Origin of the sequence: Burkholderia sp. SIMBA_051 (assembly GCF_046534915.1) — a bacterium.
In the GTDB taxonomy this organism is placed as follows: domain Bacteria; phylum Pseudomonadota; class Gammaproteobacteria; order Burkholderiales; family Burkholderiaceae; genus Burkholderia; species Burkholderia ambifaria.
Genome location: NZ_JAWRXS010000006.1, coordinates 451,628 through 507,281, shown reverse-complemented (window position 1 = coordinate 507,281; position 55,654 = coordinate 451,628). Strand labels below are relative to the sequence as shown.

56 protein-coding genes and 1 pseudogene (1 of these 57 only partly in view) are annotated in these 55,654 nt (G+C 67.2%); 29 read left to right on the top strand and 28 right to left on the bottom strand.

Annotated elements, in window-relative coordinates; genetic code table 11:
- The 4 genes from SB771_RS18015 to SB771_RS18000 all read left to right on the top strand — a co-directional run.
- Positions 1 to 212, top strand: partial view of a LysR family transcriptional regulator gene (locus SB771_RS18015; protein ID WP_175659053.1) — the end only. Its footprint begins 709 nt before the window's first position; 212 of the gene's 921 nt are visible here — the last part of the coding sequence; its start codon lies beyond the left edge, outside the window; it ends in the stop codon at positions 210 to 212.
- Positions 213 to 313: 101 nt separating this feature from the next.
- The gene (locus SB771_RS18010; protein ID WP_175659052.1) at positions 314 to 874 is read left to right on the top strand and encodes a GNAT family N-acetyltransferase; all 561 of its coding nucleotides are present in this window, start codon (positions 314 to 316) and stop codon (positions 872 to 874) included.
- Positions 875 to 883: 9 nt separating this feature from the next.
- Positions 884 to 1,732: a MerR family transcriptional regulator gene (locus tag SB771_RS18005; protein WP_175659051.1), complete on the top strand. Its 849-nt coding sequence runs from the start codon at positions 884 to 886 to the stop codon at positions 1,730 to 1,732.
- A gap of 124 nt (positions 1,733 to 1,856) precedes the next feature.
- A complete protein-coding gene (locus tag SB771_RS18000; protein ID WP_175659050.1) occupies positions 1,857 to 2,837 on the top strand; it encodes a sulfonate ABC transporter substrate-binding protein in 981 nt (326 codons plus the stop codon).
- 95 nt (positions 2,838 to 2,932) lie between these two features.
- Here the strand turns inward: SB771_RS18000 and SB771_RS17995 are convergent, their stop codons facing one another.
- A complete protein-coding gene (locus tag SB771_RS17995) occupies positions 2,933 to 3,838 on the bottom strand; it encodes a LysR family transcriptional regulator (protein WP_011659059.1) in 906 nt (301 codons plus the stop codon).
- Between the two features lie 118 nt (positions 3,839 to 3,956).
- Between SB771_RS17995 and SB771_RS17990 the strand changes: the two are divergent.
- The 3 genes and pseudogenes from SB771_RS17990 (at position 3,957) to SB771_RS17980 (ending at position 5,570) form a co-directional block, all read left to right on the top strand.
- Positions 3,957 to 4,546: pseudogene (locus SB771_RS17990) on the top strand (NAD(P)H-dependent oxidoreductase).
- 326 nt (positions 4,547 to 4,872) lie between these two features.
- Complete coding sequence (locus SB771_RS17985) at positions 4,873 to 5,076, top strand: cold-shock protein (RefSeq protein ID WP_006485974.1); 204 nt, start codon at positions 4,873 to 4,875, stop codon at positions 5,074 to 5,076.
- Positions 5,077 to 5,360: 284 nt separating this feature from the next.
- Positions 5,361 to 5,570 carry a hypothetical protein gene (locus tag SB771_RS17980; protein ID WP_006753082.1) on the top strand — a complete coding sequence of 70 codons (210 nt, stop codon included), beginning with the start codon at positions 5,361 to 5,363 and terminating at the stop codon, positions 5,568 to 5,570.
- A gap of 55 nt (positions 5,571 to 5,625) precedes the next feature.
- Here SB771_RS17980 and speB read toward each other — a convergent pair whose 3' ends face one another.
- Entirely contained in the window at positions 5,626 to 6,594 is a 969-nt protein-coding gene (gene speB, locus SB771_RS17975; protein ID WP_175659049.1) for an agmatinase, read from the bottom strand.
- A gap of 371 nt (positions 6,595 to 6,965) precedes the next feature.
- On the opposite strand from speB, the gene SB771_RS17970 reads away from it, so the two are divergent.
- From SB771_RS17970 to SB771_RS17950, 5 genes are all read left to right on the top strand, one after another.
- Entirely contained in the window at positions 6,966 to 7,637 is a 672-nt protein-coding gene (locus SB771_RS17970; protein ID WP_175659048.1) for a lysoplasmalogenase, read from the top strand.
- A gap of 246 nt (positions 7,638 to 7,883) precedes the next feature.
- Complete coding sequence (locus SB771_RS17965) at positions 7,884 to 9,473, top strand: flavin-containing monooxygenase (protein ID WP_175659047.1); 1,590 nt, start codon at positions 7,884 to 7,886, stop codon at positions 9,471 to 9,473.
- Between the two features lie 21 nt (positions 9,474 to 9,494).
- Positions 9,495 to 10,433: an SDR family NAD(P)-dependent oxidoreductase gene (locus tag SB771_RS17960; RefSeq protein WP_175659046.1), complete on the top strand. Its 939-nt coding sequence runs from the start codon at positions 9,495 to 9,497 to the stop codon at positions 10,431 to 10,433.
- Complete coding sequence (locus SB771_RS17955) at positions 10,430 to 11,335, top strand: metal-dependent hydrolase (protein WP_175659045.1); 906 nt, start codon at positions 10,430 to 10,432, stop codon at positions 11,333 to 11,335. Before SB771_RS17960 ends, SB771_RS17955 begins: the two co-directional genes overlap by 4 nt.
- A 4-nt stretch (positions 11,336 to 11,339) precedes the next feature.
- Positions 11,340 to 12,272, top strand: a complete 933-nt coding sequence (locus tag SB771_RS17950; RefSeq protein WP_175659044.1) for an alpha/beta fold hydrolase — start codon at positions 11,340 to 11,342, stop codon at positions 12,270 to 12,272.
- Here the strand turns inward: SB771_RS17950 and SB771_RS17945 are convergent.
- Positions 12,233 to 12,787 carry a putative glycolipid-binding domain-containing protein gene (locus SB771_RS17945; RefSeq protein WP_175659043.1) on the bottom strand — a complete coding sequence of 185 codons (555 nt, stop codon included), beginning with the start codon at positions 12,785 to 12,787 and terminating at the stop codon, positions 12,233 to 12,235. The two genes, SB771_RS17950 and SB771_RS17945, sit on opposite strands and share 40 nt — an antisense overlap.
- A 181-nt stretch (positions 12,788 to 12,968) precedes the next feature.
- Between SB771_RS17945 and SB771_RS17940 the strand changes: the two genes are divergently transcribed.
- The 10 genes from SB771_RS17940 (at position 12,969) to SB771_RS17895 (ending at position 25,882) form a co-directional block, all read left to right on the top strand.
- Positions 12,969 to 13,859, top strand: a complete 891-nt coding sequence (locus SB771_RS17940) for an urea transporter (protein WP_175659042.1) — start codon at positions 12,969 to 12,971, stop codon at positions 13,857 to 13,859.
- Complete coding sequence (locus SB771_RS17935) at positions 13,834 to 14,610, top strand: class II aldolase/adducin family protein (RefSeq protein WP_175659041.1); 777 nt, start codon at positions 13,834 to 13,836, stop codon at positions 14,608 to 14,610. The genes SB771_RS17940 and SB771_RS17935 overlap by 26 nt, the downstream gene beginning before the upstream one ends.
- 59 nt (positions 14,611 to 14,669) lie before the next feature.
- Positions 14,670 to 14,858 carry a 4-oxalocrotonate tautomerase gene (locus tag SB771_RS17930; protein WP_012366292.1) on the top strand — a complete coding sequence of 63 codons (189 nt, stop codon included), beginning with the start codon at positions 14,670 to 14,672 and terminating at the stop codon, positions 14,856 to 14,858.
- Between the two features lie 376 nt (positions 14,859 to 15,234).
- Complete coding sequence (locus tag SB771_RS17925) at positions 15,235 to 15,567, top strand: RNA-binding protein (RefSeq protein WP_175659739.1); 333 nt, start codon at positions 15,235 to 15,237, stop codon at positions 15,565 to 15,567.
- Positions 15,568 to 15,679: 112 nt separating this feature from the next.
- Positions 15,680 to 17,134 carry an arginine-ornithine antiporter gene (arcD, locus tag SB771_RS17920; RefSeq protein WP_175659040.1) on the top strand — a complete coding sequence of 485 codons (1,455 nt, stop codon included), beginning with the start codon at positions 15,680 to 15,682 and terminating at the stop codon, positions 17,132 to 17,134.
- A gap of 17 nt (positions 17,135 to 17,151) precedes the next feature.
- Positions 17,152 to 18,408: an arginine deiminase gene (gene arcA, locus SB771_RS17915; RefSeq protein ID WP_175659039.1), complete on the top strand. Its 1,257-nt coding sequence runs from the start codon at positions 17,152 to 17,154 to the stop codon at positions 18,406 to 18,408.
- Positions 18,409 to 18,457: 49 nt separating this feature from the next.
- Entirely contained in the window at positions 18,458 to 19,468 is a 1,011-nt protein-coding gene (locus SB771_RS17910; protein WP_126225615.1) for an ornithine carbamoyltransferase, read from the top strand.
- Positions 19,469 to 19,532: 64 nt separating this feature from the next.
- Positions 19,533 to 20,471: a carbamate kinase gene (arcC, locus tag SB771_RS17905; RefSeq protein ID WP_175659038.1), complete on the top strand. Its 939-nt coding sequence runs from the start codon at positions 19,533 to 19,535 to the stop codon at positions 20,469 to 20,471.
- A 196-nt stretch (positions 20,472 to 20,667) separates the two neighbouring features.
- Positions 20,668 to 20,889: a hypothetical protein gene (locus tag SB771_RS17900; protein ID WP_175654575.1), complete on the top strand. Its 222-nt coding sequence runs from the start codon at positions 20,668 to 20,670 to the stop codon at positions 20,887 to 20,889.
- 151 nt (positions 20,890 to 21,040) lie between these two features.
- Positions 21,041 to 25,882: an NAD-glutamate dehydrogenase gene (locus tag SB771_RS17895; protein WP_175659037.1), complete on the top strand. Its 4,842-nt coding sequence runs from the start codon at positions 21,041 to 21,043 to the stop codon at positions 25,880 to 25,882.
- Positions 25,883 to 25,897: 15 nt separating this feature from the next.
- Here SB771_RS17895 and SB771_RS17890 read toward each other — a convergent pair whose 3' ends face one another.
- The 6 genes from SB771_RS17890 to SB771_RS17865 form a co-directional block, all read right to left on the bottom strand.
- A complete protein-coding gene (locus SB771_RS17890) occupies positions 25,898 to 26,776 on the bottom strand; it encodes a class I SAM-dependent methyltransferase (protein ID WP_175659036.1) in 879 nt (292 codons plus the stop codon).
- Positions 26,777 to 26,786: 10 nt separating this feature from the next.
- Positions 26,787 to 27,137, bottom strand: a complete 351-nt coding sequence (locus SB771_RS17885) for a VOC family protein (protein ID WP_175654572.1) — start codon at positions 27,135 to 27,137, stop codon at positions 26,787 to 26,789.
- Between the two features lies 1 nt (position 27,138).
- Positions 27,139 to 27,315 carry a ribbon-helix-helix domain-containing protein gene (locus tag SB771_RS17880; protein WP_041490059.1) on the bottom strand — a complete coding sequence of 59 codons (177 nt, stop codon included), beginning with the start codon at positions 27,313 to 27,315 and terminating at the stop codon, positions 27,139 to 27,141.
- Positions 27,316 to 27,421: 106 nt separating this feature from the next.
- Positions 27,422 to 28,255 carry an arylamine N-acetyltransferase family protein gene (locus SB771_RS17875; protein ID WP_175659035.1) on the bottom strand — a complete coding sequence of 278 codons (834 nt, stop codon included), beginning with the start codon at positions 28,253 to 28,255 and terminating at the stop codon, positions 27,422 to 27,424.
- Between the two features lie 126 nt (positions 28,256 to 28,381).
- A complete protein-coding gene (locus SB771_RS17870) occupies positions 28,382 to 29,074 on the bottom strand; it encodes a hypothetical protein (protein WP_175659034.1) in 693 nt (230 codons plus the stop codon).
- Between the two features lie 246 nt (positions 29,075 to 29,320).
- The gene (locus tag SB771_RS17865; protein WP_175659033.1) at positions 29,321 to 30,805 is read right to left on the bottom strand and encodes an amidase; all 1,485 of its coding nucleotides are present in this window, start codon (positions 30,803 to 30,805) and stop codon (positions 29,321 to 29,323) included.
- A 395-nt stretch (positions 30,806 to 31,200) separates the two neighbouring features.
- On the opposite strand from SB771_RS17865, the gene SB771_RS17860 reads away from it, so the two are divergent.
- From SB771_RS17860 to SB771_RS17840, 5 genes are all read left to right on the top strand, one after another.
- Entirely contained in the window at positions 31,201 to 31,635 is a 435-nt protein-coding gene (locus SB771_RS17860) for a universal stress protein (protein WP_011659079.1), read from the top strand.
- Positions 31,636 to 31,913: 278 nt separating this feature from the next.
- Complete coding sequence (locus SB771_RS17855; RefSeq protein WP_410721811.1) at positions 31,914 to 32,123, top strand: hypothetical protein; 210 nt, start codon at positions 31,914 to 31,916, stop codon at positions 32,121 to 32,123.
- Between the two features lie 185 nt (positions 32,124 to 32,308).
- Positions 32,309 to 32,557, top strand: coding sequence for an adhesin (locus SB771_RS17850; RefSeq protein WP_175659032.1), 249 nt, complete (start codon positions 32,309 to 32,311; stop codon positions 32,555 to 32,557).
- 410 nt (positions 32,558 to 32,967) lie between these two features.
- Positions 32,968 to 34,254 (top strand): NRAMP family divalent metal transporter, encoded by a 1,287-nt coding sequence (locus tag SB771_RS17845; protein ID WP_175659031.1) that lies wholly within the window; start codon positions 32,968 to 32,970, stop codon positions 34,252 to 34,254.
- Between the two features lie 82 nt (positions 34,255 to 34,336).
- Positions 34,337 to 35,599, top strand: a complete 1,263-nt coding sequence (locus SB771_RS17840; protein WP_175659030.1) for a DUF2252 family protein — start codon at positions 34,337 to 34,339, stop codon at positions 35,597 to 35,599.
- 39 nt (positions 35,600 to 35,638) lie between these two features.
- On the opposite strand, the gene SB771_RS17835 is transcribed toward SB771_RS17840, so the two are convergent.
- The 18 genes from SB771_RS17835 to SB771_RS17750 form a co-directional block, all read right to left on the bottom strand.
- Positions 35,639 to 36,040 (bottom strand): PPC domain-containing DNA-binding protein, encoded by a 402-nt coding sequence (locus tag SB771_RS17835; RefSeq protein WP_175659029.1) that lies wholly within the window; start codon positions 36,038 to 36,040, stop codon positions 35,639 to 35,641.
- A 115-nt stretch (positions 36,041 to 36,155) separates the two neighbouring features.
- The gene (locus SB771_RS17830; protein WP_175659028.1) at positions 36,156 to 37,178 is read right to left on the bottom strand and encodes a 2Fe-2S iron-sulfur cluster-binding protein; all 1,023 of its coding nucleotides are present in this window, start codon (positions 37,176 to 37,178) and stop codon (positions 36,156 to 36,158) included.
- 13 nt (positions 37,179 to 37,191) lie between these two features.
- On the bottom strand, positions 37,192 to 38,859 hold the full coding sequence (gene hcp, locus SB771_RS17825) for a hydroxylamine reductase (RefSeq protein ID WP_175659027.1): 1,668 nt from the start codon (positions 38,857 to 38,859) through the stop codon (positions 37,192 to 37,194).
- 193 nt (positions 38,860 to 39,052) lie between these two features.
- Positions 39,053 to 39,289 (bottom strand): DUF3079 domain-containing protein, encoded by a 237-nt coding sequence (locus SB771_RS17820; protein WP_175659026.1) that lies wholly within the window; start codon positions 39,287 to 39,289, stop codon positions 39,053 to 39,055.
- Positions 39,290 to 39,469: 180 nt separating this feature from the next.
- The gene (locus tag SB771_RS17815) at positions 39,470 to 40,870 is read right to left on the bottom strand and encodes an MFS transporter (protein ID WP_105787048.1); all 1,401 of its coding nucleotides are present in this window, start codon (positions 40,868 to 40,870) and stop codon (positions 39,470 to 39,472) included.
- A gap of 29 nt (positions 40,871 to 40,899) precedes the next feature.
- A complete protein-coding gene (locus SB771_RS17810) occupies positions 40,900 to 42,144 on the bottom strand; it encodes an NAD(P)/FAD-dependent oxidoreductase (protein ID WP_175659025.1) in 1,245 nt (414 codons plus the stop codon).
- Entirely contained in the window at positions 42,141 to 43,103 is a 963-nt protein-coding gene (locus tag SB771_RS17805; RefSeq protein ID WP_175659024.1) for a VOC family protein, read from the bottom strand. Before SB771_RS17805 ends, SB771_RS17810 begins: the two co-directional genes overlap by 4 nt.
- 18 nt (positions 43,104 to 43,121) lie before the next feature.
- Complete coding sequence (locus SB771_RS17800; RefSeq protein ID WP_175659023.1) at positions 43,122 to 44,612, bottom strand: aldehyde dehydrogenase; 1,491 nt, start codon at positions 44,610 to 44,612, stop codon at positions 43,122 to 43,124.
- Between the two features lie 97 nt (positions 44,613 to 44,709).
- Entirely contained in the window at positions 44,710 to 45,537 is an 828-nt protein-coding gene (locus SB771_RS17795; protein WP_175659022.1) for an aspartate dehydrogenase, read from the bottom strand.
- Complete coding sequence (locus tag SB771_RS17790) at positions 45,530 to 47,197, bottom strand: thiamine pyrophosphate-binding protein (RefSeq protein ID WP_175659021.1); 1,668 nt, start codon at positions 47,195 to 47,197, stop codon at positions 45,530 to 45,532. Before SB771_RS17790 ends, SB771_RS17795 begins: the two co-directional genes overlap by 8 nt.
- Positions 47,190 to 47,987: an SDR family oxidoreductase gene (locus tag SB771_RS17785; protein ID WP_175659020.1), complete on the bottom strand. Its 798-nt coding sequence runs from the start codon at positions 47,985 to 47,987 to the stop codon at positions 47,190 to 47,192. The genes SB771_RS17790 and SB771_RS17785 overlap by 8 nt, the downstream gene beginning before the upstream one ends.
- Positions 47,984 to 48,841 (bottom strand): IclR family transcriptional regulator, encoded by an 858-nt coding sequence (locus SB771_RS17780; RefSeq protein WP_105833378.1) that lies wholly within the window; start codon positions 48,839 to 48,841, stop codon positions 47,984 to 47,986. Before SB771_RS17780 ends, SB771_RS17785 begins: the two co-directional genes overlap by 4 nt.
- Positions 48,838 to 49,749 carry an alpha/beta fold hydrolase gene (locus SB771_RS17775; protein WP_175659019.1) on the bottom strand — a complete coding sequence of 304 codons (912 nt, stop codon included), beginning with the start codon at positions 49,747 to 49,749 and terminating at the stop codon, positions 48,838 to 48,840. The genes SB771_RS17780 and SB771_RS17775 overlap by 4 nt, the downstream gene beginning before the upstream one ends.
- Before the next feature lie 19 nt (positions 49,750 to 49,768).
- Entirely contained in the window at positions 49,769 to 50,296 is a 528-nt protein-coding gene (locus SB771_RS17770; RefSeq protein WP_012366322.1) for a cupin domain-containing protein, read from the bottom strand.
- A gap of 39 nt (positions 50,297 to 50,335) precedes the next feature.
- A complete protein-coding gene (locus tag SB771_RS17765; RefSeq protein WP_105833376.1) occupies positions 50,336 to 51,106 on the bottom strand; it encodes an SDR family oxidoreductase in 771 nt (256 codons plus the stop codon).
- Positions 51,099 to 52,169 (bottom strand): aromatic ring-hydroxylating oxygenase subunit alpha, encoded by a 1,071-nt coding sequence (locus SB771_RS17760; RefSeq protein WP_175659018.1) that lies wholly within the window; start codon positions 52,167 to 52,169, stop codon positions 51,099 to 51,101. Before SB771_RS17760 ends, SB771_RS17765 begins: the two co-directional genes overlap by 8 nt.
- Before the next feature lie 54 nt (positions 52,170 to 52,223).
- The gene (locus SB771_RS17755; RefSeq protein WP_011659098.1) at positions 52,224 to 52,535 is read right to left on the bottom strand and encodes a recombinase-like helix-turn-helix domain-containing protein; all 312 of its coding nucleotides are present in this window, start codon (positions 52,533 to 52,535) and stop codon (positions 52,224 to 52,226) included.
- A 1-nt stretch (position 52,536) separates the two neighbouring features.
- Positions 52,537 to 52,854 carry a non-heme iron oxygenase ferredoxin subunit gene (locus tag SB771_RS17750; protein ID WP_006751284.1) on the bottom strand — a complete coding sequence of 106 codons (318 nt, stop codon included), beginning with the start codon at positions 52,852 to 52,854 and terminating at the stop codon, positions 52,537 to 52,539.
- Positions 52,855 to 52,926: 72 nt separating this feature from the next.
- Between SB771_RS17750 and SB771_RS17745 the strand changes: the two genes are divergently transcribed.
- Both SB771_RS17745 and SB771_RS17740 read left to right on the top strand, forming a co-directional pair.
- Positions 52,927 to 53,322: a hypothetical protein gene (locus SB771_RS17745; protein WP_175659017.1), complete on the top strand. Its 396-nt coding sequence runs from the start codon at positions 52,927 to 52,929 to the stop codon at positions 53,320 to 53,322.
- Complete coding sequence (locus SB771_RS17740; RefSeq protein WP_175659016.1) at positions 53,304 to 54,383, top strand: porin; 1,080 nt, start codon at positions 53,304 to 53,306, stop codon at positions 54,381 to 54,383. The genes SB771_RS17745 and SB771_RS17740 overlap by 19 nt, the downstream gene beginning before the upstream one ends.
- Before the next feature lie 104 nt (positions 54,384 to 54,487).
- Here SB771_RS17740 and SB771_RS17735 read toward each other — a convergent pair whose 3' ends face one another.
- A complete protein-coding gene (locus SB771_RS17735; protein WP_011659100.1) occupies positions 54,488 to 55,432 on the bottom strand; it encodes an IclR family transcriptional regulator in 945 nt (314 codons plus the stop codon).
- Positions 55,433 to 55,654: the final 222 nt, after the last annotated feature.

Below are 55,654 nucleotides of genomic sequence, written 5' to 3'. Positions count from 1 at the left end.
CGTACGCGGACGCCGGCGCGGACATGTCGGCCTCGGCCGATCCGTCGCTGTCGGCCACCGCGGCGCTCGTCGAACTGACGTCCGCGCCGCGCTGCGATGTCGAGCGCGAAATCTGGCTCGTCGTCCACCCGGACGTACGGCGCTCGCCGCGCGTGCAGCGCGTCGCGGATGCGATCGCCGACGCGGTGCGCGCTGCGGACGGCCACCTGTAGACCGGTAGGCGCGGCATGCCGAGCGCGCGACGCCGCCGATACCTTTACCGCACCGCCGAGCGGCCGGCATAGTAACGGTTTCGTCCGCCCGCTCCGCCACCATGTCCGCTGCTGCCGCCTGCGTCGTCCGCGACGCGACCGAGTCCGATCTCGCCGCCATTCAAGCGATCTACGTGCACCACGTGCGCCACAGCGTCGCGTCGTTCGAGGAGACGCCGCCCGACGTCGACGAACTGCGCGCGCGCCGTGACGCGGTGCTGCGTCACGGGCTGCCCTATCTCGTCGCGGAATGCGACGGCCGTATCGCTGGCTACGCGTATGCGACGCCGTATCGCACGCGCAGCGCATACCGCCACACGATCGAGGACTCGATCTACATCGACGACGCCCAGCGCGGCCGCGGCATCGGCCGCGCGCTGCTCGCGGCGCTGATCGCGCGGTGCGAGACCGGCCCGTGGCGCCAGATGATCGCGGTGATCGCCGACGGCGGCACCGGCGGCTCGACATCGCTGCACCGCGCATTCGGTTTCGAGCCGGCGGGCGTGCTGAAGGCGGTCGGTTTCAAGCACGGCCGCTGGATCGATACCGCGCTGATGCAGCGCGCGCTCGGCGACGGCGCACGCACGCTCCCCGCCTCGCCCGAGCCTGTCGCGTCGCGCTAGAATGGCCGCATGTCAAAACAGACTCCCCCCATGCAGGACGAGGCCGCCGCGAATTCCCGCAACGAGTACACGGTCGACGAACTCGCGCGCGTGTCCGACACGACCGTGCGCAACGTGCGTGCGTACCAGGATCGCGGGCTGCTCGCGCCGCCGGAGAAGCGCGGGCGCGTCGGCATCTACGACGACACGCACGTCGCCCGCCTGAAGCTGATCAACCATCTGCTCGCACGCGGCTACACGCTGTCGAACATCCAGGATCTGATCAAGGCGATCGATGAAGGTCACGACCTGCGCTCGATCCTCGGCCTGGAAAACGCGATCGGCGGCCGCTGGTCGCACGAACTGCCGAAAACCTATTCGCTCGCCGCCCTCGCGCAGATGTTCGGCCCGCAGACGGCGTCGCAACTGTCGCGCGTGACCGAGCTCGGGCTGCTCGAACGGCACGGCCTGTCGTTCGTCGCGAAAAGCCCCGCGCTGCTCGAGGCCGCGGCCGCGATGGCGAAGGAAGGCATCCCGCCGCGCGAACTGCTCGACGTGATCAGCCTCGCGCGGCCGCACTTCGACGCGATCGCGCGGCTGCTCGTCGATCTCGTCGTGAAGCGGCTCGACCGCTACGACGAAGGCACGCTGCCGCCGGTGACCGACGTGCCCGCGCTCGTCGATGCAATCTGGCGCCTGCGCCCGCTCGCGGCGGTGTTCGTCGAAGGCGAGACGAACCGCGCGCTCGAGAACGCGGCAAGCGCCTATCTCGGCGGGCGCGTCGCGACGATCCTCGACAAGAAGCTCAGCGACGAGGCGGCGCGGCAATCCGGCGCGACCGATACGTCCGATCCGCAGGGCGACGGCGGCAAAGCATAGGGCCGTCGCCGTCATATTCATATCGGCAATGCTTCGTTTGCGGGCGCGATCGCCCATGCGACGATTCTTCCAACCGGGCGGCACCGGCCGCTCGCCAGAAGACGTTTCGCATGGAGTTCGTTCGATGATTCGTTTCACCCGCTGGATCACCCGCACCGCCGCCGTCGCGCTCGTTGCGCTCTCCGCCACGTCGACCTTTGCGCAGGGCGGCGCCGACAAGGTCGTGCGCATCGGCTACCAGAAGGCCGGACTGCTGTCGATCATCAAGGCACAAGGCTCGCTCGAAGCCCGGCTCAAGCCGCTCGGCTATGGCGTGCAGTGGTTCGAATTCCCCGCCGGCCCGCAACTGCTCGAAGCGTTGAACGCGAACAGCATCGACTTCGGCTATACGGGCGCGCCGCCGCCCGTGTTCGCGCAGGCGGCCGGCGTGCGGTTCGTCTATGTCGGCGCGGAGCCGCCGGCCCCGCACAACGAAGCCGTGTTCGTGAAGGCCGATTCGCCGATCCGTTCGGTCGCCGAGCTGCGCGGCAAGAAGGTCGCGCTGCAGAAAGGCTCGAGCGCGAACTACCTGCTGCTCGAAGCGCTGAAGAAGGCCGGCGTGCGCTACGATGAAATTCACCCCGTGTATCTCCCGCCGGCCGACGCGCGCGCCGCGTTCGAGAGCGGCAACGTCGACGCGTGGGTCGTATGGGATCCGTACTATGCGGCCGCGCAGAATGCGCTGAAGGTGCGCACGCTGTCCGACTATACGGGGCTCGCGGCGACCAACAACTTCTACGAAGCGACGCGCGACTTCGCGCAGCAGCATCCGGACCTGGTCGGCGCGATCCTGAAACAGGCGCGCGAAACGGGCCAGTGGGTCAACGGGCATCCGGCCGACACGGCCGCGCTGCTCGCGCCGAAGGTCGGCCTGCCGCAACCGCTCGTCGAGACGTGGATCAAGCGCGTGCCGTTCGGCGCGGTGCCGCTCGACGACAGGATCGTCGCGGCGCAGCAGCGGGTTGCCGATGCGTTCCACACGGCGAAGTTGATTCCGCAAAAGCTGAGCGTCGCGGAGAATGCGTGGATCGACACGAACGTCGCGAGTGCGCTCGCCGCGAAGTAACGTCAACGCACTCGAACGAGGCCGACGGACACCCTGCCCGTCGGCCTTTTTTTGTCTTCTCGAATTGGCGGGAAACGCCGCCGCTCCCGTCGCGACTAATCCAGATAGGGCGCCAAGACGCCCTCGATCCAGTCCATGAACGCCCGCACGCGCGGCGACAGATTGCGCCGATGGGCCACCACGAGCGACGCGGCGAGCGGCTCGGGACGCAGGTCGGGCAGAACCTCGACCAGCGCGCCGCTTTCAATGTGATGCGCGAGCGCCGAATATCCCGCCTGGATCAGCCCGATGCCGGCAAGCCCGGCTGCGTGATAGGTCTGCACGCTGTTGACCTGCATTGCGCTGGGCAACGGCAGCGACGCATAGCCGTCGCCGTTCGGATATTCCCATCCGGGATGCCGGGCGCCGAGTGTCAGCGTGTAGTGGACCATCCGGTGCCCCTGGGTGCGCAGATCGTCGAGCGTGTGCGGTATGCCGTACCGTGCCAGATAGCCCGGGCTCGCCGCATTCGTCATCCGCAGCTTGCCCAGCGGGCGGGCAATCAGCGTGTCGTCGGTGATCGGACCCAGCCGGATCACGCAGTCGAACCCTTCCTGGACGAGATCGACGCGCCGATCGGTGCTCGACAGTTCCAGTTCGAGCTCGGGATGCGCGGCCATCAATTGCGGTAGTGCCGGAACCACGACGCTGCGTGCCAGTTCGGTTGGCATGTCGACGCGCAACCTGCCGCGCAGGCGTGTGCCGTTACCCGAGAACATCGATTGCAATTCCTGCACCTCGGCCAACAGGTCGCGGGCGCGGGAATAGAACGCGCGGCCGTCCTCGGTCAACTGCACACTCCTCGTGGTCCGATGCAGGAGCGCAACCCCCACGTCGCGCTCGAGCTTGCGGATCACCATCGACACACGTCCTTTCTGGATGCCCAGGCTTTCGGCCGCCCGCGTGAAGCTCGTCATTTCGGCGACCCGGGCAAAGATCAGGAGCGCGTCGAGGTTTTGCATTGTTCATCCTGGAAGTAACAGCACGTTCAATCGGTCGTCATTTATAACCCGGTTGCGACTCAGTAGAGTGCTTTCCCATGTCGTCACCCGACGACAACGTGAACGAAAGGGAACAATCATGACGCAACACACTTCTTCGGTTAAAGCGGTCGTCGTCTACCACTCCGGCTACGGGCATACCGCACGTATGGCAGCGGCGGTCGCCGAAGGGGCCGGCGCCGAGCTCGTCGCCATCGACGCCGACGGAAATATTGCCGCGCACGCGTGGGACATGCTCGCCGGCGCCGATGCGATCGTGTTCGGCTCGCCGACCTACATGGGCGGCCCGAGCTGGCAGTTCAAGAAGTTCGCCGATGCATCGTCGAAGGTCTGGTTCGACGCCGGTGGCGCGACAAGATCTTTGGCGGCTTCACCAACAGCGCAAGCATCAACGGCGACAAGCTCAATACGCTCGAATACTTCGTCCTGCTCGCCGGCCAGCACGGCGGGATCTGGGCGAGCATGGACATCAAGCCGGCGAACGTGAAAGCCTCGCTGCGTGACGACCTGAATCGCATGGGCTCCTATATCGCGCCGATGGCGCAGACGCCGGCCGACGCGTCGCCCGACGAGATGTCGCCGGGGGATCTCGAGACGGCCCGCCGGTATGGCGAACGCGTCGCAACGATCGCCGGACAGTTCCGGGCAGGACGCGCTCGAATCGGCTGAAATCCGGATGGGCGGCGCGCGCCGCCCTGCATGCGTTGGGGCTTTACCGCGGTATGATGACGCCTGCGCACCACGCCGGACCGGCCGCGCCGCCCCGCAGGGTCACATCGTTTCATCTGACAAACGGATGGCTCAATGAAACAGTTACAACATAACGATTGACGGCGGCACGGGCGGCGCGTAGTGTGTCGCCAGAAGTTCAAGAAGTTCGATTGCTGTTCATCAATTGTCGCTACCCAGCGATATTCGTGGTCCTCTCCCTCCTTGACGCTTCAAACGCTCTCTCGCAGAGCACATCTTTCTATTTTTTTCATCAAGGATTCTTCATGGATACCGGTATCGTCAAGTGGTTCAACGACAGCAAAGGCTTTGGCTTCATCACCCCGGACAACGGCGGCGACGACCTGTTCGCGCATTTCTCGGAAATTCGCGCCGACGGTTTCAAGACGCTGGCTGAAAACCAGAAGGTGAGCTTCGAAACGAAGCAAGGCCCGAAGGGTCTGCAAGCGGCCAACATCAAGCCGCTGTAAAGTTTGAAGGACCCGGCCTCCGGTAACGGACGCCGGGTTGCAGCGACATCCTCGCGGAGCTTCGACTCCCAAAGTTGGCGCGACTGCTCTTAGCTGCATCTGATTGATCAGCAGCTTGCCGAGCGCCACACGCCTCGTTGCACTTCATTCCCCCTCTGGCTGCAAGGCCCCTTTTCTGCTTTTCGACTGCTTCGGATTCAGCTCGCAATGGCTTTGAATCGGCGCACCTGTGCACATTTGGCACGGCACGCGCGCACTCGAACATCATTAAAATTAAAACGCAAATGCAAAACCAACGAATTCAACAGTACAACGGCTATGCCGTTCAACCCTCGGCACATCGTTTGCCCGACGGTAGTTTTTCCTCCAACCTGCTGCTCGAACGCGCCGAAGGCCGTTACCAGTTCTATTCGCTCGATTATTTCGTGAGCGAAGAACAGGCACTGCAGCACTCGAGCCGCTGGGCACGCAACTGGATCGACACGCGCGGCTGAAGCCAGCGCCCGCCCATCGTTCCAGCGATGCGCCGGCGCCCTGCGCCGGCCCGCTTTACTTCAACGCACCCGCCACCTTCTTCTGCCGCCACAGACACAGCAGATCGCACGCGACATGCGCGGCCGCGATTGCGGTGATGTCGGCGTGATCGTAGGCCGGTGCCACCTCGACGACATCCGCCCCGATCAGGTTCACCGCACCGAGCCCGCGCACGATCGCGAGCGCCTGCGCTGACGACAACCCGCCCGCGACCGGCGTGCCCGTACCGGGCGCGAACGCCGGATCGAGGCAATCGATGTCGAACGTCAGGTACGCGGGCCGCGCGCCGACGATATCGACGATCCGCTCGACCGCCGCGCGCGAGCCATGCTCGTGCACCCACGCGGCATCGAGCCGCTCGATCCCGAGAAAGTCGTCGTTCCACGTACGGATCCCAACCTGCACCGACGTCGCGGGATCGATCAGCCCTTCCTTCACGGCCTTGTAGAACATCGTGCCGTGATTGAGGCTGTCCGGTTCGTCGTCGGCCCACGTATCGCAGTGCGCGTCGAAATGAATCAGCGACAGCGGCTTGCCGTAGCGCTCCACGTGCGCGATCAGCAGCGGATACGTGATGTAGTGGTCGCCGCCGAGCGTCAGCATCTTCGCGCCCGAGCGCAGGATCGTGCGCGCATGCTCGACGATCGCCGGCTTGATCGACAGCGGATTGTGCGCGTCGAACCAGCAGTCGCCATAGTCGACGGCCGCGAGATCGTCGAACGGATCGAAGCCCCACGGATATGGATTGAGCTCCGCGAGTTGCACGCTCGCCGCGCGGATCGCGGCCGGCCCGAGCCTTGCGCCCGAGCGATAGGTCGTCGCGAGATCGAGCGGCACGCCGGAGATCGCGACGTCGACACCGTCGAGCGCACGCGAATAGTTGCGGCGCATGAACGACAGCACACCCGCATAAGTATTTTCGATCGAGGCGCCGTACGGCGTCGTGCGACGGATCGCACCGTCGCCGTGGAGAAGTTCGGTCATGGTCGGACCTGTAGTCATGGCGGCCGGGCCGCCCGTTTCGCCTGGTATTGGCGCACGGGCCGGACACGGCATGGATTCATCGGGCACGTATCGGCTTGCGCATCGTCGCGCAACCGGACGGGACAACGACATCGACAACGGCAATACCGCGGCGATCATAGCAAGCTGAATGGAACGCGTTGCCCCGGTTCAGCCGGGGCAACGCGCGGAAAAATCCGGCGGCGGCATCGCCGCCCATCGCCTCCTTTCGCCTCCGTTTCCTAGAAGGATTCGCCGGTTCTCGTGCACCCGTTATTTCGGATAATGGCCGGCAGCCGCGCCCGCGACGGCGCGCCATCCGCCACAAGAACCACAAACCGGAGACATTCGCCTTGATCGCCACGCTTCCCGCCGCCTATCGCCGGCTCTGGCCGCTCGCCATCGCCGCCGCGCTGCTGTACGGGCTGTCGCTCGCCGCCGCGCCCTATCCGGGCCAGACCGCCGCGAAAGCCGCGATGGGCATCCTGCTGCTCGCGGCCGGCAGCACGTGCGGCGCGCCGCGCGAACGCGCGTGGCTGTGCGCGGCGCTCGCGACCGCCGTGCTCGGCGACGTGCTGCTTGCACTACCCGACTGGCCGCTGTCGTTCGTGTTCGGCCTCGGCGCGTTCCTGCTCACGCACGTGTGTTATTGCGTGGTCTTCTTCCGATGGCGCGCGCGGCCGCACGGCTGGCGCATCGGCGCGCTCGTCGCGCTGTGGATCGCCGCGCCGGCGTTCTACGTGGCGTTCTTCCCGCACCTCGGCGAGCTGCTGGCGCCGGTCGCCGTCTACATGCTCGTGCTGTGCGTGATGGCGAGCTTCGCGCTCGCCGCGCGCACGCGCGGCGCGCTGGTCGCCGTCGGCAGCCTGATCTTCGTCGGCTCCGATACGCTGATCGGCGTCGGCCGGTTCCTCGGCGGCTTTCCCGGCATCGACTACTTGATCTGGGGCCTCTATGCGCTCGCGCAGGTCCTGATCGTGGCCGGGGTTTTCCAGGAGACGGCCGCCCGCTCGATCCGTCCCTGATACTGTTTCAAACAGACCGCCGCGCATCGGCGGTTTCGTTCATCGCCTCGCTCGCCCTGTCGACGGCCCTTTCCACGCCTCCCGCAATGCGGAAAGCACGCCGTTCCAAACCCCGCTCAGCCTTTTCCCGTCTGGTTTCCCGCCGTTAGAGCGTCGCTTCTAGCCGCTTGCGGTTTCCGGGCTCACCCACTATCGTTACATCAACCAATGTAACATTAAAAAATGAGCCAAATCGGAGACACCCGGATGAATGCTCGCACGTTGCCTTTCGGCCCGCCCGGCCACGATGGCCCGGACGAAACCATCGACATCGCCATCATCGGCACCGGCTTCGCCGGGCTGGGAATGGCGATCCGCCTGCGGCAAACAGGCATGACCGACTTCGTCGTCCTCGAGAAGGCCGCATCGGTTGGCGGCACGTGGCGCGACAATCATTACCCCGGGTGTGCATGCGACGTGCAATCGCACGTCTATTCGTTCTCGTTCGCGCCGAACCCGCGCTGGACGCGCATGTTCGCGCCGCAGCCGGAGATTCGCGCGTATCTGGAAGACTGCGTGCAGCGCTTCAGCATCGGCCCGCACCTGCGCATGAACCACGAACTGCGGCGCGCCGAGTACGACGAAACCGCGCAGCGCTGGCGCCTCACATTCGCGAACGGCAAGCTGCTGTCGGCGCGCGTGCTCGTGTCGGGCATGGGCGGGCTGTCGCGCGCCGCGCTGCCGGCGATCCCCGGCGTCGAAACGTTCCAGGGCCGCGCCTTCCATTCGCAGCAGTGGGATCACGACTACTCGCTCGACGGCAAGCGCGTCGCGGTGATCGGCACAGGCGCGAGCGCGATCCAGTTCGTGCCGCAGATCGCGCCGCGCGTGAAGGCACTCGCGCTGTTCCAGCGCACGCCGCCATGGATCATGCCGAAGCCCGACCGCAATCTGACCGGCTTCGAGAAATGGCTGTTCCGCACGCTGCCGTTCACGCAGAAGGCCGTGCGCAGCGGCATCTACTGGATGCTCGAATCGCGCGTGCTCGGCTTTGCGATCCATCCGTCGCTGATGAAGAACGTGCAGAAGCTCGCGCTGCGTCACATCCGCAAGCAGATCCCCGATCCGGAATTGCGCCAGGCCGTCACGCCGAACTACACGCTCGGCTGCAAGCGCGTGCTGATCTCGAACGACTACTATCCGGCGCTGTCGCGCAAGAACGTCGACGTGGTCACGACAGGCATCGACCACATCGAAGCGGACGCGGTCGTGACGACCGACGGCAAGCGTCATGAAGTCGACTGCCTGATCTACGGCACCGGCTTCCAGGTCGCCGATCCGTTTCCGCGCGGCGCTATCGTCGGCCGCGGCGGCCTCGACATCGTCGACGCATGGCGCGACGGCGCGCATGCGTACCTCGGCACGACGCTGCCCGGCTACCCGAACTTCTTCATGATCGTCGGCCCGAACACGGGCCTCGGCCACAACTCGATGGTGTACATGATCGAGTCGCAGATCGAATACATCCTCGGCGCGCTGCAGACGATGCAGCGCGAACGCGCGGATGCGATCGAAGTGCGCCCGCTCGTCGAGGCGCAGTTCAACAACGACCTGCAGGGCAAGCTCAAGAAGGCGATCTGGTCGACGGGCGGCTGCAAGAGCTGGTACCTCGACCCGCGCACCGGCAAGAACACGACGCTGTGGCCGGGCTTCACATGGCGCTTCCGCCAGGCGACCGCACGCTTCTCGATCGCCGATTACCACGCGTATGGCGCGCCGCGGCATGACACGGCCGCACGGCCCGCAGCCGCGTCAGCCGCTTCCGCTTCAACTTCCCCTTCCGCCGAAGCGGCCTGAGCCAGACAAGGAGCCACCGACATGAGAGATTTCGCCAACAAGGTCGCCGCGATCACGGGCGCCGGCTCGGGCATGGGCCGCGCACTCGCGGTCCAGCTCGCGCGGGCCGGCTGCCACGTGTCGCTCGCCGACAAGAACGGCGTCGGCCTCGCCGAAACCGAGCGGATCGTCCGCGCGATCGCGCCGAACGTGCGCGTGTCGACGCGCATGCTCGACGTCGGCGACCGCGACGCGATGTTCGCGTGGGCCGACGACACCGCGAAGGAGCACGGCAAGGTCAACCTGATCTTCAACAATGCGGGCGTCGCGCTGTCGAGCACGATCGAAGGGATGGAATACAGCGATCTCGAGTGGATCGTGAACATCAACTTCTGGGGCGTCGTGCACGGCACGAAGGCGTTCCTGCCGCACCTGAAGGCATCGGGCGACGGCCACGTGATCAACACGTCGAGCATCTTCGGGATCTTCGCGCAGCCGGGCATGAGCGGCTACAACGCGACCAAGTTCGCGGTGCGCGGCTTCACCGAATCGCTGCGCCAGGAACTCGACATGATGAAGTGCGGCGTGTCGGCGACCTGCGTGCATCCGGGCGGCGTCCGCACGAACATCGCGCAGTCGAGCTGCGTCGCGAAGAACATGATCGGCTTCCTGATCCAGAGCGAGCAGCAAGGCAAGGACAACTTCGAGAAATTCTTCATCACGAGCGCAGACGATGCCGCGCGCACGATTCTCGCCGGCGTGCGCAAGAACAAGCGCCGCGTGCTGATCGGCCGCGATGCGAAGGGCGCCGACTGGATGGCGCGCGTCATGCCGGCCGCCTACCAGGCGATCGTGGTGCTCGTATCGCGCCGCGAGGCCGCGAAGGCCCGCCGCGAGGCCGCCCGCTACGGCGCGCCGGCGGCCGCTCCGCTTCACGCCCCCTACAACAACGCAGGCAATCAGGCAGGAGAACAATCATGACGAACCCGAACATGATGCCGGTGCGGCGCGACATCCGTTTCGCGCTGCCGCCCGAACGCGCGAAGGACTGGCACGTCCAGGGCGTGCCGGTCACGCATTTCATGAACGCGCTGTCGCTGCTGTTTCCGGCGGGCGAGCGCTTCTTCATGGATTCGGTGCGCTACTACCGCGACCGCATCGAGGAACCGGAGCTGAAGAAGCAGGTGCTGGGCTTCATCGGCCAGGAAGCGATGCACACGCGCGAGCACATCGAGTACAACGACCTGCTGCAATCGGCCGGCCTGCCCGCGCACAAGCTCGACAAGCGGCTGTGGACGATCCTCGGCTTCTTCAGGAAGACGATGCCGCATTCGATGCAGCTCGCGGCGACCATCGCGCTCGAGCACTACACGGCGATCCTCGCGAACCAGCTGCTGTCGGGCCTCGAGCACCGGATCGACGGCTCGGTCGAAGGCTATCGGCAGATGTGGATGTGGCACGCGATGGAGGAAACCGAGCACAAGGCAGTGTCGTACGACGTATGGAACGCCGTGATGAAGCCGGGCCTCGGCAGCTATCTGCTGCGCACCGGCACGATGCTGCTGACGACCGTGATGTTCTGGACGATCGTGTTCGACTTCCACGTGCGGCTGATGCTCGCGCACCGTCGCAAGCACGGCAGGTTCGGCGGCATGTGGCGCCTCGTGAAGTATCTGTACAGCCCGAAGAACGGCGTGTTGCCGAGCATCGCCGGCGAATGGCTCGACTACTTCCGCCCGGGCTTCCATCCGTGGGACCACGACAACCATCAGTATCTGGAGGGCCTCGACACGCTGCTCGCGAACATCGACGCGACCAACGCGCGCTACGCGGCGCAGGCCGCCCCGCGCCGCGTGCCGCTGCATCCGGTTGCGCAGGCATGACGTCATGGCGCCCGCGCACGAGATGCTGACCGTCCGCTCCGGCGACGTGAAACTCGCCGTGTATGTCAGCGGCCCGCGGCGCGCGCCGCCGCTGATCCTCGTGCACGGCTATCCCGATTCGGCGGCCGTGTGGGCACCGGTGCGCGCGCGGCTCGCGAAACGCTACCGCGTGATCGCCTACGACGTGCGCGGCGCCGGCGCGTCCGATGCGCCGCGCCGCCGCGCCGATTACGCGCTCGCGCGGCTCGCGGAGGACCTGAAGGCCGTCGCCGACGCGACCTGCGGCAACCGGCCGTTTCATCTGGTCGGCCACGACTGGGGGTCGATCCAGTGCTGGGAGGCCGTGACCGACCCCGCGTTCCGCGGCCGGATCGCGTCGTACACGTCGATCTCCGGGCCGTGCCTCGACCACGTGTTTCGCGCGAAGATGCGGCTCAAACAGAGCCTGAAGTCGTGGTACATCGCGTTCTTCCACCTGCCGGTCGTGCCGTCGCTGGTGTGGCGGCTCGGCGGCGCCGCGCTGTGGCCGCGCTGGTTGCAGTTGACCGAGCGCGTGCGGCCCGAGCGCGATCCCGCGCAGTTGAAGAACGCGCTGAACGGCTTGCAGCTTTACCGCGCGAATTTCCTCGCCCGGGCGAGACGGCCGCGCGAGCGGTATGCGCAGGCGCCGGTCCAGATCCTCGTGCCGGTGCGCGACCGCTACGTGACGCCCGAGATGTCGGTCGATCTCGACCGTTGGCTCGGCGAGCATGTGCGGGAGGAAATCGACGGCGCGCACTGGATCGTGGTGCGCGATCCGGAGCTGATCGCCGCGCGGATCGACCGGTTTGCCGCGGCGCATGAAAGACCGGCCGCGGCGACCCCGGCGGCGGCCCCCGCGACGGCGAGCGCCCCGGTTCAGCGCAGCGCCGGCAGGCGCTTGAACAGCGTTTCGTAGTCGATCACGAGCCCGTCGGCATCGATGTCCATCTCCGCCGTGAAATTCCGGAAGATCCCTTCGTAGCGGTAGCGCCGGCCGGGCTCGATGCACGCGTAGGCCTGCTTGACCGGCGCGACGGTCAGATCCGGCGTCGAGATGTACGCGACGTCGATCGGCCGCCGCTCGCCGCGCGCGAGACGGAGGCGGCCGATCGGCAGCGAATTCGTGAACGGCGTCGCCGCGATGTCGATGTCGACACAGCCATCCAGTTCCGGCAGCGCGCTGCCCGAACCGTCGCGCCAGTGGCCGGCGCCGTCGCCATGCAGTTCGAGCGTGCCGCCGCCCATCACCCTGAGCACCGCATATCTGACCCGCCACTGCGGATCGCACTCGACCCGGTACGCAAGCCCATACGCGCGGCCGTACCGCTGGCCGACCACGGCACTTTCGACGACGATGCCGGTTTCAGCACGATCGAACGTCAGGTGTTCGATTCCGTCGCCCTCGAGCGACGCCCAGCGAACTTCTCGCATCGTTCCTCCGAAAACGCTAACGAGAGCGCAAATTTACTACCAGAGCCCGCAAATGTCGCGAAAACGCTAACGTCCGCCCCAATTCGGGGCGCCTGCCTCAAATCCCGAGTATCCAGAATTCCCTATTCCGGTGCACGGGAGAGTGTCCTATGCTCGCGGCTCGTCCTGCTCCACCGCCGCCATGCCTACCGCCCGCCCTGCCTCGCCGTCGATCGACCTGCGCATCCTGCTGCGCAGCGTCGGACAGATCGTGCTGCAGGCGAACGCGTTCACCGGCGCGATGCTGGTCGCCGCACTCGCGCTGACCGACCTGCGGCTCGCGTGCGCGGCGCTGGTCGGCGCGGCCGCCGCGAACGTGACCGCGGTGCTGACCGGCGCGGAACGCCGCGCCGTCGAACAGGGTCTGCACGGCTTCAACGGCGCACTCGCCGCGCTGGTGGCCGTCGTCTTTGCGCCCGCCCCGCTGGCGCTCGTGCTCGCACCGCTCGCCGCGATCGGCGCCGCGCTCGTGCAGCGCGCGATGCGCACCCCGCTCGCGAAATGGCGCCAATGCCCGTATTCGAGTCCGTGCCTTGCCGCCACTGCGCTATGGTTGCCGTTTGTCGCGATGCAGCATGCGAGCGGTGTCGCGACAGATCCGGCGCCGACGCTTTCCTCGGTCGCCGCCGCGCTGCTGTCGGGCGTCGCGCAAACCGCTTTCGCACAAGGCGCGTGGGCCGGTATGCTGATCGTTGTGGGCATCGCGATCGCATCGCGCCGCGCGGCCGCGTTCGCACTCGGCGGCGCGATCGTGTCGACCGTGCTGCTGGTCGCACTCGGCGCAGGCGATACCGGATTTACCGACGGCCTGCTCGGCTTCAACGGCGCGCTCGCCGCGCTTGCGCTGATGTCGCGCGGCACGCGCACGGCGCTCGCGGCGGTCGCACTGGCCGCGCTGATCCAGTGGCTCGCGATGCGCGCGGACGTCCCGGCGCTCACGGCGCCGTTCGCTCTGGCGTCGTGGATCACGGTGGCCGTCGCCCGCCGCTTTACCCTCGGAGAACCCGATGTCGTCATTCGCACACCGTCCTGACGCCGTGAAGCCCGGCGGCCCGGTCTCGGACGCCGAGCGCCGGCTGCGCGTCGATCTCGCCGCCGCGTATCGCCTCGTCGCGCTGAACGGCTGGGACGACCTGATCTACACGCACCTGTCCGCGACGGTGCCGGGCGAACCCGGCCATTTCCTGATCAATCCGTTCGGCCTCACGTTCGACGAAGTCCGTGCATCGAATCTCGTGAAGATCGACCTGACCGGCAACCGGATCGGCGACAGCGAGCATCCGGTCAACGTGACGGGCTTCGCACTGCATGCGGCCGTCCATGCCGCGCGGCCGGATGCCGTGTGCGTGATGCATCTGCACAATACGGCCGGCATCGCCGTGTCGATCCAGCGCGACGGGCTGCTGCCGGCATCGCAGCACGCGCTGCGGTTTTACGGCGACCTCGCGTATCACGACTACGAGGCGCTCGCCTTCTCGCCGGCCGAAGGCGCGCGACTGACCGCCAGTCTCGGCGCGAACTCCGCGATGCTGCTGCGCAATCACGGCACGCTGACGGTCGGCCGGACCGTCGCCGAAGCGTATGTGCTGATGGATACGCTGATCAAGGCGTGCGACATCCAGGTGCGCGCGCAGGCAGGCGGCGGACCGCTCGTGCTGCCCGAGCCGGCCGTCGCCGCGCGCACCGCCGAGCAACTGCGCGACGGCGGCGCGATCGAGGGCGAACTGGAATGGCCGGCGCTGCTGCGCCGCCTCGACCGCATCGATCCGTCGTATCGCGACTGACGCCGCCGGCGTCCCGACGAACACGAACCGATTCACCCCAACCATCGGAGCATCCAGTCATGCCGACTTTCAATATCCAGTTGTTCGAAGGCCGCACGGTCGAGCAGAAGCGTGCATTCGTCGAAGCGATCACGCGCGTCACGTGCGAGACGCTCGGCTGCGACCCGGGCTCGGTCGACATCATCCTCGCCGACGTGAAGAAGGAGAACTGGGCGACGGCCGGGAAGCTGTGGAGCGAGCGCGAATAAGCCGCTGCCGCGAACCATTCGAATCCACCGCTTGACGGGACGCAACGCGTCCCAGCCCCGCCCGCTCTCCCCGCTTCCCCGCCACATCGGCAAGCCCGTCGGCCTGCCGCCTGCCGTCAAACACCTGCGTCTTATCCCGAAAATTACCCATTGACGTCGATCAAAATCGATTGCAGCGCATGACGGACAATTGCGCTTGAATTCAATTCGTTCGAGCAATACCGAAAAGAGAGAACCGAGGGAAAACGCCGGACCTGCCGCGCACCGCCGCTCAATGGATTCGCGCGATTTTCATTTCGATTTTCCGATGTCCGGTTTGACACCCGATGATCGAAATCGACTCACTTCGGTTTCAAGCACCCACCCTGGAGAAACAATGAGAATGCTCGTCGACAATCTCAATCCGGACACCACGCGGAACGAGCTTCAGGGTTTTCTTCACAAATACACCGGAGAGACTTTCACGCACATCCTGTTCATCGGGCAAGCAAGCTCGAGGCCGGGTGCGTTGATCGACGTCGAAGGCGCCAACCGCGGTGCGCTCGGGGAAATCCGCAAACGCCTGAACGGCATGTACTGGAAGCGCCACCGGATTCGCATCTGGATCTTTTCATTCTGGGATTACAGCGACGCCGCCGAAGCCCGGCGTCAACGGGAAAGCCGGAACGAGCCGTCACGCGAAACGCCGGCCATCACGCTGCACCGATAACGGTCGCCCCCAGCAGTAAAAACCCATCCCCGCGCCGTACGCACCGCCGTACGCGCGGCGGCCACGTGCGCGCGACGACTTCGCGCACGCTCGTCGATTACAAGGAAGCCTCATGGCTGAACTGATTCACACCGATACTGCGCGACCCGCCACGCGCAAGCTGCCGCTCGGCGCGCTGACCGCCCTCGTCGTCGGCTCGATGATCGGCGGCGGCATCTTCTCGCTGCCGCAGAACATGGCTGCCGCAGCCGACGCCGGCGCGATCCTGATCGGGTGGGGCATCACCGCGGTCGGCATGCTCGCCCTCGCGTTCGTCTTCCAGACACTGGCGAACCGCAAGCCGCTGCTCGACGGCGGTGTCTACGCGTATGCGCAGGCCGGGTTCGGCGATTACATGGGCTTCTCGTCCGCATGGGGCTACTGGATCAGCGCGTGGGTCGGTAACGTCGGCTACTTCGTGCTGTTGTTCTCGACGCTCGGCTACTTTTTCCCGATGTTCGGCGAAGGCAACACGCGCGCCGCGATCGCGGCCGCTTCGGTGCTGCTGTGGGCCGTCCATTTCCTCGTATTGCGCGGCATCCGCGAAGCGGCGTTCGTCAACCTCGTCACGACCATCGCGAAGATCGTCCCGCTCGTGGTGTTCATCGTGATCGGCTTCTTCGCGTTCCGGCTCGACGTGTTCCGAGCCGACATATGGGGCCACGCGAATCCGTCGCTCGGCTCGGTGACGAACCAGGTCCGCAACATGATGCTCGCCACCGTCTGGGTGTTCATCGGCATCGAGGGCGCCAGCATCTACTCGGCGCGCGCCGAGAAGCGCAGCGATGTCGGCCGTGCGACCGTGATCGGCTTCGCCGGCGTACTGCTCGCGCTCGTGCTCGTCAATCTGCTGTCGCTCGGCATCATGACGCAGCCGCAGCTCGCGAAGCTTCAGAACCCGTCGATGGCCGCCGTGCTCGAGCATGTGGTCGGACATTGGGGCGCCGTCGTCATCGGCGTCGGCCTCGTGGTGTCGCTCGTCGGCGCGCTGTTGTCGTGGGTGCTGCTCTGCGCGGAGATCCTGTTCTCGGCCGCAAAGGACCGCACGATGCCCGCGTTCCTGCGCAAGGAGAACGCGAACCACGTGCCGGCCAACGCGCTGTGGCTCACGAACGTGATGGTGCAGATTTTCCTCATCATCACGCTGTTCGCCCAGGGCACCTATCTGTCGCTGATCTATCTGTCGACGTCGATGATCCTGATCCCGTACTTCTGGTCGGCCGCCTATGCGCTCCTGCTCGTCGTGCGCGGCGAAACCTATGGAGCCGACGCCCGCGCACGCCGCAAGGACGGCTGCATCGCCGCGCTCGCGGTGACGTACACGGTGTGGCTGCTCTACGCGGCAGGCGTCAAGTACCTGCTGCTGTCTGCCCTGCTCTACGTGCCGGGCGCGCTGCTGTTCGCGAAGGCGAAGCGCGAACTCGGCAAGCCGGTGTTCACGACCGCCGAAAAAATCGTCTTTGCGGCGGCCGCCGTCGCGGCCGTCGTCGCGGCCTATGCGCTCCATCGCGGTCTCATCTCCCTTTGATCGAACAGGTAACGAACATGACCCATGTCACGCCTCAAGTCGGTGTCCACTCCGAAGTCGGCAAGCTGCGCAAGGTGATCGTCTGCTCGCCGGGGCTCGCCCACCATCGCCTCACGCCCAGCAATTGCAACGAATTGCTGTTCGACGACGTGATGTGGGTGAACCAGGCCAAGCGCGACCATTTCGACTTCGTATCGAAGATGCGCGAGCGCGGCGTCGAGGTGCTCGAGATGCACAATCTGCTGACCGACACCGTCGCGAACCCGGCCGCACGCACGTGGATTCTCGATCGCAAGATCACGCCCGACACCGTCGGCATCGGTCTCGTCGACGAAGTGCGCGCATGGCTCGACGGCCTCGCACCGCGCACGCTCGCCGAATTCCTGATCGGCGGCGTCGCGGCGAGCGACGTGCCGGGCGGCAGCCAGTCGAAGGCGCTCACGTTGTTTCAGGACTACCTCGGGCGGTCGTCGTTCGTGCTGCCGCCGCTGCCGAACATGATGTTTACGCGCGACACGTCGTGCTGGATCTACGGCGGCGTCACGCTGAATCCGATGCACTGGCCGGCCCGCCGGCAGGAAACGCTGCTCGTCGCCGCGGTCTACCGGTTCCATCCCCAGTTCGCCGACGAAACATTCGACGTGTGGTACGGCGATCCCGACCGCGACCACGGGATGGCGACGCTCGAAGGCGGCGACGTGATGCCGATCGGTCGCGGCGTCGTGCTCGTCGGGATGGGCGAACGCACCACGCACCAGGCGATCGGCCAGCTCGCGCAGTCGCTGTTCGCGAAGGGCGCGGCCGAACGCGTGATCGTCGCGGGTCTGCCGAACTCGCGTGCGTCGATGCATCTCGACACCGTGTTCAGTTTTTGCGATCGCGATCTCGTGACCGTATTCCCCGACGTCGTGAGCCGCATCGTCCCGTTCACGTTGCGCCCGCGCGACGACGCGCGCAACGGCATCGACATCGAGCGGGAAGACAAGGCGTTCGTCGACGTCGTCGCGCAGGCGCTGGGTCTGAAATCGCTGCGCGTCGTCGAGACGGGCGGCAACGATTTCGCGGCCGAACGCGAACAATGGGACGACGGCAACAACATGATCTGCCTCGAACCGGGCACCGTCGTCGGCTATGACCGCAATACCTATACAAACACGCAGTTGCGCAAGGCGGGGGTCGAGGTGATCACGATCGGCTCCAGCGAGCTCGGCCGCGGGCGCGGCGGCGGCCATTGCATGACCTGTCCGGTCCTGCGCGATCCGGTCGATTTCTGAAACGGCGCGCACCGCGACGCACCGCCCCCCTTTTTCACGGAGAAACCCGATGAGCCTCAATCTGCACAACCGCAATCTGCTGAGCCTGATCCACCACAACGCGCGCGAACTGCGCTACCTGCTCGATCTCGCCCGCGACCTGAAGCGTGCGAAGTACAGCGGCACCGAACAGCCGCGCCTGATGCGCAAGAACATCGCGCTGATCTTCGAAAAGACCTCGACCCGCACGCGTTGCGCATTCGAGGTCGCCGCATACGACCAGGGCGCCAACGTGACCTATATCGATCCGACTTCGTCGCAGATCGGTCACAAGGAAAGCATGAAGGACACGGCGCGCGTGCTGGGCCGAATGTACGACGCCATCGAGTATCGCGGTTTCCGCCAGGAGATCGTCGAAGACCTGGCCCGCTACGCGGGCGTGCCCGTGTTCAACGGACTCACCGACGAATACCATCCGACGCAGATGCTGGCCGACGTGATGACGATGCGCGAGCACAGCGACAAGGCGTTGCACGACATCAGTTACGCGTATCTCGGCGATGCGCGCAACAACATGGGCAATTCGTTGCTCCTGATCGGCGCGAAGCTCGGGATGGATGTGCGGATCGGCGCACCGAAGTCGCTGTGGCCGGCCGCGGAGCTGATCGCGCAATGCGAGGCGTTCGCGGCCGAAAGCGGCGCGCGGATCCTCTTGACCGAAGATCCGCATGCGGCAGTCGAGGGCGTCGACTTCATTCACACCGACGTGTGGGTGTCGATGGGCGAGCCGGTCGAAGCATGGGACGAGCGGATCGCGGCGCTGCTGCCGTATCAGGTCAATCGCACGCTGCTCGAATCGACGGGCAACGCGCGCACGCGGTTCATGCACTGCCTGCCGGCCTTCCACAACAGCGACACGACAGTCGGCCGGCAGATCGCCGAACGCTATCCGCACCTGAAAGACGGCATCGAGGTTACCGACGAGGTGTTCGAATCGCCGCGCTGCATTGCGTTCGAACAGGCCGAAAATCGCATGCACACGATCAAGGCCGTCCTCGTCTCGACACTCGGCGGCATCTGACGACCCGCACGCGCAACCGGATGGTGCGTCGCATCGCACCGTCCGCACTTCAAGGAGAAACACGATGCGCATCGTCATCGCATTGGGCGGCAACGCGCTCTTGCAACGCAATCAGCCGATGTCCGAGGCGCGGCAACGACAGAACGTGAGAATCGCCGCCGCCGAGATCGCCCGGATCGCCCCCGGCAACGAACTCGTGATCGCGCATGGCAACGGCCCGCAGGTCGGGCTCCTCGCGCTGCAGGCTGCCGCCTACGCACCGGTCGAGCCGTACCCGCTCGACGTGCTCGGCGCCCAGACGGAAGGGATGATCGGGTATCTGATCGAGCAGGAACTCGGCAACCTGCTGCCCGCCGACATGCCGTTCGCCACGCTGCTGACGCAAGTCGAAGTGGACCCTGCCGACCCGGCGTTCGACCGGCCGACCAAGCCGATCGGCCCGGTCTATTCGCGCGCGGAGGCCGAACGGCTCGCGCACGAAAATGGCTGGCACATCGCGCCGGACGGCGACGCGTTTCGCCGGGTCGTGCCAAGCCCCCGACCGCACCGCATCTTCGAGATCCGTCCGATCAAATGGCTGCTGGAAAAAGGCGCGATCGTGATCTGCGCGGGCGGTGGGGGCATCCCGACGCGCTACGATGCGAACGGCAAGCTCGCGGGTGTCGAAGCCGTCATCGACAAGGATCTGTGCGCGTCGCTGCTGGCGCGCGAATTGCAGGCGGACTTGCTGCTGATCGTCACCGACGTCGACGGCGCATATGTGGACTGGCGCCTGCCGACCCAGTCGCTGATCGAAGCCGCGCATCCGGACGCGCTCGATGAGCTCGGCTTCGCGGCCGGCTCGATGGGGCCGAAGGTGCAGGCCGCAATCGAGTTCGTACGACAGACGGGCCGGGACGCGGCCATCGGCTCGCTCGCCGATATCGCCGCGATCGTCGCGGGTCGAGCCGGCACGCGCGTCACCACGAAGGTGAACGGCATCCGTTGCAGGAAACCGCGATAGCGGAGATGTGCGGTGCCGCAATATCCGTGCCGATGCGTTCGGCCGGCGTGCCGTCGATCAGTGCAATGCGTCACGGACACATCGATCACGCGCGTCACGGTTCGGCGTCGCCGGAACCTCCCCGCGCGATACGCGCTCGAACCGCGGTAACGCCCGACCGAGCGCGCCGCACGCCGCGGCGCCTGAAGGAGACCGCATGATCGACGACAAACGTATCGCCACCGCACTGAACGACATGATCGTGTCGATGGGTGGGCAACTGGATCAATCGCTGCGGCAGGTCCAGGAGACCTGTCCGCCCCATGAATTCGTCGCCTATCGCGAATTCGTGTCGCAAGTATTGACCACGATGCTGCTCGACTTCATGAACCCGCTCTACGCCCGGCATCCCGACCTGAAGCCGCCGGACCTCGCCTGACCCGCCCGCGCAGCGCCGCCCACGCGCGCTGCGTGCGCCTCTTCCTTCCCTGCTCCCCGTTGTGCGCCCGCACATCGCTCCGTCACGCAATCGGCGCATAATGCCGAACACACAACGCAGCAGCCAATGGCCAGCCGATCAGGAGACCGCCATGGAAGCGAAGAACGAAGAAGTCGTCGCACACCTGCTCTCGGATGTCGTCGAATTCGCGCGCGGGCGCCTGCCCGAAGCCACGTTCCGGATCGTCGAACCGTTCCTGCGTCATTACTACGACTTCGTCGACGCCGACGATCTGCAGGATCGCAGCATCGCCGACCTGTACGGCGCCGCGATGGCGCACTGGCAGACCGCCCAGAAATTCGTGCCCGGCAGCGAGCGGCTGCGCGTGTACAACCCGATCGTCGAGCAGCACGGCTGGCACTCGGACCACACGGTGATCGAGATCGTCAACGACGACATGCCGTTCCTCGTCGACTCGGTGACGATGGCGGTGAACCGCCTCGGGCTCGCGCTGCACTCCGCGCTGCACCCGGTGTTCCGCATCTGGCGCGGCGGCAACGGCGGGATCGAGCGCGTCGACGCCGGCGGCGCGACGGCCCCCGACGGCCAGTCGCAACTCGCGTCGTTCATCCATTTCGAAGTCGACCGCTGCGGCGACGCCGCGCTGCTCGACACGCTGCGCGACGACATCGCCCGCGTGCTCGGCGACGTGCGCGCGTCGGTCGAGGACTGGCCGAAGATCGTCGACATCGCGCGCGCGACAATTAAGGACATGAAAGCCCGCGAATCCACCGCGGAAGACATCGAGGCGCGCGCGTTCCTCGAATGGATGGCCGCCGACCACTTCACGTTCCTCGGCCAGCGCGACTACTCGCTGGTATCGGACGCGTCGGGCTTCGGGCTGCGCGGCGTCGAGGGCTCCGGCTTCGGCCTGCTGCGCGAATCGCTGCGGCCGTCGGGCGCGCCGGACGTGACGCCGCTGCCGCCGGCGGCCGCCGAGATCATCACCGGCCCCTGGCCGATCTTCCTGACGAAGGCGAACTCGCGCGCGACCGTGCACCGGCCCGGCTACCTCGACTACGTCGGCGTGAAACTGGTCGGCGCCGACGGCAAGGTGATCGGCGAGCGCCGCTTCATCGGGCTCTACACGTCGACCGCGTACATGGTGTCGAGCGCCGAGATCCCGATCGTGCGCCGCAAGTGCGCAAACATCGTGCGGCGCGCGGGCTTCCTGCCGAAGGGGCATCTCGGCAAGTCGCTGGTGACGGTGCTCGAAACCTATCCGCGCGACGAACTGTTCCAGGCCGACGAAGACCAGCTCTACGACATCGCGCTCGGCATCCTGCGCCTGCAGGAACACCAGCGCACGCGCCTGTTCGTGCGGCGCGACCGCTTCGACCGCTTCGTGTCGTGCCTCGCGTTCGTGCCGCGCGACAAGTACAACACCGACCTGCGCCGCCGCATCGCGAAGCTGCTCGTCGACGCATACAACGGCGTGAACGTCGAATTCACGCCGCTGCTGTCGGAATCGGCGATCGCGCGGATTCATTTCGTCGTCCATGCCGAACCGGGCACGATGCCGGACGTCGACACGCGCGAGCTCGAAGCGCGGCTCGTGCAGGTCGCGCGCCGCTGGCAGGACGATCTCGCGGACGCATTGCTCGACGCGTTCGGCGAAGAGCAAGGCAACCGGCTGCTGCAGCGCTATGCGGAATCGTTTCCGGCCGGCTATCGCGACGACTATCCGGCGCGCACGGCCGTGCGCGACATCGAGCTGATCGAGCGCGTGAAGGAGTCGGGCCAGCTCGCGATGAACCTGTACCGCCCGATCGAGGCCGGTCCGCGCGCGTTCCGCTTCAAGGTGTATCGCGCGGGCGACCCGATCGCGCTGTCGCGCAGCCTGCCGATGCTGGAGCATCTGGGCGTGCGCGTCGACGAGGAGCGGCCGTACCGGATCCAGACGCAGGATGCCGCGCCCGCGTGGGTGCACGACTTCGGCCTTGAACTCGCCGACGATACCGAGTTCGACATCGAGCGCGTGAAGGGCCTGTTCGAGGATGCGTTCGACCGGATCTGGAGCGGCCGGATCGAGAACGACGACTTCAACCGCCTCGTGTTGCGTGCCCACCTGAGCGCCCGCGAGGTCACGATCCTGCGTGCGTATGCGAAATACCTGCGGCAGGTCGGCTCGACGTTCAGCGACGCGTACATCGAGCGCGCGTTGACCGGCAACCCGGCGATCGCACGGCAGCTCGTCGAGCTGTTCCTGCTGCGCTTCGACCCGGCCATCGGCGGCACGCGCGACGTGCAGGCCGAACACCTGCTGAAGGCCATCGAGACGGCGCTCGACCAGGTGCCGAATCTCGACGAGGACCGGATCCTGCGCCAGTTCCTCGGCGTGATCAACGCGACCGAGCGCACCAACTATTTCCTGCTCGACGCGAACGGCGAATCGAAGCCGTACTTGTCGTTCAAGTTCAATCCGGCGAAGGTGCCCGGCCTGCCGGAGCCGAAGCCGATGTTCGAGATCTGGGTGTATTCGCCGCGCGTCGAGGGCGTGCACCTGCGCGGCGGGCGCGTCGCGCGCGGCGGGCTGCGCTGGTCCGACCGCCGCGAGGATTTCCGCACCGAGGTGCTCGGGCTGATGAAGGCGCAGATGGTGAAGAACGTCGTGATCGTGCCGGTCGGCTCGAAAGGCGGCTTCGTCGTGAAGAACCCGCCGCCGCCGAGCGATCGCGAAGCGTGGATGCGCGAAGGCATCGCGTGCTATCAGACGTTCCTGCGCGGCCTGCTCGACCTGACCGACAATCTCGCCGGCAACACGATCGTGCCGCCGCCCGACGTGGTGCGGCACGATCCCGACGATCCATATCTCGTCGTCGCGGCCGACAAGGGCACGGCCACCTTCTCCGATTACGCGAATGCGATCTCGCACGAATACGGCTTCTGGCTCGACGATGCATTCGCGTCCGGCGGCTCGGTCGGCTACGACCACAAGAAGATGGCGATCACCGCACGCGGCGCGTGGGAATCGGTGAAGCGGCACTTCCGCGAGATGGGTGTCGATACGCAGACGACCGACTTCACCGTGGTCGGCGTCGGCGACATGTCGGGCGACGTGTTCGGCAACGGGATGCTGCTGTCGCCGCATATCCGGCTCGTCGCGGCCTTCGATCACCGGCACGTGTTCCTCGATCCGAACCCCGACCCGACGACGAGCTTCGCGGAGCGCGAGCGGATGTTCGCGCTCGAACGCTCGAGCTGGGCCGACTACGACACCTCCGTGATCTCGCAGGGTGGCGGCGTATACGCACGCACCGCGAAGACGATCCCGCTGTCGCCGGCCGTGCAGGCCGCGCTCGGCATCGACGCGCACGCGCTGCCGCCGACCGAGCTGATCCGCGCGATCCTGCAGGCGCCGGTCGACCTGCTGTACAACGGCGGCATCGGCACCTACGTGAAGGCCGCGCACGAAACCCACCAGCAGGTCGGCGATCGGGCGAACGACGCGGTGCGCGTGAACGGCGCGGACCTGCGCTGCAAGGTCGTCGGCGAAGGCGGCAACCTCGGCTGCACGCAGTTCGGCCGCATCGAGTTCGCGCAGCGCGGCGGGCGCATCAACACCGACGCGATCGACAACTCGGCGGGCGTCGATTGTTCGGACCACGAAGTCAACATCAAGATCCTGCTCGGCCTTGTCGTCACCGACGGCGAGATGACCGAGAAGCAGCGCAACGCCCTGCTCGCGGAAATGACCGACGAAGTCGGGCTGCTGGTGCTGCGCGACAACTACTACCAGACGCAGGCGCTGTCGATCGCCGGCCGCTACAGCGTCGAGCTGCTCGACGCCGAGGCGCGCCTGATGCGCTGGCTCGAACGGGCGGGCCGCTTGAACCGCGTGATCGAGTTCCTGCCGACCGACGACGAGATCGCCGAACGGCAAACCGCGAAACAGGGCCTGACGTCGCCGGAGCGCGCGGTGCTGCTCGCGTACAGCAAGATGTGGCTGTACGACGCGCTGCTCGACTCCGACGTACCGGAAGATCCGCTCGTCGCCGCGATGCTCGTCGACTATTTCCCGACGCCGCTGCAACAGCGTTTCAACGAACCGATGCAGCGCCATCCGCTGCGTCGCGAGATTCTCGCGACGCACCTGACCAATGCGCTCGTCAACCGCGTCGGCTGCGCGTTCGTGCACCGGCTGATGGAGGAAACCGACGCGAAGCCGGGCGACATCGTGCGCGCGTGCATCATGGCGCGCGACGTGTTCGATCTCGGTGCTGTGTGGCGCGACATCGACGCGCTCGACAACCGTGTCGCCGACGACGTGCAGGCGCGCATGTTCGTCGACGTCGCACGGCTGCTGGAGCGCGCGGCGCTGTGGTTCCTGCGGCAGCTGCAATCGGGCGCGGTCGCCAACGGCGGCGTCGCCGGCTTGATCGCGCGCTGCCGCGACGCGGTGCAGCGCCTCGCGCCGCAATTGCCGGCGCTGCTGCCGACGAGCGATCTCGAAGCGTTGTCCGAGCGGCAGCGCGTGCTGGTGGACGCGGGCGTCGACAGCGCGCTCGCCGGGCGCGTCGCGAACGGCGACATCTCGGCCGCGCTGCTCGACATCGCCGAAGTGGCCGCGACCTGCGATCGCAGCCTCGAGCTGGTCGCGGGCGTGTACTTCTCGCTCGGCACGCTGCTGAACTACCGATGGATCGGCGAACGCGCGGCCACGCTGCCGGCGCCCACGCACTGGGACATGCTGGCGCGCGCGGCCGCGCTCGCGGAAATCGCGCGGCTCAAGCGCACGCTCGCCACCAGCGCGCTCGCGGAATCGGCCGACTCGACGGCGCCGGAGACGATCGTCCACGCGTGGCGCGAACGCCGCGAAGCCGCGCTGGAGCGCTACGAGCATCTGCTCGCCGACTTGCGCGCGTCGGGTGGCGCAAGCCTCGCGGTGCTGCTCGTGATCGTGCGCGAGATGGCCGTGCTGGAACGCGCGTGACGCATGAGCGCGGCGTTACACCGTCGCGACCAGCAGCTCTTCCGCGTTGTTCGGCGGACGCAGGCCGTCGGGTCGATCGGCGAAGTAGCGGCGCGTAAGCTCGGCGGCCGACACATGCTCGGCCCGCGCGAAGCCGGCCTGCGCCGCAAGCGCGCGGATCTCCGCCGGCATGAAGAAGCTGATGAACGGCGTGCCGCTCGCGGCCGCGCCCTTCGCGGCCATGTCGAGCGCCGGACGCACGTCCGGATCCGCATGCTCGAGCGGCAGCAGGAAGGTCATCGCGAACGTCGAACCCGGCGCGAGCGACGCGACTTCGCGCAGCGACGCCGCGTTCGCGTCGCGCGTCAGGTACATGCTGACGCCGGTGGACACCACGACCGCCGGTTTGCCCGCATCGAAGCCCGCGCCAACGAGCGCGTCGCGCCACGACTGCTGCGCCTCGAAATCGACCGGCACGAACCGCAGCCAGTCCGGCACGCCGAAGCCGAGCTCGGTCAGGCGGCGGCGCTTCCACGCCTGCGGCGCGGGCGGATCGACTTCGAAGACGGTCAGGCGCGATGCCATCTCTGGCCGGCGCTGCACGAAGCTGTCGAGTCCCGCGCCGAGGATCACGTACTGACTCACACCCTGCGCGGCCTGCTCGATGACGAGATCCTCGATGAAGCGCGCCCGCGCGACGATCGATGCGCGAAACGGCCGCGTGAACCGCGGATCCATGTCGCCGCGCTGCTGCCAGCCGGGCGCCGGTGCGAGCAAGCGCAGGCCGACTTCATCGGCGAGCACGTGCGGCGGCGCATCGAGTTCGACGTGCAGCGCGCGCCACAGCGCGACGCGGGCGGCGGTGCTGTCGGGGGCGTCCTGATGGTCTTGATGGTCCTGATGGAGGCCAGTCATCGCCGCGGCCTCATGCAGCCGATGTGCCCGGCGCCTGCAAGCGCCACACGCGACCGTCGGGGTCTCGCACGGTCATGTCCCGCGTGCCCCAGTGCGTATCCTCGAACGGCGTGACCACGTCGACGATCGGCTGCGGCCGGACCGACTGTTCGTCCGGCACCGTCAGCACGACCTGCATGTCCGGCGTCTCGCTCGTCGGCACTTCGGCGATGAACAGATACGGGCCGTCGCCGCGCCTCAACTGGCCCGACGCGTGATCGGTTTCGAATTCCAGCGTGAAGCCCAGCGCCTGGAAGAACTTCGCCGACTTGCCCCAGTTGTGCGTCGTCAGGTACACGGCTTCGATTCGCCCGGATGACATGTCATTCCTCCTTGATGGACGGCCCGGCTCCCGGTGGCGGAGCGGCCAGATACGCGCGCAATGCGTCGGCCACCAGCGCGGACAGCGACTGCTCCGTTTCGATGGCGCGATGCTTGACCTGCCGGATCAGGCTCAGCGGCAGGTACACGTTGAACTGCTTCACTTCTTCGTCACTCATGATTACTAGTATGCTAGCAAAATAGCAAAAGTCAAACACGCAACGGAATCGGCGGCGTGGCGTGCGGCGGACGCCGACGCCGGCCATGCCGCCGCTCGCTACGCGCTCACGTCATGTTGGCCCGCGCCGCCACCCGTGCGAACAGCGCGTCGAGATCGAAGCCGGTCGTATCGATGCCGATGGTGTCGCGCAGGCATGCGCCCCACGCCGCCGCGTCGTCGAACGTGACGGTGCGCCCCGCGCCCGCCGCGTCGCGCAGCGTCAGCACGGTGTTGAACAGCGCCGCGCGGCCGTCCGGCAGCACGCGGCACGCGATCAGGTCGTTCACGAAGATCGATTCGGGATACGTCGACGTGAACCAGTTCGCGGCCTCGTAATCGATCCACTCGGCCCGCTTCAGCGAGAAGCGATAGGTCGTCTGCCAGCCATCGGGAATCTCGAACTGCATGTCGAACTCGCCGTCGACCGGCGCGCCGACCACGCGAAACGCGCCGTGCGGCGTCAGTTGCCGCTCGTCGGGCACGAAGCGCAGCGGCGCGGTGAGTGTCGCGCTGCCGAAGCCGATGTCCGCGAGCCACGTCGCGCCGTCGAGATCGATGCGCAGCAGCATGTGCGTCTGCGCGGTGACGACGTCGGCCGGCCGCATCCAGCGCACACGCGCGATCAACGGCGTCACGCGGAAACCGATGTGCGTGAGCACGGTGTAGAACAGCTTGTTGAGTTCGAAGCAGTAGCCGCCGCGGCGGTGCGCGACCACCTTGTCAACGATCGCCGGCACGTCGAGCGCGACACGCGCGCCGGTCAGCGGATTGAGGTTTTCGAACGGGATCGCCTGCGGGTGCAGCAGATGCAGCCGGCGCAGCACGTCGAGCGTCGGCTTGGCCGGGCCGTCGTAGCCGATGCGGGCGAAATAGCGCGGGAGGTCGAACGAGTCAGTCATGAACCGGCACCGGGAACGGGGAACACGCACGATAGCATCGAGCGCAATCCCCATGTTGCGCGGGGCCTTCCCGGCGCTGTGCGCGCGGCGCGGCTACCAGCACCGCGGCGCGCGGCGCCGATAACGTTACGGCAGCAGCTTCAGCGCGGACGACGCGACCGACGGCACCGAGATGCCCTGGCTCGTCGCGAACTGCACGGCCTGGCTGAGCGTCGACGCGAGCGACTGCAACTGGCTCGGCGCGCTTTGCGCGATATACGTCGCTGCCTGCATGTTCTGCGGATTCAGGCCCGCCTGCAGCAGCGATGCTGCGCTGGTCGAACCGAGACTACCGAGCCCCGACTGCAGTTGCGAGTACTGCGTGAGGCCCTGGCCGAGCGATGCGAGGCCGTTGCTGAACGCCTGCTTGTCGACCGGGCCGTGCGTCGCACCGCCGCTCGCGAACGCCTGGCCGAGCGCCTGCGACACCGACTGCTGCGCGCCGCCCATCTGCGACAGCGCGGCCGGCGTCAATGCGTTGCCGCCGCCGAGCAGGCCGGCGGCCTGCTGCGCCTGCCCGGCCGCGCCGGTGAGCCCCATCGCCGAAGCAAGCGACGACTGGCCGGCCAGCACCTGCTGGTTCGCGCCGACGTACGCCTGCAGCAACTGCGCGACGCCGCCCTGCGACGGTGCGGCCTGCTGCTGCCCGCCGCCGAGCAGCGACGATCCGATCGCCTGCAGGTCGAGTTGCGCATGCGCGCTGCCGTTGACGCCCAGCAGGATGCCGAATGCGATGCCTGCCGATGCGAGGTGCTTGCCCGTCGCGCGAATCTGCTTCATCTGTTTCCCTCGTGCCCGAATTATTGATGCGGATATTGTCGAAGCGCGTCGCGCGCCGCCGCAACGACTGAAACACATCGAAACGAAATCGCGCGCCGCGGCCGCTTGCAATTCCGCCGCCGTCCGGGCTCGCCGCGCGCATTCGTCCGCATTTGCCGCGCGATCTCGGCGGCGCATCGGGATTCGTTCCTTGCCTGCATCAATATTGCTGGTCGCGGGCGCCCGGGATCGAAGCCGCCGCGTGCGTCACGCAGCCATCCAGGCCGGCAGCCGCCGGCCGACCCAGTCGGCCGCCTGCTCGTAGCCGCGCGCGAGTTGCAGCACCGCGAGATCCGCGCGCGGCCGGCCGATCAGCTGCATCCCCATCGGCAGCCCCGCATCGTTGAAGCCGACCGGCACGCTGATCACCGGGCAGCCGGCCAGCGTCCACGGCACCACCGTTTCCATCCAGCGGTGGTAGGTATCCATCGCGCGGCCCGCGATTTCCTTCGGCCAGCGCTGTTCGACGTCGAACGGGAACACCTGCGCGGTCGGCGCCGCGATGAAGTCGTAGCGATCGAAGAAGCTCAGCACGGCCTGATGCCACGCGGTGCGCTCGATGCTCGCGTCGAACACGTCGGCAGCCTGCATCGCGAGCAGCCCTTCGACCTCGTAGATCGCCTCGGGCTTGAGCAGCGCACGCCGTGCCGGGTCGCGATAGTGCGCGAGCAGCCCGCCGCCGGACAGCAGATGCCGATGCGTGAGCCAGAGGCGCCAGATCCGGTCGGGCGCGAACGCCGGCAGCGCCGCATCGACGTCGCAGCCGATCTCGCGCAGCGTCGCGAGGCCCTTTTCGCACTGCGCGAGCACGCCCGGCTCGGTCGCGAGATAACCGTTCCAGTCGCCGACCCACGCGATGCGCTCGCCGCGCAGGTCCTTCTCGAGCGACTTCGTGAACACCGCGGGATCTTCCGCGAGCGACAGCGGATCGTTCGGGTCGTAGCCGGCCTGGATCGACAGCAGGTGCGCGACGTCGCCGACGGTGCGGCCCATCGGCCCTTCGATGCCGAGCTGCTGCATGAACACGTCGACGGCCGGCCAGCGCGGCACGCGGCCCTGCGACGGACGCAAGCCGTAGATGTTGCAGAACGCGGCCGGATTGCGCAGCGAGCCGCCGAAGTCGCTGCCGTCCGCAACCGGCAGCATGCGCGCGGCGAGCGCCGCCGCCGTGCCGCCGCTGCTGCCGCCCGCGCTCTTCGTCAGGTCGTACGGATTGCGCGTCGCGCCGTGGACTTCGTTGAACGTGTGCGAGCCGAGACCGAACTCCGGCGTGTTGGTCTTGCCGATGAAGATCGCGCCCGCCGCGCGCATCCGCCCGACGCCGACCGAGTCGGCCTGCGGCACGTTATCGCGGAAGATCGGCGAGCCGTAGGTCGTCCGCAACCCTTTCGTCATCGCGATATCCTTCGGCGCCTGCGGCATCCCGTGCAGCCAGCCGTGATATTCGCCGCGGGCGAGCGCCGCGTCCTTTTCCGCGGCTTCGGCGAGCAGCGTCGCGCGATCGCGCAGCGAGACCAGCGCGTTCACTGCACCGTTCACGCGCTCGATGTGATCGAGATACGCACGCATCGTCTCGACGCAGGAAACCGCCTTGCTGCGGATCGCCGATGCGAGTTCGCCGGCCGACAGGCGCACGATCGGGTCGACGGTGATGGAAGCGGGAGCGAGAAGCTGCGGGGCGCCGTGCGGCATGCGAGGTCTCCTGGAATCGGAAGGGAATGGCGGGCCGCGTGGCGGCGGTACGCCTCCCGAGCGGCCGGCAATGGGCCTGGAAAGGGCTGGAGAGGCCGCGCCGCGACCGATGCCCTACTCTACGCGACGCCCGCTGGCCGACCTTCGATATTTTCCCGCGCGATTCATTGAGGATCCGACTAAATCGGCGTGCCGCATGGCGGCAGGACGGGGTTTGCCGACCGGCCGATGAAAACGTTTATGCGCATAAACTTAAATTTCTTATATTTCTAATAGGCGCAACACAACGCGACGGCCGGCGTTGACGGCATTTTTACGTGGCCGCCCGATTTCTTTAGATCGAGCGATCCGGCGGCGCGCTACGCTGGAAACATCTCGACTTCGGAGCATCGTCCATGCTCAAGCTGCTGGTTCCTGTCGGTCATTCGCCCCGTTCGCTGCAGGCGGTCCGCCACGCGACCTTCCTGTATCACGAACGCTGCGCGTCCGAGATCGTGCTGATCAACGTACAGCCGCCGCTCGAAGCGACGCGGCTCGAGGCGTTTCACCCGCTGTCGCGGCTGCGCTCGATCGAGGACAAGTTCGCGTGCGAGGATCTGGCGATGGCCGAGCGGGTGCTGCGGGAAGCCGGAGTCCGGTACAGCGTCGTGAAGAAGGTCGGGCCGGTGGCCGACACGATCGCGGCCGTCGCGGCCGAGATGGGCTGCGACGAAATCGTCGTCGTCGCGCCGCGGCTCGATCCGGTTCATACGATGCTGTCGATGTTCCGCCGCAGCGTGATGAGCCGGCTCGTGCGGATTTCGAATGTGCCGGTGACGGCGGTGCGATAAGCGGCTGATCGCCGTCGTTTCGCCGTCGTGTTGCGCGGCACCGCGCGGTCAAGCTCGATGCGTGCACCGGCGGGACGAGGCCGTCATGGACCCGCTCAGGCGGGTCGTTTCATTCGCGTCGATTCAAGGACGCGCATAGCACGGCGCAAAAGCCGTCGTGCGCAATGTACCGATACTGCGACGCACACGCGTGCGTTGTCGCGCAGCATCGACCGGCTTACTTGATCGCCTTACGCCAGAACACGAGATAGGCCGCCGCGGAAGACGCGCCCAGCAGAATGACCCACAACGGCGCCATGCTGATCAGGACCGAAGAGACGTTAAGCATTTGGATTCCTCACTATTTCGATAGCGATGTTCAACACGTACCTGCTGCATTCGGAACCGCCGCGCCCATCGCTTTGCCGCGCATCGCGTTCCGCCAGAACATGCATTCATGCTATCGCTGCGACCGGCCGCGCGACCGTCTCGCCCTGCCCGCACCCTGACATTCGTCAAACTCGCATCGATTGCGCGCCGGTCCGGCCGCCTGCCACTCCTTTCCCCGTTACGATGGACAAAAAGGGACGTCATTACGTCGGCCCACGGGCATTTCAGCAGACGATTACCCGGGGAAGCCCCAATGCTTCGCAACACGTGTCCGCGTTACGCTTGAGCGACGAGGAGACGAATCATGAGACGAGTGGTACACATCGCTTTTTTCGCGCTGCTGGCCTACCTGATCGGCGATCGGGCGCTGCTGCATGCGCAAGGCCGCGACGCCAGTCCGACCGCGTGCTCGCAAGGCGCCGAGCAGGTGAAATACGACGCACTCAGCCGCGGCTTCGGCAACGTGGCAGCCAGCAGCCAGAGCGAGGCATTCATGTCCGGCTGCCTCGTGACCGGACGTGGCAATCAGGATGCCGCGATGGCCGCGCGTTGAGGTCGAACGGGCGCTGCCGTGTCGGCTGTGTCCATGTCGCGCCGCGTCGCCGGGAGCGGCCGAGACCGGCGCTTTCCATCCTTTGTGCTCCGCGCGACCGGCCCTGACGTGCCGGTAGCCGCCAATACGCCGTCAATACCGCGCTCGACGAATCGATGAGCAGCCTGCGCGACACTTCAAGCAAGCTCATGCCATAGCGCCCGGGCAAAATCGCCGGGCAACGCCCGTCGATGTCCCGATTCGGATGCGCTCGTTCACGCACGCGCCGTCCATCCAACTTCCCCTATCCCCGCTTCCCGCGCGCCGCCCGTAGCGGCTTTCCGCTGCGCTGGGCTGCGCGACCGAAAACCTATTCCGCCCGGGCACGCCGATTGCGACTTCCCTGTCCTTCATCACGGGCCGCCGCCAACATGAACGACCAAGAGTCCATCGATTCCGCACAACCTCGTCCGTCCGCGACGACGTGGCTCCGCCGCCTCGGGCCGGGGCTCGTCACCGGCGCCGCCGACGACGATCCTTCCGGCATCGGTACCTATTCGCAAGCGGGCGCGCAGTTCGGCTTCGAACTGCTGTGGTCGCTGCTGCTGACCTATCCGCTGATGACGGCCATCCAGCTGATCAGCGCGCGCATCGGCCGCGTGACCGGCAAGGGCCTCGCGTCGAACATGCGCACGCACTATCCGCCGTGGCTGCTCTATTCGACCGTCGCGCTGCTGACCATTGCGAACGTGATCAACATCGCGGCCGACCTGTCGGCGATGGGCGCGGCGGTCAAGCTGCTGCTGCACGGCCCGCAAGAGCTCTATGTCGTCTGCCTGGGCGGCGTGTCGGTCGTGCTGCAGATTTTCGTGCCGTACGACCGCTACGCCCGCCTGCTCAAATGGACCGCGCTGACCCTGCTCGCCTATGTCGCGGTCGCGCTGATCGTGCCCGTCCCGTGGCACGAGGTCGGCCGTGCGATCGTGCTGCCGCAGATCCAGTTGAACGCCGCGTACCTGACGACGGTCATCGCCGTGCTCGGCACCACGATCAGCCCTTATCTGTTTTTCTGGCAGGCGTCGCAGGAAGTCGAGGAATTGCGCGCGGCGCCGAACCAGCGACCGCTGCGAATCATGCCGCACCAGGCGCCCGCGCAGTTGCGCCGGATCAGCGTCGACACCTGGGTCGGCATGGGCGTGTCGAACATCATCGCGTTCTTCATCACGCTCACGGCCGCGGCGACGCTTCACATGCATCACATCGACGTGAAGACGTCGGCCGATGCCGCACGGGCACTCGAGCCCGTCGCCGGGCACTTCGCATACGTGCTGTTCGCGCTCGGGATCATCGGCACCGGCCTGCTGGCGCTGCCGGTTCTCGCGGGATCCGCCGCGTATGCGGCCGCGGGCACCTTCCGCTGGCGCAACAGCCTCGCGTTGCGGCTGGGTGTCGCGCCCGAGTTCTACGGCGTGATCGCATTGGCGACCATCGGCGGCGTCGCGATCACGTTCATGCATTTCGACCCGATCCGGGCGCTTTACTGGAGCGCGGTCATCAACGGCGTGACGGCGGTGCCGATCATGTTCGTGATGATGCTGATGGCCGGCAGCAGACGCATCATGGGCGAATTCGCCGTCAGGGGCGTGCTGGCATGGGGCGGCTGGCTCGCGACGTCCGCGATGGTGATCGCGGCGATGGGCGTGCTCGTGCCGGATTGAGCGGCCCCGCCGCGCCGCCGTGTCGGCGCTTCGCCTCGCCGGAATAAACCGGCATCGCGCGGTGCACGCGCACCGGGAACGCATGCCGCGGATGGAAGGAGGATGCATCGTGGCCAAGAAAACCGCCGGATCGGCCAAGCTGCCGGCCTGCGACCAGCGCGCGCCCATTCTCGCCAGCCTGCGCAGCCGGAAGATGGCGCGCTCGATCCACACCTATACGCGCGGCAGCGCCGAGCACTTTTACGCATGGCTGGCGGACCATCGATCCGGCACCGTGCCCGACGGTCCCGCGATATGGATCGGCGGCGATTGCCATCTCGGCAATCTGGGGCCCGTCGCGTCGAAGACGGGTGAAGTCGCCGTGCAGATTCGCGATCTCGACCAGAGCGTGATCGGCAATCCGGTCCACGATGTGCTGCGTCTGGGGTTCTCGCTCGCCACCGCGGCGCGCAGCTCCGACCTGCCCGGCATCATCACGTGGCGGATGATCGAGGCGCTCGCCGACGGATACGAGCAGGCGTTCGACAGCCGCCGCCGCGACGAACTCAGCCACATGCAACGCCCTCACGAGGTGCAGATCGCGATGAAGGCGGCGCTGCATCGCTCGTGGCGCAAACTCGACCGGCAGACGATCATGAACACCGCGCCGCACATCCCGTTGGGCAAGCGCTTCTGGCCGCTGTCGGAACGGGAGCGCAGCGCCATCCTCACGCTGTTCGAAACCGCGCCGGTTTCGACGATCGGCGCGGCGCTCAGCCGCACGGCGCGCTGCGACGCCGGCATGAAGGTGCTCGACGCCGCGTTCTGGGTGAAGGGCTGCAGCTCGCTGGGCCGACGCCGCTACGCGGTGATGCTCGATATCGACGACGCATGTTCCGACGGACATCCGCCCTACCTGATCGACATCAAGGAAGCCGCGGCCGCCAAGGCGCCGAAATACCCCGGGGTACGCATGCCGGGCGATGCCGCACAACGCGTGCTCGAAGGCGCGCGGCACGTGTCGCCGATGCTGGGCAGCCGGATGTGCGCGGCGCGCCTTGACGGGCGCGCCGTCGTGATGCGCGAATTGATGCCGCAGGATCTGAAACTGGAAGCAGAACGGCTGTCGGAGGCCGACGCGGTGAAAGTCGCCCGCTACCTTGCGCTGGTGATCGGCCGCGCGCATGCCGCGCAGATGGACGACGCGACGCAACGCGCGTGGCGCGCCGAGTTGCGTCGCCAGCGGCCGAAGACCCTCGACGCGCCTTCATGGCTGTGGAAAAGCATCATCGAACTGATGGCCGCGCATGAGCAAGCGTATCTCGAGCATTGCCGGCGCCATGTGCTCGGCAAGGCAGTCCGCTGAATCGACGCACCGGTCATGCACCGCGAACGCTCCGTGCGCTCAGCGCCTGTCCGGGCGAATCACCAGCTCGTTGAATCCGGTGCCCGCGTCGGGTTCACGCGAGAAACGATGCGCGGGCAACAGCACGAGCAGGATCTCGGCGGTCGTACGCACCACGCAGCCGCTCGCGACGTGCCCGCCCGAGACGCGGCCTTGCGCGTCGGAAACCGACATATGCAGGTGCGCGCCGTCCGGCGAGACCGAACCGGCCAGCGTCAGGATTTCGAGGTCGCCGCGCAGTTCGGTCGGCGCGTCGACGCCGGCATAGCGCAACTGCGCGACGTTCAGGCTGCCGATGCCCTGGATCACGAATGCCGCGTGTGCGCGAAGCCCGCGCAACGCGTGCTCGATGGCGGCGCGCAGATCGTCGCCGGGGGAAAGACGCAGAGGATGGGCTTGCATGGTCGATCACCTGCTGGTGGGCCTGGGTGTCGACAAAGCGTACGTTCGACCAGGCAATCCGGCAAGCCTGCGCCTGCCGGATGGAACCTCGTCGCAGCAACATCCGGCGCTCACGTTACACGGTGAACCGCTCGCTCGCGACCTGCGCGTCCGGCACGCCGGCGGCGATCGCGACTTCCCGCGCACCTTCGACGAGCGGCGGCGGCCCGCAAACGTAGACATCCGGCAGCACCGGCGCGTGCGCCAGCGCCGCGCGCAACGCGTCGACCGGCGTGCCGCGCAGCCCGGTCCATTCCACGCCGGGCCGCCATACGCACACATCGACCCGCAACTGCGGCAACTCGGCACGCAAGCGTTCCAGTTCGTCGAGCATGAACAGTTCGCTTTCCTCATTGACGCCGAAGAACAGCCGCGCGTCGTCCGTCTCCTGATACTCGGCCATGCGCCGCAGCATCGACAGGATCGGCGCGAGCCCCGTGCCGCCCGCGACGAACCAGCGCGGCCGCAGGCTGTCGGCGAAGAGGCCGAACCCGCCCATCGGCACACGCACGGTCAGCCGATCGCCGGGCCGCGCGCGTTCGCGCAGATAGGTAGAGAACCAGCCGCCCGCCCGCAGCCGGATCAGGAACTCCATCCGGCCATCCCAGTTGCTCGTGTTCGCGAGCGAATAGGGCCGGCGCAGGCCGCTGCCCGGCACTTCCAGCTCCGCGAACTGGCCGGCTTCGAACTCCGCCGCCACGCCGAACGCATCGTCGGGCTCGATCTGCAGCTCGACGCGCATCGTGTCGCGCGCGATCGCGTCGAGCGCGGCGATCCGCGCCGTGCGCACGGGCACCGGCTGCAGCAGCACCTTGGCGCGGTCGTACGGCGCCACAACCCGCAGATCGCCGAGCGGCGTCGTCCGGCACAGCAATACCGCGCCGGGCTGGCCTGCGGGCAACGCGTCGGCGCTGTGCGCCTGCATCTCGTACGGGCCGTCGACGACGGTCGCCTGGCATGCGCCGCAGCTCCCGCGCCGGCATTGCGACGGCAGCGTGATGTCGGCTTGCGCCGCCGCCGCGAGCAGATCCTGGCCGGGCTCGCAGTCGAAGCCGAACGGCGCGCCGTCACGCGTCGTGATCTCGATCCGGTAGCTCATCGAACGATCCTGCTCATGCCGCCCGGCGCGCGAGCGCCGCGGCGAGGTCCGCGCCGGCGTCGCCGATCGGCTGGATTCCGAACTGATCGACCAGCACCGCGAGCACGCCCGGCGTGACGAACGCGGGCAGCGTCGGCCCGAGCCGGATGTTGCGGATGCCGAGCGCGAGCAGCGTCAGCAGCACGGCCGCTGCCTTCTGTTCGAACCACGAGATGACGAGCGACAGCGGCAGGTCGTTCACGCCGCATTCGAACGCATCGGCGAGCGCGGTCGCGATCCGGATCGCCGAATAGCTGTCGTTGCACTGCCCGATGTCGAGCAGGCGCGGGATGCCGCCGATATCGCCGAACGCGTGCCGGTTGAACCGGTACTTGTTGCAACCAAGCGTCATCACCACCGTATCGTCGGGCGCCTGCTCCGCGAACTCGGTGTAGTAATTGCGCCCCGGCGCCGCGCCGTCGCAGCCGCCGATCAGGAAGAAGTGGCGGATCTGCCCGGCCTTCACCGCGTCGATCACCTTGTCCGCGACGCCCAGCACCGCATGCCGGCCGAACCCGATGGTGATGGTTTCCTCCGGCGCCGTGGCCTGAAAGCCCGGCAGCGCCTGGGCGGCGCGGATCAGCGTCGGAAAATCGTGATGTTCGAGATGGCGCACGCCCGGCCAGCCGACCGGCCCCGTCGTGAAGATGCGCTGCCGGTATTGCGGCAGCGGCTCGATGATGCAGTTGGACGTCATCAGGATCGGCCCGGGGAAACGCGCGAAGTCGCTCTGCTGGTCCTGCCATGCGCCGCCGTAGTTGCCGGCCAGATGCGGGAAAGCCTTGAGCGACGGATACGCGTGAGCCGGCAGCATTTCGCCATGCGTGTAGACCTGGATGCCGGTGCCCGCCGTCTGTTCCAGCAGCGCGTGCAGATCGCCGAGATCGTGGCCCGACACGAGGATCGCCTTGCCCGCCACCGGCGACACGCGCACGGCGCTCGGCTGTTGCGCGCCGAAGCGACCGGTGTTCGCGTTGTCGAGCAGTTCCATCACCGTCAGGTTCAGCCGGCCGAGATCGAGCGCGTGCGCGAGCAGTGCGTCGACGTCGGCCGGATTGGCCGCGAGGAACGCGAGCGCCGCGTCGACGCCTTCGTAGATGTCGTCGCGCTCGTAGCCGAGCACCTGCGCATGATGCGCATACGCGCACACGCCCTTCAGGCCGTACAGCACCAGCGCGCGCAGCCCGACGATATCCGCGCCCACCGTGTCGAGGCCCGCGTCGATGCCGACGCTCGCCGCCTGCTTCAGCAAGCCCGCCAGATCGTCCGCCGGCTGCCACTCGGCCGGCCCGTGCAGCACCGGCGGCGCCGTGCCCGCGGCGCGTGCGTGCGCTTCGCAGGCGGCCTTCACGCGATCGCGCGTCTGCGCGGCTTCACGCAGCAGCGCGACGAAGCGCGCCGCATGGAAGTTCACGTTGGTCAGCGTGGTGAACATCGCGTACAGCACGAAGCGCTCGGCTGCGCGGTCGGGCTCGCCCATCGTGCGCGCGATCGCGCCGTACTGGGCAATGCCCTTCACCGCGTGAACCAGCAGGTCCTGCAGGTCGGCCGTCGTCGAATCCTTGCCGCAATTGCCTTTCGCCGATGCACAGCCGGGCCGCGCGCCGGTCCGGTCGGTCTGTTCGCATTGATAGCAAAACACGGTGCTCTCCTTTGTCGATCATGGGGGCGCGGGTCGATGCGCAGGGCGGCCGGACGCGTGTTCCGGGCCGCCGGGCCGCTCGCCCGCTTAAAGATGCTTCTCTGATGCATCTTTTTCATGATGTTTCGGCACGCGCTTCGCGACCGTGATGCAGATCAACAAACGGGACGCCGGCCGGTGAGGCAACTTGTCGCTAGGATGGCCCGCCGGCTTCAGGCGACGGCGCGGACGGTGCGCTTGCGTCGTCGGCATCCGCGCAGGCGATGCCCCAGTCGCCGTATCGATACCAGTCGTCGCCGAGCAGTTCGCTCGGGTGCTGGGTCCGGCTGGAGCCGTTGCCGCAACGCATCGACTGCGTCGGGCAATAGTTGTCGCATCCCCAGCAGATCCGCTCCGGATGCAGGGGATGCAGCGGAAATTTCTTGGCCATGATGCGTGGTCTTCCCGGTGTCGGTTCGTTCGCTACCGTTCGACTCTAGTGCACCGGGGAGCGACGCCGATGCGGCATTCGTTCGCACGTCGCCGGTGTCGCTCCGAAAACGAAAAAGCCCGGACATACATCGTCCGGGCCTTCCGTATCCGCGGTTGCAGCCGTATCGGCCCGCCGTGCCTATGCCTCCAGCGCCTCCAGCACCTTGCCCTTCGTCTCGATCCCGACGAAGTGGACGGTCAGCGCCGCGATCAGCGGCACGATGCCGATCAGGTAGAACGCCGGCGCGAGATTGCCGCCGATGATCGCGTGCGGCACGATCATCGGCGCGGCGAACGATGCGATCTTCAGCCATGCGCTGCCGAGCCCGCAGCCGGACGCGCGGATGCTCGTCGGATACTGCTCCGGCGTATAGACGTAGGCCGTGATGAAGCCCGATGCCATCAGCCCCAGCGACAGCGAACAGAAGAACGCGACGACATACACCGACGACGCGTGATACACGCCCGCCAGCGCCAGCGACAGCGCGCACAGCACGAACGACCAGACGATCACCGGCTTGCGGCCAAGCTTGTCGACGAGCAGCGCCGACGCGAGCGAACCGAGCACGCCCATCACCGAGCCGATCACCGCGAGATTCAGCGCGAGCTGCAGCGGCGCATGATAGAAGTTCTTGTAGATCGTCGGCAGCCACGTCGACAACCCGTACTGGATGAACCCGCAGGTCGCCCACAGCGTCGCCACCGCGAGCGTGCGCTTGCGATACGCGGCGCTGAACAGGTCGCTCATCCGGCGCTTCGGGTGCTGGCGCACCATCTCGTCGAACGCGGCCGCTTGCGTCGCCGGCGGCAGCTCGCCGCGTACCGACGCCTCGAACACGCCAACCGCACGCCCCGCTTCCGCGAGTCGCCCGCGCGACGCGAGCCAGCGCGGCGATTCCGGCACGAGGCGCGTGAGCACCAGCGCGAGGATCAGCGGCAGCCCGCCGACGAAGTACATGATTTCCCAGCCGAACCGCGGCACGAGCCACGCGCCGAGCGCCATCGACACCAGCAGGCCGATCGGGAACACGATCTCGTACAGCAGCACGAAGCGGCCGCGGCCGTGCGCACGCGTGATCTCGTTGATGTAGGTCGCGGCGACCGGCAGCTCGCCGCCCAGCCCGAGCCCCTGCAGGATCCGCAGCAGCACGAAGATCTCGAACGTCGGCGCGAAGCCGCACGCGATGCTGGTGACGCCGATCACGGCTGAACTCCACGCGATCGCCTTCACGCGGCCATGCTTCTCCGCGAGCGCGGGAAACAGGAACGCGCCGATCAGCTGGCCGATCGCGCCGGACGCGATCAGCATGCCGATCTGCGTCGGCGACAGCCCCCACTTGTGAATCAGCAGCGGCAGCGTCGCCGCGATCGTGATCACGTCGAAGCCGTCGAAGAACGTCGCGGTGCCGATCAGCACGCGCGCGCGGATCTGCATCGCGTTGGCCGGAAGCCGCTCGAGCCGCGCGATGATCGCGCCGGGCGTGGAGGCGGCAGCTTCCATCGTGGCCCTGCCGGCCACGACGTTGTCGAAAGTGCTCATGCGGGGAGTCTCCTGGATCGTTTCGCCGGTCAGGCAAGCGCTTTGGTCGTGTCCGCCAGGGCTTCCGTATCCACTGCCCGGCCCTGGTTCATCCACTTGCGTGCGAGCTTCAGCTCGCGTGCGTTGTTGATGGCGATGACACCTCTCACATGCCCATCGCCCAAGAAAAACAGCGTCGCGCGGCGCGCGGCGAGATCGCCGCGCACGACAAGCTGCGCATCGGCCGGCAGATCGCCGAGGATCTGCAGGTTCACGTCGTACTGATCGGACCAGAACCACGGAATTTCCGCATACGGCGCACGCACGCCGAGCACGGCCTTCGCGGCCGCGATCGCCTGGTTCTGCGCGTTCGCCCACGATTCGAGCCGCACGCGCCGCTTCAGCCAGCCGTTGTGATGATTCGCGACGTCGCCGCACGCGAAGATCGCCGGGTCGCTGGTCGCGCCGAATTCGTCGACCACGATGCCGTCGTCGAGCGCGAGCCCCGCGTCGCTCGCGAGCGACGCATTCAGCGCGAGGCCGATGCCGGCCACCGCGAAATCGGCGTCGATCGTCGTGCCATCGGCCAGCGTCGCGCGCACCTTCGATGCGTCGTCCGGCTGCGCGTCGAGCGACGCGAGCGCCGCGCCGAGACGCACGTCGACACCGTTCGCACGATGCAGGTCGAGCAGGAAGTCCGACACGATCTGCGGCACCGAGCGCCCGCACAGACGCGGCGCGCCTTCGACGACGACGGCCTCGACACCGAGCTTGCGCGCGGTTGCCGCGACCTCGAGACCGATCCAGCCGCCGCCGATCACGAGCACGCGCCGGCTCGCGCGCAGCTTCTCGCCGAGCGCGGCCGCCTCGTCGAGCGTGCGCAGGTAGTGCAGGTTCGACGTGTTGACGAGCGCATCGGGCAAGCGGCGCGACGTGCCGCCGGTCGCGATCACGAGGCGGTCGTATTCGACCTCGCGGCCGCTTTCGGTCTTCACCACGCGGCGCGCACGGTCGATCGACGCCGCGCGTTCCGGCTGCCATGCCTCCACGTTCAGCGTGTCGAATTCGTCCGGACGCACGACGCGCACGGTCTCGATGTCGGCGTCGCCGGCCAGCACGGCCTTCGACAGCGGCGGACGCTCGTACGGCAGGTGCGGCTCGTCGGCGATCATCACGAGGCGGCCCGCGAACCCTTCCGCGCGCAGCGTCTTCAGCACCCAGCCGGCGGCCTGGCCGCCGCCGATCACGACGACCGTGCCGGGCGCGGGCTGCTCCAGTGTGTTTGCTTCGGTCATGGTTTGCGCTCCGTCATGAACTTGCCTTCCGGCGCCTTCGCGTTCTTCTGCCGGCGCGTGTTGCCGTCGAGGCCGCCATCGACGGCCCATTCGGCGAACACGGTCGGGCCCGGTTCGAATTCGCGCGGCTGCCAATGCGGTGTCAGCACGTCTTCATCCGCGTAGTACTCGATCAGCGCGCCGGCCGGATTCTGGAAGTACCAGAAGTACGCGGAGGACACCGGGTGACGCCCCGGGCCGAGCTGCGTTTCCCAGCCGCAGCGGTCGATGTGCATGCCGCCGCCGAACACTTCGTGGATGTCACGCACGGTGAACGCGACGTGGTTCAGGCCGCGCTTGCCGTTCGGCAGCGCGAGCAGGAACAGGTCGTGGTGGCCGCCGTGCGGCGCGCAGCGCATGAACGCGCCGCGGCCCGGATAGCGGTCCGACGTCTCGAAGCCGAGCAGGTCGTGATAGAACGTTTCCTGCGCGTCCAGGCAGTTCGTGAAGAACACGACATGCCCGACCTCGACCGGCTCGGCGCGCGCATAGATCGGGCTCGGCTGGTCGACGCGCGCCGTCTGGCCCCACACGTTCGACGGCGAGCCGGTGATGTCGAGCGCGCGCTTGCGCGTCACCTCGATGCGGATCGCCATCCCGTTCGGATCGATGCAGCCCACCGCATCGTCCTGTGCGTAATAGCCGGGCTGGCCGGCCAGCTTCGTGCGCAGCGCGTCGAGTGCCTGCCGCGTCGCGACGCCCCACGTGACTTCACGCAGCGTCGGGCCCGCTTCGAACGCGGGCGGCAGCGACGGATCGTCGGCCTTCACGACCAGCACGGTGCAGCCGTTCATCGTCTCGAAACGTGCGCCCGTGTCGTCGTGCGCGACTTCCTTCAGCCCCCAGTCGGCGAAAAAGCGCCGGCACGTCGCGAGGTCGTCGACACCGTACGTGATCTGCTCGATACCCAAGATGCTCATTGCGTCATTCCCCTTCGCTCAGTTCGCCCACGGCAGCGGCGCGTCGTTCAAGCCCCAGTAGAGGCTCTTCTGCTGCATGTACTCGCGGATCCCGAGACGTCCCTTCTCGCGGCCCATCCCGCTCTCCTTCCAGCCCGAGAACGGCGTGGAGATCGAGAACAGCTTGTACGTGTTGATCCACACGGTGCCCGTCTCGAGCGCGCGCGCGATGCGCCACGCGCGCTTGTAGTCGCGCGTCCAGATGCCGGCGGCGAGGCCGAACACGCTGTCGTTCGCCTGCGCGATCAGCGATGCTTCGTCGTCGAACGGCATTGCGACGAGCACCGGCCCGAAGATTTCTTCCTGGCAGATGCGTGCGCTGTTCGGCAAGCCTTCGAGAATCGTCGGCTGGTAGAAGAAGCCGCGCTCGCGTCCGTCGCCGGACGGCCGCTCGCCGCCGCACAGCAGGCGCCCGCCTTCCTCCAGCCCGAGCGCGACGTAGCGCTCCACCGATTCGCGATGCTTCGCGCTGATCAGCGGGCCCATCTGCGTGTCGGGCCGCGTCGGGTCACCCACGCGCAGCTTGCGTGCGCCGGCGACCAGCCGCTGCATGAATTCGTCGTACACCGCGCGCTGCACGAACAGCCGCGAACCCGCGATGCAGGCCTCGCCCGACGAGCTGAAGATGCCGTACAGCACGCCGTTGACCGCATGATCGAGATCCGCGTCGTCGCATACGATCGTCGGCGACTTGCCGCCGAGTTCCAGCGACACGGGCATCAGCTTTTCCGCCGCGATGCGCGCGATGCCGCGGCCCACTTCGGTACCGCCGGTAAACGACACCTTCTTCACGAGCGGATGACGGACCAGCACGTCGCCGATCACCGAGCCCTTGCCCGGCAGCACGCTCAGCACACCCTTCGGCACGCCGGCCTCCTCGCAGATGCGGGCCAGCGCGAGCGACACGAGCGGCGTGACTTCGGCCGGCTTGAGCACCACCGCGTTGCCGCCGGCGAGCGCCGGGGCCAGCTTCTGCGCGTCGGACGCGATCGGCGAATTCCACGGCGTGATCGCCGCGATCACGCCGATCGGCTCGTGCACGCTCATCGTCAGATAGTCGCCGCGTGACGGCGTCAGTTCCTCGTCGAGCGTCTCGAGGCATGCCGCGAAATAGCGGAACGTGTTGGCCGCGCTCGCGACCAGCACGCGCGTCTCGCCGATCGGCTTGCCGTTGTCGCGGCGCTGCAGGTTCGCGAGCGCCTCGTGACGCTGCATGATCAGCTCGGCGATCCGGTACAGCACCAGCGCGCGTTGATGCGGCTTGAGTCCGGCCCAGTCGGCGCGGCGCCAGGCGGCGTCGGCGGCCACGACGGCGTCGGCCGCGTCGTCCGCGTTCGCCGTCGATACTTCCATGTTCAGCGACTGGTCGGCCGGATAGATGCTCGTGTAAGGCGCGCCGCGGCCGCGCCGCCACTCGCCGCCGATCAGGATGTCGCCGTTGGGTACGAGGCTCGTATCGAATGGAGTCATGTCACAAGTCCCACAAATCTGTCTCTGCCAGCCGCCCGCGCCGTGGCGCAGGCGGCCGTTCTATGGCCCGAATGAGCGGAATGGCCGCGTCGTCCGCTCAGATCACGCAGCGGGCCGCGCGGTTGCGCAGCGCGCGGATCGCGCAGTACGCGGTCAACGCGGACGTCTTCGGGTTGTCGGGCAACGGCCTGCCGCTCATTTCGAGCGACATCTCGCCGAATGCGCCGCGTGCGGTGATGCGGTGCACGTTGCGCGTGACGGCCGGGTCGGCGATCAGGCGCACGCGCGTCGCGTCGAGGCCGAGGCCGGCGAGCGCGACGGTTGCCGCGACGTTCGCGTTCTTCGGATACAGCCGCGCGGCGTCGCGTGCGGTGCCTTCGAAGATCACCTTCTCTTCGGTCATCGCACGCAGGTCGCACAGCTCCTCGGCGGGTGTGCCGAGCCAGCCGAGCGGCGGCTTGCGGCCGACGTACAGCACCTCGTCGAGGCCGCCCTGCTTCGCCGACGCCAGCGCATCGATCCCGCCGATCGCGCCGGACAGCAAGGTGAGCGTCGCATCGCCTTCGTCGGCGGCCTGCGACAACACGTCGAGCAGCGCGAGATCGGACAACGCGCCGATCGACGCGACCGCGCAGTCGGTGCCGGCCTTCAGCAGCGGCACGACGTGATCGACGAGCGCGCTGTGACCCGCGCATTCGAGCGCGAACTCGGGACGGCGGGCCAGCGCGTCGACCGACGACACGACCTCCACCGCACCGCCGAGCTCACGCTGCACCGCGTCGCGCTGGTGCTCCGGCACGATCACGTGCGCGACGCGCAACGATGCATCGTGCTCGACCGCGTGATACACGGCCGCACCGATCGCGCCGAAGCCGATCATCGCGACGTCGACGGGCGCATGCCCGTGTGCGTGTCCGTTACGCATATTGCCGCTCCGACGGCTCTTCCTTCTTCACCGGCGGGCCCGCGAAATTCGATGCGAACGCGCCGACCGACAGCATGTCGACCTCGACCATCACCGGCCCTTCCTTCGCGATCCCTTCGCGCACGATCGCTTCGGCCTGGTCGAGCGACGTGATCCGGTAGTGCGTGAGGCCGAAGCTCGCGCAGAACTGCGCGAAATCGGGCTGGTGCAGTTGTACGAAGCAGCGGCGGCCGCCGTACTGCGCGTCCTGGATGTTGCGGATCACGCCGTAGCACTGGTCGTTCATCAGCACGATCATCACGTTCGCGTTTTCCTGCACGGCCGTCACGAGCTCGCCGACGTTGACCATCAGGCCGCCGTCGCCGACCAGGCAGACCGTCTTCGCGGCCGAGCCGGCCAGCGCCGCGCCGATGCCCATCTGGATGCCCTGGCCGATGCCGCCGCCCAGCGCATGCACGCCCGCGCGCGGCTCGAAGATCTTCAGCAGGCGGTTGCCCCACGTGCTGTTCGAGATCGTCACGTCGCGCACCCAGTTGTAGTCGCGGCCGACCGCCCCTTGCAGCGTATCGACGAGCTTCTTGTAGGGCCCAAGGCCTTCCGCCACGCTGGCGACGGCCTGCTCGCGCGCCGCAGCCAGATCGAGCGAGAACTGCGGATCGACGGACAGGCGCCCCTCGAGGCGATCGGCCAATTCGGCCAGCACGCGCTTCGAATCGCCGTGCACGAACAGCTCGTTGCGATAGCCGCGGTTGTCGGCGAGCGCATCGGCGTCGACGCGGAACAGCGGCTGCGGCAGCGCGAGCTTGTACTTCAGCGTCTCGTTGCCGCGCAAACGCGAGCCGACCACGACGAGCGCGTCGCAGGTCTTGTAGAACGCCTCGACAGACGCATGCACGTTGAACGCGCCGAGCGTCGCCGGGTGATCTTCCGGCAGCACGCCGCGGCCCTGCACGCTCGTCACGACGCCGAAGCCGAGCTTCACCAGGCGTTCGACTTCCGCCCGCGCATGGCGCGCACCGCCGCCGAGCCACAGCAGCGGACGGCGCTTGGCCGCCAGCGCGTCGGCGAGCTTCGCGACGCGTGCGTCGTCGTGCTCGCGCACCGCGACGTGCGCCGGCGCGAGGTCTTCCGGCCATTCGATTTCGGCGGCCTGGATGTCGATCGGAATCTCGACCGACACGGGGCCGGTCGGCGTGGTCTGCGCGATACGCACCGCTTCGCGGATCGTCGGCAGCACGGTTTCGACGGTGCGCACGCGGAACGCGGCCTTCGAGATCGCGTCGAGCATCGTGAGCTGGTCCGGCGCTTCGTGGATGTAGGCCAGGTCCTGGTCGAGGTACGGCGTCTCGATCTGCCCGGTGATGTGCAGCAGCGCGGTGCCTGCCGTCAGTGCCTCGACCATTGCGCCGGCCGCGTTGCCCGCCGCCGTGCCGGTGCTCGTGAATGCGACGCCGAGGCCGCCCGACACGCGGGCCAGGCCGTCGGCCATGTTCACCGCGCCCGCTTCACCGCGCGCACCGACATACCGGATGTTGCCGCGCGAGTTGATCGCGTCGAGGATCGGCATGTTGTGGATCGAGATGACACCGAATGCGGTTTTGACGTCGCACTGCTCGAGAAAGGCGGCAATCAGCTCGCCAACCGTGGTTTTTTTAGACATGGCGTGCAAAGCCTCCAGAAACGTCGATATGGCTGCCCGTCGTGTAGGACGACAGATGCGTTGCGAGATAAAAAAGTGCCCAGGCTGCCTCGTCGGGCTTGCCGAAGCGGTTCAGCGGAATGTTCTTCTTGCGGGCGAGCGCGCCCGTCCAGTCTTCCCAGCTTTCGCCGGCCTGCGCCTGCGCTTCGTAGCGGCGGCGCCACTGACCCGACTCGACGATGCCGATCAGGATCGAGTTCACGCGGATGCGCTGCGGCGCCAGTTCGGTCGCGAGCGACTTCACGAGGCTCAGCACACCCGCGCGCGCCGACGACGTCGCGACCATGTGCGGCTCCGGCTGCAGCGCGAGCAGCGAGTTCACGCAGGTGATCGTCGGCGCCTGCGCGTCGCGCAGCAGCGGCAGGAACGCGCGCGTCGGGCGGATGATGCTGAAGTACTTCAGTTCGAGCTCTTCGCGCCATGCGTCATCGGTCGTATCGGCGAAGGTCGACACGCGGCCCTGGCCCGCGTTGTTGACCAGCATGTCGGCGCGGCCGAAGCGGTCGGACACGGCTTGCGCGAACGCGGCCACGTCGGCTTCGTCGAGCACGTTGCAACGCACGGCGAGCAGCTGAGCGCCCGGGTATTTCTCGCCGAGCATCGCTTCGGCGCGCGCGAGGCGTTCGCCGTCGCGGCCGCAAATCGCGACCGACGCGCCGGCCTGCAGGAACCGTTCGGCAGTCGCGAGGCCGATGCCGGACGAACCGCCCGTCACCACCGCCACCTGCCCGGTCAGATCGATCTGGATCATCGGAGTCCTAAAGCTTTGAGAAACGTGTGCTCGTCATCCGAGCGGTAATTGAGCCGCCGCGACAGTTCCGCCGCCGCGCGCTGCACCTTGTCGAACAGGCCGTCGGCGATCAACGCCTCGTCGATCTCGGGCCGCGGCACCGTCACCGTGATGCACGCGACGATCTTCTGCGTGTCGTTGCGCACCGGCGCCGTGACCACCGAGATACCGCGCTCGAACGACGAATTGCTGATGCCGTAGCCGCGCAGCGCATCCTCGCGGATCACTTCGTACAGCGCGTCGACCGTTTCCGGCGTCGCGCTCGTCATCCGGCTCAGCGTGCCTTCCGGATACAGCGCACGCAGCTCCTTCAGCGACAGGTCGCCCATCAGCACGTGGCCGTGGGTCGTCGCATGCGCGGGCAGCCGCGTGCCGACGTTCACGCGAATCGCGCTGAATACCGGCGACTGGCACTGCGCCTTCGCGACGAACACCACGTCGCGGCCGTCGCGGATCACGATGTGCGTCGTGAAGCCGGTCGCGTCGCGCAGGCTCTCGATCACCGGCAGGCCGAGATCGGTCAACTCCAGCGAACTCAGGTATTCGAAGCCGAGCCGCAGCACCGCGATGCCCAGCTTGTAGTTGCGATCCTTGTCCGCCCGCTCGAGAAAGCCGAGCGATTCGAGCGTCTGCAGCAGACGGAACACCGTCGTGCGCGGAATGCCGAGGCGCTTGGACAGCTCCGGCGCGCCGAGCACCGGCTCGCGCGGCGAGAATTCGGCGAGGATCCGCAGGCCGCGTTCGAGGCCCGGCACCACGTAGCCGGCGTCGGCCTTGGTGCTGTCGGATTCTGGTTGTTGCAGCGGTTCGCTCATGCCATGCCTCGCTGCGTGTCGCACTGACGACAGAACGTGTCGATGAGCGACGAATAGACGGCCGGCGCTTCCACGTAGCCGGCATGACCGGCCTGCGGAATCACCTGCAACTCGACCTGCGCGGCCGCGGCGATCCGCTCGCACGCGGCGGGCGGCGTGATCGCGTCGTTCGCACCGGCGGCCACGGCCGTGCGGCCGCGAAAGCCGGCGAGATCGGTCGCGAGATCGGCGTTCGCGAGCAGATGCGTGGCCTGCGCATAGCCGGCCGGCACGATGCGCGCCATGTTCCAGCGCACCCACGCACGCGCATCCTCGCTCGCAAAACCCGACAGCATGTTGCCGCTGCGCTGCTCGGCGAGCCCGGCCGGGCCGAGTTCGTCGAGCATCGCGAGGCGCGCGTCGCGGCGCGTGTCGCGCGTTTCGGCGGGCGCGCGGCCGTAGCCGCCCGCGGGCGAGATCAGCAGCAGGCCGGCGATCCGCGCGGGCATCAGGCGGCACAGGCCGCCCGCGATGATCGCGCCGAGCGAATGCCCGACCAGCACGCAGCGTTCGATGCCGAGTGCCTCGAGCCACGCGTTCAGCGACGCCGCGTAATCAGCGGCGGTCGGCGACGCGCCGTGCACGGGGGTCGACACGCCGTAGCCCGGCGCATCCCACGCAAGCACGCGTCGCGACGCGCCGAGCGTGTCGAGCTGGCACACCCACGATGCGGCGCCCGAGCCGATCCCGTGCAGCAGCACGACGGGCAGCGCGTGGCCCGCATGCTGCGCGCCGGCCTCGCCTGCGCCAGCCTCACGGTAGCCGATCGTGCCCGCCGCGCCGGCCGCGCAGCGCTGTTCGGGAAACTGCCCGAGCAGCGCGGCGAATGCCGCGGTGCGGTCGCGTTCACGTTTGTCGATGACACTCATTGCTTGGCTCCGCCCCGTCTCAGCGCTTGATCTTCGCGAGCGGCGAATCCGGCGGATAGGTCGGCGTGATGGGCTTCGCCGAACCGAGCATCACGCACATCAGCGCGTCTTCCTCGCCGATGTTGATTTCCGTGCGATACACGCCCGGCGGCACCGAGATCAGGTCGCGCTCGCCGAGGATCGCTTCCCACGTCTCGCCGTCGCGCTCGCAGATCACCTTCATCTTGCCGCGCAGCACGAAGAAGATTTCCTCGACGTCGGTGTGGATGTGGCTCGGGCCGATGTTGCCGGCCGGGATGACCATCGTCGAAAACGTGAAGTTGCCGGCCGGCACCGTGTTGACGTCCTTCGCGACGCCCGTGCCGCCCGTGCCGACGTAGCGCATCTGCGCACGGCGGTACTTCGGGTCGTAGTCGGCCTGGAACTTCAGCGCGTCCCAGTCGTAGCGCCGCGTCGCGTAGCGCGCGACGCGCCCTTCCATCCAGTCGCCGAAGCTTGCGTCTTCCGGCTGGTCCCACGACTTGCGTTCGAGATCTGCATCCGCCATCGTCCTCTCCTTCATTCAGAGTGAAAACTTCAATTCAAATCAATTCATCACGAAGCCGCCGTTCACCGGCAGCAGCTGACCCGTCACGAAGCGCGCGCCGTCCGACAGCAGGAACAGCACGGGGCCCGTCACGTCGTCGGGCACCTGCGCGCGCGTGAGCGCACGGCCCTGCATGTAGAACGCATGCCGTTCGGCCGGCACGTAGGCCGTCGCCTCGACTTCGGTGAGCCCCGGCGCAATCGCGTTGACCGTCACGCCGTGCGCGCCGAACTCGCGTGCCAGCGCATGCGTCATCGCGATCACGGCGCCCTTGCTGGCGACGTACGCGAGCAGCTTCGGCGCACCCCACAGCGCGGTGTCCGATGCGAGGTTCACGATCGCGCCGCGGCCCGAGCGCGCGAGGTGCGGCAGCGCCGCATTGCTGACGAGCCACACGCCGCGCACGTTCACGTTCATCACGGCATCCCAGGTCGGCACGTCGAGTTCCGTCGACAGCCTGCCGCCCGAGTTCGTGATCGCCGCGTTGTTGATCAGCGCGTCGATGCCGCCGAGCGCCGCCGCACTCTGCGCGACGAATGCGTCGACGCTCGCCGGATCGGCCAGATCGAGCGCGAAGAAATGCGCGGTATGGCCGGCTTGCGTGAGTTCCGCAGCCAGCGCGCGGCCCTCTTCGGCGAGCACGTCGCCGAACGCGACCTGCGCACCCGCCGCGACCAGCGCCTTCACGAACGCCGCGCCGAGACCGCGGGCGCCGCCCGTGACGAGCACGCGGCGCCCCGGCAGCGACACGACCGGAGCGAACTCAGCCATTCGCGGGCTCCGCCGCGGCGTGCGCCGCACGTTGCGCGTCGAGCGCGGACAGGTGTTCCTGCGCGCGCTGGCGCAGCATCCGGCGCACGCGCGTGATGCCGACGTCGTGCTGGTACAGGTATTCGTGATCGCGTGCATGCGGCGCGAGGCTTTCGAGGACGTAGCGGTCCTGCTCGAGCACGTCCCAGTGCAGGCCCTCGAGGCGGTTGCGGTACATGAAGCGCCATACGTCGCGCTGCCAGCCGCTGACCTTGCGGGTGCGCCAGAAGTAGACCTGGCAGTTGTCGTCGTCGACCGGCGTCGCGAAGCCGATGATCCCGAAGTTGCCGCCCGGGCCGAACTTCTGCTTGTACGGAATCGCAAGGCGCATCCACAGGCAGCCGGTTTCGCCGAGCTCGACCCAGTCGAAGTTCACGTCGCGCTGGCCGATCTTCTCGAACATCAGGCCCGTTTCCGTCTTGCGCACGCGCATGTCGGCCTGCTTGTCGCCTTCGGCCATCGAGTGCGACGTCGCGTGCAGGTACGCGCCGTGCATCGGGTCCATCACGTTGTCGATCGCGTACTGGTAATTGCACTTCCAGTTCGACACGCAGAGAAAGTGGCCGTACTCGGCGTCGACCAGTTCTTCCGGCAGGTTCAGCGGCGCCGGCTCGCCGTGCGCTTCATCGCCGAACCACAGGAAGATCGCGCCGGCCTTCTCCTCGACCGGATACGACTTCACGCACTTCATCCCTTCGAGCGGACAGTTCGACACGGCCGGCACGCGGTTGACCGTGCCGCCGCCGTCGATTTCGACGCCGTGATACCAGCAGGCGATGTTGCCGCCGAGGTTCCAGCCGAGCGACAGGCGCGCGCCGCGGTGCGGGCAGCGATCCTCCAGCGCGTGGACCTTCCCCTCGTGATCGCGCCACAGCACGATCTGCTCGGACAGGCGCGTGAGACCGACAGGCGCATTCGACACCTGCCAGCTCGGGGCGACGGGATACCAGTAGTTCTTGATGCCGCGGTCGAGATAGGCGCGGACCGGGTCGTGTTGGACTTCGTGTTGTGCGGGGGATGTCATCAATGTGCTCCGGATGCGGTTGTCGTCGGGTCGGCGGTCACGCGGCTCGCGCGCTCATTCCGCCAGCGCGGCCATTTCGGCGCGGAAGCGCTCGGGTGTCCACGCCGTGCCGTCCGGCGCACGGAAGCCGATGCGGTTCAGGCCCGCGACGACATCGTCCAGCTCGGTCGCGCCGCTCTCGAACACGCGTTCGAGCGCATCGCCGAGATCGTTCTCGTACTGGGTCGGCGCGGCCTTGCGGTTCTGCCAGACCTGGTTCTCGACCTGGCCGGGGATCTCGATCTGCCCCTTGCCGGCGACGTTGTTCGGCTGCGGCGCCACCCACGGCTTCAGGAAGGGATTGAAGTTGACGGTCGCTTCTTTCATGTCATTCCACCTTGATCTGGATTTCCTCGCCGGCCAGGCGCACCGCGTACTGCTTCAGCGCGCGCCCGCCCGGGCCCTTCAGGCATTCGCCCGTCTTGATGTCGAACACGGCCTCGTGCAGCGGGCACTCGACCGTGCCCTCGTCGACGAAGCCCTGGGTCAGCAGCGCGTACGCATGCGGGCACACGTTCTCGAGCGCATACACCTCGTCGCCGACGCGGTAGATCCCGATTTCGACGCCGTCGGTCCGCTTGAACTCGATCGGCGCGTCTTCCGACAGCGCGCCGGCGTGTCCGGCGCAAATCCATTGTTCAGACATCTCAAACCCTTCCTTCTGATCGACTCTCGGTTCGCTCCGGAATTGTTCCATATCCGGAACAGCAGTTTATGGATGGTGATTATAGAAGCGACTTTCCACGAGCAAAACAAAAAGCTGCATGTCCTAGGGAAAACACTGACCGTTGAGTCGACGCTCTCCGCCGCAACGCTCATCAAATGTAATTTTGTGTTTGCCGCCGGGCATTTAAGTCCGTTTTTCCGGATTCTCCAACCCGTGTTGCGGATCATCCTCATCCCCATCCGGCCCGATAAATTTATTTTTGATACGGCGCGCGACACCTCTATACTCCATTCCATCAGAGGCACGTTGTTCCTTATATGGAACACAAAGAATGCCCGCCCCAGTGGCAGAAACGCGCGACGGCCGGCCGTCCCCGCGCCCGCCGCCACGGCATGTTTTCCGTCAGGTTTGGAGAGTCAGGAGATCAAATGGTCAAGCAAGCGGTAGCAGCAGCAGTCATCGGAATGAGCGCCGTGTCCGGCGCGTGGGCGCAGAGCAGCGTGGTGCTGTACGGCAGCATGGATGCGGGCGTCGCGTACGTGAACAACGTCGGCGGCCATGCGAAGTGGGCAATGATCCAGGGCAACACGCAGCCCGACCGGTGGGGCCTGAAAGGCAAGGAAGACCTCGGCGGCGGCCTGTCGGCGATCTTCCAGCTGGAAAACGGCTTCTATACGAACAACGGCCAGTTCGCGACCGCGAACACGATCTGGAACCGCGCGGCGTTCGTCGGGCTCAGCTCGGAGCGCTATGGGACGCTGACGCTCGGCCGCCAGACGCCGCTGACGTTCGACTATCTCGATCCGCTCAGCACCGCGTATCTCGCGATGAGCTGGTATGCGTTCCACCCCGGCAACATCGACGGGCTCGCCGCGACCGGCAACGTGCCGTACAACAACGCGGTCAAGTACCGTTCGCCGAGCTTCGGCGGCTTCTCGGCCGCGGCGACGATGGCGCTCGGCAACACGACGAACTTCTCGACCGGCAAGTCGGTCGGCGTCGCGCTGAACTATGCGAACGGGCCGTTCAAGGCGTCGGCCGTCTACTCGAACGAGCACGACCGCGCGATCCTGATCAGCCAGACGGGGATCACGTCGTTCCAGGGGCAAAATACCGCGAACGGCTATCTGGCGAACAAGGTCGAGAACATCGGCGCGGGCGCGTCGTACCAGATCGGCGACTTCCTCGTGCACGGCCTCTACACGCGCGTGAAGATGCAGTCGAACGGGTTTTCCGACACGTTCCAGAGCTACGACGCGGGCGTGAACTATCGCAGCAGCGCGTTCAACACGATCGCGGGCGGCGCGGCGACGACGACACTCGCCGGCCGCCGCTGGACGCAAGTCGAGCTCGGCGACATCTATTCACTGTCCAAGCGCACGCAGCTCTATGCGAACGTGCTGTTCGAGCACGGCTCGGGCGGTGCAAAGGCCGCGTTCTTCACGGCCGGCACGTCGAGCACCGCGAACCAGGTGATCGTGCTGACCGGCATTCACCACTCGTTCTGAGCGGCGACGGGCGCACGCGCCCGATCGCGAAAACGAAAAGAGCAGCCCTTGGGCTGCTCTTTTTTGCTGGCGAAGCCGTGCGATACGGCGGCCTGCTCGACAGGTCAGAACATCGCGACCCGATGGCGCGCGTGCGCGAATGTCGGGTCGCTTTCGAGCGGCCGGTAGTTCAGGCGCTGCGACAGGTCGACGGCCGCGCCGCATACCGCTTCGACGAGCCGCTCCTTCTCGCCGGCCTCGCCGATTTCCGAGCGCGGCACCGTCGCCGTGATGGCCGAGACGATCGCGCCCGAATGGTCGCGCACGGGCGCGGTGACCGCCGAGATGCCGCTCTCGAACGCGGCCTCGCTCACCGCGTAGCCGAGCCGCGCGTAATGACGCACGCGCTCGTACAGCTCGTCGACGGTGCCCGGCGTGCGCTCGGTGAACTGCTCGAGCCGCTTTTCCGGATACAGCTGGCGCAGCGCGTCGCGGGTGAGGTCGCCCATCAGCACGTGGCCGTGCACGGTCGCGTGCGCGGGCAGCCGCGTGCCGACGTGCACCTTCACCGAACCGAACATCGACGTGTTGCTCTGGGCCTTCGCGACGAACACCACATCGCGCTGGTCGCGGATCAGCAGGTGCGTCGACAGGCCCGTCGCGTCGCGCAGCCGTTCGAGCACGGGCGCGCCGAGGTCGGTCAGTTCCAGCGAATTCAGGTATTCGAAGCCGAGCCGCATCACGCCGACACCGAGCCGGAAATAGCGGTCGCCGTTCACGCGCTCGAGAAAGCCGAGCGCTTCGAGCGTCTGCAGCAGACGGAAGGTGGTGGTGCGCGGGATGCCGATGCGTTTCGACAACTCGGGCGCGCCGAGCACCGGCTCGCGCGCGGAGAATTCGGCGAGGATCCGCAGCCCGCGTTCGAGGCCCGGAACCAGATATGACGACGCGCCGCCGGACGATTCGTCGTCGCCCGCAGCCGGCTTCGACGCGTCGTGGTCGGCGTCGTCGCTCGCTGTCGCGCGCGGCGCGCTTGCCGGCTTCGCCGGCGATTTCGGTGCACCGCTCATCGTTGGATTGACCCTGTGCACATGGACGGAATGGAAGCGTTCACGAAAGACCCGCAATGCTTGATTATGGATTTTCGACCGAGTCGGATCAACACGATCCGGCGCAGGCGGCCGACGGCCCGGCGCGCACGATCGGACAGCCGACTGTCATATAGGCTGATGCGATCGAAAGGATAACAGTGATAGACAGGACTGCCCATCGGAACGTCGCCGGGTGCGGCG

What these genes read in the sequence shown, in the direction of transcription:
- SB771_RS17910 (WP_126225615.1), top strand. Translation starts at nt 18,458, where the DNA reads ATGAGCCTCAATCTGCACAACCGCAATCTGCTGAGCCTGATCCACCAC.
- SB771_RS17795 (WP_175659022.1), bottom strand. Translation starts at nt 45,537, where the DNA reads ATGCGTAACGGACACGCACACGGGCATGCGCCCGTCGACGTCGCGATG.
- SB771_RS17790 (WP_175659021.1), bottom strand. Translation starts at nt 47,197, where the DNA reads ATGTCTAAAAAAACCACGGTTGGCGAGCTGATTGCCGCCTTTCTCGAG.
- SB771_RS17950 (WP_175659044.1), top strand. Translation starts at nt 11,340, where the DNA reads ATGGCGCCCGCGCACGAGATGCTGACCGTCCGCTCCGGCGACGTGAAA.
- arcC (WP_175659038.1), top strand. Translation starts at nt 19,533, where the DNA reads ATGCGCATCGTCATCGCATTGGGCGGCAACGCGCTCTTGCAACGCAAT.
- SB771_RS17900 (WP_175654575.1), top strand. Translation starts at nt 20,668, where the DNA reads ATGATCGACGACAAACGTATCGCCACCGCACTGAACGACATGATCGTG.
- SB771_RS17815 (WP_105787048.1), bottom strand. Translation starts at nt 40,870, where the DNA reads ATGAGCACTTTCGACAACGTCGTGGCCGGCAGGGCCACGATGGAAGCT.
- SB771_RS17855 (WP_410721811.1), top strand. Translation starts at nt 31,914, where the DNA reads ATGACCCACAACGGCGCCATGCTGATCAGGACCGAAGAGACGTTAAGC.
- SB771_RS17940 (WP_175659042.1), top strand. Translation starts at nt 12,969, where the DNA reads ATGCCTACCGCCCGCCCTGCCTCGCCGTCGATCGACCTGCGCATCCTG.
- SB771_RS17745 (WP_175659017.1), top strand. Translation starts at nt 52,927, where the DNA reads ATGGTGATTATAGAAGCGACTTTCCACGAGCAAAACAAAAAGCTGCAT.
- SB771_RS17885 (WP_175654572.1), bottom strand. Translation starts at nt 27,137, where the DNA reads ATGTCATCCGGGCGAATCGAAGCCGTGTACCTGACGACGCACAACTGG.
- SB771_RS17800 (WP_175659023.1), bottom strand. Translation starts at nt 44,612, where the DNA reads ATGACTCCATTCGATACGAGCCTCGTACCCAACGGCGACATCCTGATC.
- SB771_RS17750 (WP_006751284.1), bottom strand. Translation starts at nt 52,854, where the DNA reads ATGTCTGAACAATGGATTTGCGCCGGACACGCCGGCGCGCTGTCGGAA.
- speB (WP_175659049.1), bottom strand. Translation starts at nt 6,594, where the DNA reads ATGACCGAACTTCTCCACGGCGACGGTGCGATCCGTCGCACGACGCCG.
- SB771_RS17955 (WP_175659045.1), top strand. Translation starts at nt 10,430, where the DNA reads ATGACGAACCCGAACATGATGCCGGTGCGGCGCGACATCCGTTTCGCG.
- SB771_RS17810 (WP_175659025.1), bottom strand. Translation starts at nt 42,144, where the DNA reads ATGACCGAAGCAAACACACTGGAGCAGCCCGCGCCCGGCACGGTCGTC.
- SB771_RS17895 (WP_175659037.1), top strand. Translation starts at nt 21,041, where the DNA reads ATGGAAGCGAAGAACGAAGAAGTCGTCGCACACCTGCTCTCGGATGTC.
- SB771_RS17740 (WP_175659016.1), top strand. Translation starts at nt 53,304, where the DNA reads ATGGTCAAGCAAGCGGTAGCAGCAGCAGTCATCGGAATGAGCGCCGTG.
- arcD (WP_175659040.1), top strand. Translation starts at nt 15,680, where the DNA reads ATGGCTGAACTGATTCACACCGATACTGCGCGACCCGCCACGCGCAAG.
- SB771_RS17965 (WP_175659047.1), top strand. Translation starts at nt 7,884, where the DNA reads ATGAATGCTCGCACGTTGCCTTTCGGCCCGCCCGGCCACGATGGCCCG.
- arcA (WP_175659039.1), top strand. Translation starts at nt 17,152, where the DNA reads ATGACCCATGTCACGCCTCAAGTCGGTGTCCACTCCGAAGTCGGCAAG.
- SB771_RS17820 (WP_175659026.1), bottom strand. Translation starts at nt 39,289, where the DNA reads ATGGCCAAGAAATTTCCGCTGCATCCCCTGCATCCGGAGCGGATCTGC.
- SB771_RS17835 (WP_175659029.1), bottom strand. Translation starts at nt 36,040, where the DNA reads ATGCAAGCCCATCCTCTGCGTCTTTCCCCCGGCGACGATCTGCGCGCC.
- SB771_RS18005 (WP_175659051.1), top strand. Translation starts at nt 884, where the DNA reads ATGTCAAAACAGACTCCCCCCATGCAGGACGAGGCCGCCGCGAATTCC.
- SB771_RS17985 (WP_006485974.1), top strand. Translation starts at nt 4,873, where the DNA reads ATGGATACCGGTATCGTCAAGTGGTTCAACGACAGCAAAGGCTTTGGC.
- SB771_RS17850 (WP_175659032.1), top strand. Translation starts at nt 32,309, where the DNA reads ATGAGACGAGTGGTACACATCGCTTTTTTCGCGCTGCTGGCCTACCTG.
- SB771_RS17845 (WP_175659031.1), top strand. Translation starts at nt 32,968, where the DNA reads ATGAACGACCAAGAGTCCATCGATTCCGCACAACCTCGTCCGTCCGCG.
- SB771_RS17945 (WP_175659043.1), bottom strand. Translation starts at nt 12,787, where the DNA reads ATGCGAGAAGTTCGCTGGGCGTCGCTCGAGGGCGACGGAATCGAACAC.
- SB771_RS17775 (WP_175659019.1), bottom strand. Translation starts at nt 49,749, where the DNA reads ATGAGTGTCATCGACAAACGTGAACGCGACCGCACCGCGGCATTCGCC.
- SB771_RS17995 (WP_011659059.1), bottom strand. Translation starts at nt 3,838, where the DNA reads ATGCAAAACCTCGACGCGCTCCTGATCTTTGCCCGGGTCGCCGAAATG.
- SB771_RS17865 (WP_175659033.1), bottom strand. Translation starts at nt 30,805, where the DNA reads ATGCCGCACGGCGCCCCGCAGCTTCTCGCTCCCGCTTCCATCACCGTC.
- SB771_RS17735 (WP_011659100.1), bottom strand. Translation starts at nt 55,432, where the DNA reads ATGAGCGGTGCACCGAAATCGCCGGCGAAGCCGGCAAGCGCGCCGCGC.
- SB771_RS17925 (WP_175659739.1), top strand. Translation starts at nt 15,235, where the DNA reads ATGAGAATGCTCGTCGACAATCTCAATCCGGACACCACGCGGAACGAG.
- SB771_RS18000 (WP_175659050.1), top strand. Translation starts at nt 1,857, where the DNA reads ATGATTCGTTTCACCCGCTGGATCACCCGCACCGCCGCCGTCGCGCTC.
- SB771_RS17870 (WP_175659034.1), bottom strand. Translation starts at nt 29,074, where the DNA reads ATGAAGCAGATTCGCGCGACGGGCAAGCACCTCGCATCGGCAGGCATC.
- SB771_RS17890 (WP_175659036.1), bottom strand. Translation starts at nt 26,776, where the DNA reads ATGACTGGCCTCCATCAGGACCATCAAGACCATCAGGACGCCCCCGAC.
- SB771_RS17755 (WP_011659098.1), bottom strand. Translation starts at nt 52,535, where the DNA reads ATGAAAGAAGCGACCGTCAACTTCAATCCCTTCCTGAAGCCGTGGGTG.
- SB771_RS17840 (WP_175659030.1), top strand. Translation starts at nt 34,337, where the DNA reads ATGCCGCGGATGGAAGGAGGATGCATCGTGGCCAAGAAAACCGCCGGA.
- SB771_RS17830 (WP_175659028.1), bottom strand. Translation starts at nt 37,178, where the DNA reads ATGAGCTACCGGATCGAGATCACGACGCGTGACGGCGCGCCGTTCGGC.
- SB771_RS17960 (WP_175659046.1), top strand. Translation starts at nt 9,495, where the DNA reads ATGAGAGATTTCGCCAACAAGGTCGCCGCGATCACGGGCGCCGGCTCG.
- SB771_RS18010 (WP_175659052.1), top strand. Translation starts at nt 314, where the DNA reads ATGTCCGCTGCTGCCGCCTGCGTCGTCCGCGACGCGACCGAGTCCGAT.
- SB771_RS17880 (WP_041490059.1), bottom strand. Translation starts at nt 27,315, where the DNA reads ATGAGTGACGAAGAAGTGAAGCAGTTCAACGTGTACCTGCCGCTGAGC.
- SB771_RS17765 (WP_105833376.1), bottom strand. Translation starts at nt 51,106, where the DNA reads ATGGCTGAGTTCGCTCCGGTCGTGTCGCTGCCGGGGCGCCGCGTGCTC.
- SB771_RS17770 (WP_012366322.1), bottom strand. Translation starts at nt 50,296, where the DNA reads ATGGCGGATGCAGATCTCGAACGCAAGTCGTGGGACCAGCCGGAAGAC.
- SB771_RS17930 (WP_012366292.1), top strand. Translation starts at nt 14,670, where the DNA reads ATGCCGACTTTCAATATCCAGTTGTTCGAAGGCCGCACGGTCGAGCAG.
- SB771_RS17785 (WP_175659020.1), bottom strand. Translation starts at nt 47,987, where the DNA reads ATGATCCAGATCGATCTGACCGGGCAGGTGGCGGTGGTGACGGGCGGT.
- SB771_RS17935 (WP_175659041.1), top strand. Translation starts at nt 13,834, where the DNA reads ATGTCGTCATTCGCACACCGTCCTGACGCCGTGAAGCCCGGCGGCCCG.
- SB771_RS17805 (WP_175659024.1), bottom strand. Translation starts at nt 43,103, where the DNA reads ATGAGCATCTTGGGTATCGAGCAGATCACGTACGGTGTCGACGACCTC.
- SB771_RS17980 (WP_006753082.1), top strand. Translation starts at nt 5,361, where the DNA reads ATGCAAAACCAACGAATTCAACAGTACAACGGCTATGCCGTTCAACCC.
- SB771_RS17860 (WP_011659079.1), top strand. Translation starts at nt 31,201, where the DNA reads ATGCTCAAGCTGCTGGTTCCTGTCGGTCATTCGCCCCGTTCGCTGCAG.
- SB771_RS17875 (WP_175659035.1), bottom strand. Translation starts at nt 28,255, where the DNA reads ATGACTGACTCGTTCGACCTCCCGCGCTATTTCGCCCGCATCGGCTAC.
- SB771_RS17760 (WP_175659018.1), bottom strand. Translation starts at nt 52,169, where the DNA reads ATGACATCCCCCGCACAACACGAAGTCCAACACGACCCGGTCCGCGCC.
- SB771_RS17780 (WP_105833378.1), bottom strand. Translation starts at nt 48,841, where the DNA reads ATGAGCGAACCGCTGCAACAACCAGAATCCGACAGCACCAAGGCCGAC.